This is a genomic window from Shewanella litorisediminis, from assembly GCF_016834455.1.
GTDB lineage: Bacteria > Pseudomonadota > Gammaproteobacteria > Enterobacterales > Shewanellaceae > Shewanella > Shewanella litorisediminis.
On record NZ_CP069213.1, the window covers coordinates 1,525,007 to 1,582,677 of the forward strand.

Genomic DNA, 57,671 nt, shown 5'->3' on the forward strand with positions numbered 1-57,671 from the left:
CCGTTCATCTCAATCATTCAATCTCATGACTTACCCGTGGCTCCCGCCGTGATGGCCGTGTTTTTCATGCTCACACGCAAACCCTCCTAGGCTTTTGTCTAATGGGGGGCAGGGCGACTCCGCGCAATAATGCCGAAGATAAGGAAGGGACCTTACCGGCGCAGATGTCGCCACTCCACCCCGGAGGACCATTACAATGACAACAATAAGCACAAGCACAAAGATGCCAGCGGATCCTGCTGAGGCGCTGCGCCAGGAAGCCAGGGACAACCCTGAGCAATACTGGCGAAAGGCCGCTGCATTGGTGGACTGGCACAAGGCGCCGGAGACCATTCTGGATTCGTCACAGGCACCCCTGTACCGCTGGTACACAGACGGTGAAATCAATACCTGCTATAACGCCCTCGACCGTCAGGTGGCCGCAGGGCGGGGCAGTCAGACGGCATTCCACTATGTCAGCCCGGTGACAGACACCGAATATTCCATCAGCTACGAAGAATGTTTGGCGCAGGTGAAGCGCTTGGCGGGTTTACTCAAGTCACAGGGCGTGAACAAGGGAGACCGGGTGGTGATTTACATGCCCATGGTGCCCGAAACGGCCTATGCCATGCTCGCCTGTGCCCGCATCGGCGCGATTCATTCGGTGGTGTTTGGTGGCTTTGCTGCCAATGAGCTTGCCAGTCGAATCAATGATGCCAAGCCGGTGATGGTGCTTTCAGCGTCCTGTGGGGTAGAGCCGTCGGGTGTGGTGGCCTATAAGCCGCTGCTGGATGCCGCCCTGGCTCAGGCGAGCCATAAAGTCAGCAAGTGTCTGATTTTACAGCGCCCTCAGTATGAAGCCGGGATGACACCAGGACGGGATCTTGACTGGCAGCAGTCTGTGGCCAGCGCGCCGGATGCCGACTGGGTACCGGTCAAGGCGACCGATCCGCTTTATGTACTCTATACCTCTGGCACAACCGGCCAACCCAAGGGTGTGGTGCGGGACAATGGCGGCCATGCGGTGGCGCTGGCCTGGTCGATGCGCTACCTCTACGACATAGAGCCCGGCGATACCTTCTGGGCCGCCTCAGACGTGGGTTGGGTTGTGGGTCACTCTTACATCGTGTACGGGCCGCTGATTGCCGGTGCAACCTCTGTGCTTTACGAAGGTAAACCCGTGGGAACCCCGGATGCCGGTGCGTTCTGGCGCACCATTAAAAAGTATGGTGTGAAGAGCTTTTTTACCGCGCCTACCGCCATTCGCGCCATCAAGCGGGAAGACCCCGAAGGCTTTTTCTGCCGCAACACCAACCTCGATTGCCTGAAACAGATGTTCCTGGCCGGGGAGCGCTGCGATCCCGATACCCTGCTGTGGGCCCAGGAGATGCTTGGAAAGCCTGTAATTGACCACTGGTGGCAAACCGAAACCGGTTGGCCGGTGGCGTCCAACTTAATGGGTATCGCGCAAATGCCCATCAAGCCAGGCTCTCCGGCACGCCCCGTGCCCGGTTATCAGGTGGATGTGGTGGATGAGGCCGGTAACAGCGTGGGCGCCGGTGAATACGGCAACGTGGTTATTCGCCTGCCATTGCCTCCGGGCACACTGCCGACCCTGTGGCAAAACGACAGGCGCTACATCGACAGTTACCTCTCCATGTATCCGGATTGTTATCTTACGGGTGATGCGGGGTACATGGATGAAGACGGCTACCTGTACATCATGAGCCGCATCGACGATGTGATTAATGTGGCCGGTCATCGCCTGTCCACCGGCCGGTTTGAAGAGGTGCTCTGTCAGCATCCGGCGGTTGCCGAAGCGGCTGTGATTGGCGTGGAGGATAAGCTAAAGGGGCAGGTGCCGCTGGGATTGGTGGTGCTCAAGAACGGCGTGGATATCACCGATGAGCAGCTCAATAAAGAGCTGATTGCCCTGGTGCGCAGCGAAATAGGCCCGGTGGCGGCCTTTAAGCTGGTGAGTGCCATTCCCAAATTGCCCAAGACCCGCTCAGGCAAAATCCTGCGTGCCACCATGCGCAAGATTGCCGACAATCAGGAATACAGTGTGCCTGCGACCATTGAGGATCCGGCGACACTGGAGCTGGTGCGCAACACCCTGACCCGAATGGGCTATGGTGACGCCAGGGTGTAATTCCCGATATTAAGCCCCCGCATTGCGGGGGCTTTTTTCTGGGCTAAGGCCGTCATTTTGCAACAGTTTTACATTGCAATCCTATGCATTTTCTTACCTTGCTGTAATTCAGTTACCAAAATCGCTATAATCCGCCGCGAAATTTGGCTCTTTCTGTACCCGTGGAATAAAACCATGCAAAACCACACCCAATTACACGACATCGGGGTTATCGGCCTGGGTGTCATGGGCAAAAACCTTGCCCTCAATATCGCAGACAACGGCTATCGGGTTGCCGCCTTTGACCTCGACGGTGGCAAGGTGCGTGCCGCCATCAGTCAATCGCAGGCTGAAGTTGCCGCCAAACCTGCCCACAGCAAGGCCACAGAGCTGACAGGTGTGGACAGCCTCAAGTCCATGCTCTGTGCACTGAGCTCTCCCAGACTTTTACTGCTGTCGGTACCGGCCGGCGCACCTGTAGACGGCGTTTGCTCGGCGCTTATCGATGCCGGCATCAAGCCGGACGACATTGTTATCGATACCGGTAACAGCCTGTGGACCGACACGGTCAAGCGTGAGCAGGAGTACGCCGGCAAGTTTGTGTTTTTCTCCTCTGCCGTATCCGGCGGCGAAGTGGGGGCTCGTTTCGGCCCTTCACTGATGCCGTCAGGCAAAAAAGAAGCCTGGGACAGTGTTGCCCCTATCTGGCGCGCCATTGCCGCCAAGGTGGACAACGCCACAGGTTTGCCCATTGAGCGTTTCGAGCCGGGTAATCCGGTGCTCGAAGGCGAACCCTGCACCGCTTATATCGGCCCTGCCGGCAGTGGCCACTATGTGAAGATGGTGCACAACGGCATCGAATACGCCGATATGCAGCTGATTTGCGAGGCGTATCAGTTACTTTCAGATGTGCTGGGGCTGTCTGCGGTGGACATAGCCACTATTTTTGAACGCTGGAACCGTGGCAAGCTCAATAGCTACCTGATGGGCATAAGCGCCGAAGTGCTGCGCCAGACAGATCCGCTTACCGGCAAGCCGCTGGTGGAAATGATTCTGGATAAGGCCGGTCAGAAGGGCACGGGTCTGTGGACTGCGGTCAGCAGCCTGCAAATAGGCACCCCGGCGCCGACCATTGCCGAGGCCGTATACGCCCGTGCGCTGTCGAACCAAAAGGCGCTTCGTATTGAGCTGGCTGGCCGTCTTGAAGGCGCTCTGCCACTGCAAGACATAGAGGCGACAAGCTTTATCGATGAGCTGGAGCAGGCGCTCTTTTGCGCCAAAATCTGCTGTTATGCCCAGGGCTTTCAGCTGATGGCCATGAATGCCGATGAGCAGGGATGGGAGCTGGACTTTGCCGCCATCGCCCGCATTTGGCGTGCTGGCTGTATTATCCGTGCCACCTTCCTGCAGTCCATCACAGATGCCTTTGAGGCCGAGCCCAAACTCGCCAATCTGCTGATGGCGAAAAGCTTTGCCGAGGCCCTGAGTGAGGCGCAGCAATCCTGGCGCCGTTTGGTGTCCAAAGCGGTTCTCGCCGGTGTGCCTGCTCCTTGCATCACCTCGGCGCTCGCGTACTACGATGGTTATCGCCGTGAAACCCTGCCGGCCAACTTGCTGCAGGGCCAGCGTGACTACTTTGGGGCCCACAGTTTTGAGCGTATCGATACGCCAGCGGGTGAAAAGTATCACCTCAACTGGAGCAGTCCGGCCCGTGAGTTACACAAGCTCTGAGCACAGAATCGATAAACAAAAAGGCTTCCCGAGGGAAGCCTTTTTTATGCCTTGGGGCTGATTTTTACGCCGGACACAATTGGGGCAATCAGGCCTGCACCGGAATGAGCAACCCCACAGAAAAGAGCACGCTGAATACCAGCGTCAGCCGGGCAGTGCGGCCAAGCAGCGGGTTCAAAGCGCCGCCGCTGATTTCGCTGAATTCCCGCGACAGGCGTCTGGCAATCACCAGTGACAAGCCAGAGAGCAATACCGGCCAGCCCGGCAAAATACCCATCAGAAAACTGCCGATAATCAGGCCAAAGGGCAGGTAAACCAGCGCCTGGTAGAGTACCCGTGACTGGGCTTCACCTATGCGTACTGCCAGGGTGCGTTTACCGGCCTTGGTGTCGGTACTGATATCCCGGGTGTTGTTCACCAACATGATGGCGGCGTTAAAAAGACCTATGGCTGCGCCCAAGATCCAGGCGTCCACCGAGGTGACGCCTGCCTGCAGATAAAAGCTGCCCACTACGGCCACCAGGCCGAAAAACACGAAGGCGGCTACTTCACCGAGGCCATGGGAAGCGAGGGGATAAGGACCCCCACTGTAACAGAGGGCACCCAAAATGGAGGCGGCCGCGAGTACGGCAATGGGCCAGCCGCCGTGCCAAATCAGCACAGAGCCAACGGTCAGCGCCGCGAGCAGCGAGGCTATCATGGCTGCTTTTACCCTGGCCGGAGCTATCAGGCCGCTTTGGGTTACCCGCACCGGTCCCAAACGTTCCTGGGTATCCACGCCGCTTTTGAAATCAAAATAGTCATTGGCCAGATTTACGGCAATCTGCAACAGCAAGGCACAGATCATCGAGGCGATGGCAATGGTAACGCTGAAGCTTTCAAGGCCAAGCGCGAGGGTATTTCCCACCAGGAGAGGGCCGATAGCCGCTGGCAGGGTGCGGGGTCTGATGGCAAGGATCCAGGGATTCATGGGGGCCTTTAAAAGATAAAAACGATTGCAGCCCATAGGATAACAAGAATTTCGTTGAAAGTTAGCACAATCGAAAACACGCATTTAGCAGACTGGGACAAGGCGCACACAGGCGCCGGGGCCATCGGGCAAATTTGCCGTCAAGGTCAAAGTTTTACCAAGAACGCTGTGCTTTATTTAATCGGCTGTTTGATTTTTTTGCGCCTAAGGAAAGCGAGATGCGATTCGATAACCAGTCTGCTCTGATATCCGGTGCCGCATCCGGGTTGGGCCGCGCCTATGCGCTGGCCCTGGCCGAACGTGGTGCCAAGGTCATGCTGATGGATTGCATGCCGCTGGAGGCCACCGAAGTACAAAGCCTGCTTCAAGCGCTGGAAACAACGGGGGCATCTTACCGCTACTGGTCGGTCGATGTGGGGAGTCCCGATGCCATTGAGGCCTGGGCGGCGGAGTTTGCGGCCGCCGGGTCTGGTGTGGATTTGCTTATCAATAACGCCGGGGTTCACACCCACAGCAGTTTTGAGCATCAGTCAATCACGGACATTCGCCGCCAGCTGCAGGTGGATTTACTGGGCAGCATAGCCCTGACACACGCGCTCTGGCCTGGGATGATGAACAGGGGCTATGGCCGTATCGTAATGTCTACCGGCGTCAGTGGGCTCTATGGCGACCTGCATCAAAGTGCCTTCGCCTGCGCTAAGATGGCTCTCATCGGCCTGGTGAATGGTTTGGCCGCCGAAGGGCTTGCCCGCAATGTGATGGTAAACAGCCTCTGCCCCCTTGCCCACACCGCCATGACAGATGCCCATTTGGCACCTCAGGTCAAGTCTCTGTTCTCAAAGGAAATAGTGACCGCTGCCATGTTGTTTTTACTGAGTGGACAGGCGCCGGGTGGGCGTCATCTGCTCGCCGGCGGCGGCAGTGTCAGCGAACTTTGCATTGCCGAGCACAGGTATTGTTATTTCGAATCTGAGCTGCGCACCCCCGAAGTGATTGCTGCCCATTGGGCAGATATCGACAACGCTTGGCCCATCCAAAAACACGCCAACGGTGAAGATCAGATCTTCGCCTTTGCCAAACGTGCCGCCCACGAGCAGGGCATACGACTCGACTGAGACTCGCCAGAGTATGGCGCTTTTTGTTACTCTCTTGGCAATTGACCTTAAATCAGAGAGATAACATGAGTCAGGTATTGAACGATCTATTGTCACTGCTGACACTCGAAACCCTGGAGATTGGACTTTATCGTGGTCAGAGCCAGGACCTGGGATTTGGTCATGTCTTTGGCGGCCAGGTGATGGGCCAGGCCCTGAGTGCCGCCCGTGAAACCGTAGAGCCAACACGCAAGGTCCATTCACTTCACAGTTACTTTTTGCGCGCAGGGGATGAATCCCTTCCCATAGTGTATGACGTGGAAATCATGCGCGACGGCGGCTCTTTCAGCGCCCGTCGGGTAAAGGCCGTGCAGAAAGGCCGGCCGATTTTCTACATGACCTGTTCCTTCCAGGGAGAGGAAGAGGGTTTTTCACATCAGATAAGCATGCCGGACGTGCCTGGCCCGGAGGGACTGCTCAACCAACAGGAGTTGGCGGTGACCTTAAGGGACAAGATCCCCGAAAAAATGCTGGAAAAGTTTATGGCCGATGCGCCCATCGAGATGCGCATTGTCGACCCTGTCAGCCCTGTGGCACCTCGCTCCCGGGAGCCGGTGCGTCATGTTTGGCTGCGTGCCAATGGCAAGGTGGAAGGCGACAGCCACGTGCACGATGCCTTGCTGGCCTATGCCTCTGATTTCAACTTTTTGGTGACGGCCGCCCAGCCACACGGGGTGTCGTTTTTAACACCGGGCATGCGGATGGCCACCATAGACCACGCCATGTGGTTCCATCGACCCTTGGATATGAATGATTGGCTGCTATACAGTATCGATAGCCCCAATGCTAGCGGTGGTCGTGGTTTTGTAAAAGGACATTTTTTCAATCGCCGGGGTGAGCTGGTGGCATCGGCGACCCAGGAAGGATTGATGCGCATGAAGAAGGACAGCAACTGATGTTGAGTAAATTTGCCAAAGCGGCCAGGGCCCTGGCCGCCCTGTGTGTGCTGGGAGCCCTGAGCGCCTGTGTCACGGTTGAGGAGCCTAAACCCATCATCATTAATGGCGCGGCGGGTTATCTGGAGTCTGTGGTGCTGCCGCCAAACAGCGCCATCACCATTGCGGTTATCGATTTGGACACCCCCGGCGTTATCATCGCCCAGAAAACCTTTAATGTGGTGCGTGCGCCAGTGCCCTTTAAGTTCATCTTGCCGTCGGAATCCATAGATCCCAGGGTTAACTACGGTGTGGTTGCGCTTATCAAGCACAACAATCAGGTGATTTTTCAGACCTACGACAGATTCCCTGTGATAAATAACAACAAGTTCACCACAGAAGTGGTGATGAAACCTGTTGGCAGATAGTTATCCATGTCATCACAGGCCAGGGCCGTGTCACTTAGTACACCAAGTGCGGATTTATCCGCGAGATTGGCGGCCCTGCTCAGAGACGATGCGGCAGCAATGGCCTGCATGGAAGCGGCGCGGGAAGTGATGACCAGGGCCGGTATTGACCAGTATCTGCTGGCCGCAGGTTTTGTGCGCCAGCGGGTGTGGGACTGCCTCCACGGTATTGAGACCTCTCAGCTTGCCGATGTGGACCTGATTTACTGGGGAACAGGGGAGCGCGCATTGGAGGCATTGCTTACCGAGGCGCTCGGCAAGAGACTCACAGGTATCCCCTGGGAAGTGAAAGATCAGCGCCGCATGCACCTGCGCCACGGCGATGCCCCGTACCAGGGCCTGGTGGATGCCATGGCCGCCTGGCCGGAGCAGGAAACCGCTGTTGGCGTCAGGTTGACCCATAACGACGAGTTGCATATTGAGTCAGCCTGGGGGCTGGACTCCCTTTTTGCCCTGAAACTCACGCCATCTCCGCGTCGGCCCCTTGATGTGTTTTTACAGCGCATCGGCTCAAAAGGCTGGCTTGAGCGTTACCCTAAACTGCAACTGGCTAAGGAAGGTGCGAACAAGTCGTCGCACAGCTCTGGCTTTGATAGCAGCGACAGTTCAAGGCATTCAACTGAGGGCATGGCTGGGCGCCCCCGCCGTTCTGCTGAAGTTGAATAACGCCGAAATGGTGTTGCTCCCGCAGGGCGTGGCTTACAGCGGCATCTGCTGCGTTACAGTTCTTGCGAAGGACTCGGGCCATTCGCCGCAAACTGTGCCTTGCATCTATCCACGTTAAGCTCACGCAGAGCAAGCACGGGACTTATTCGCACCTTCCCTAAGCCATAAACCGGCCCGGCATTCTCCTCTCAGGAAACATAGCGCCAGTGCCTGCTCCGTTGCAGGATTCTCTAGCTGGCCCTTAGTCAGGCTTTCTCACGCTTTTCTGCTCGTTAGCTTTTTCTCATTCTGGCGATTTGCCTCGCACACTCAGTTCAATCGATGAATTGTCCGCAAAAACGGATGGCAAACTCCTGGCTTGCTCCATCAGGCTTTCCCCCAACTCAACACCAGGCTTTGAGGCTTTTCATCATCGTCGAGTGGTTTTACCCAGTTGAATTCACCTTGGCTTGACCAGGCTTATTTCTCTGAAAGCCCTGTGACGATGGCAACACAATCTTGCTGAGCCACAAGACAAAATGCGCCAAAAGCGTGAGCTTGGTCTCGCTGCTGTTACCTCAAAGTGGGTATCGCGAGGCGGTGTTGATTTGGATCAAGAAAGTTAACGGATTGCTCTGGCAGGCTAGGCCTCAATTGTTACGGACGTAACAGAAAATAACAAAGCCCACGTGGTTAATGGAGTAAATGATGAAGAAATCCTATCTGTCCGGTCTGATTGCTGCCTCCCTTCTGTCTGTTGTTTCTGCCTCTGCTCTGGCTCACCAGGCAGGCGATATTATCGTACGTGCCGGCGCCGTGGTTGTTGCCCCCAATGAGTCCACTCAAGATGTTGTTACTCCGGACCTGGGAAATCTGGGCCAACTGCAGGTGAGCAGCAATACCCAATTGGGTCTGAACTTTGGCTATATGCTGACCGACAACTGGGCCATTGAACTCCTTGCAGCTACCCCATTCAGCCATGACGTTTCACTTGCAGGCGTGGGCAAGATTGCTGAAACAAAGCACCTGCCACCGACTCTGGTTGCCCAATACTACTTTGGCAATGCCAATTCTGCCTTCCGTCCTTATGTGGGTGTGGGTGTGAACTACACCAACTTCTTCGATAACGAATTCACCAATGATCTGGGCGGTAAGCTGACGGATCTGAGTCTGTCCACTTCAGTGGGTTGGGCCGCACAGGTAGGTTTTGACTACAGCTTCAACAAAAACTGGCTGCTTAACGCCTCTGTGTGGTACGCCGATATCAGCACCGATGTGAAGTTCAATTACCACTATGGAGTTGATAATAGTCAGACTGCAGCAGTTACCATTGAGTCAGATATCGACCCATGGGTATACATGGTGAGTGTGGGTTACAAGTTCTAAGGTTGTCCCTTCCCTGCCAAACCTTGGATGAAGAAAGGCGCCCACTGGGCGCCTTTTTTATACGTATTACTCATGTGGTAACAGTATTAATGTTTGCCTTTTTTCTTCCAGTGGCGGGTGTTGTAGATGTATTCCGGCAGTATGCGTATAAGCCAGGCCACCAACGCCCAGCGGCGGGTAATGTAAGCCCGGCGTTTACCTTTTTTCAGCGCCCGTAATATTTGGGCGGCCACTTTGGGCAGTGGCTGCAACCAAAAGCGGCTCTGCTGCATGGCTGCCTTGTCCAGCAGCCCCAGTTGCAGATCGGTAATGGTGATGGGCAACTTCAGCCGCTGGGCATGCATCGATAAGCCTTCGAGATAATTCTGCGCAAAGGCCTTGGAGGCATGGTACGCGACGGCTGGGCCGCCGCGCTGCCCGGCAATGGAGTTGATGGCTGCCAGTTGCCCATAGCCTTGCTGGCGCAGTAATCTGAACGCCGTATTGCAAATCAGTGCGAAGCCCTGCACGTTAACCTTGATGATGTCGGCTTCAATTTGCCAGGGCAGGTCGGGGTGATAGCTATTGAGGCCGGTATTCACTAACACCAGATGTGCCCCCCCCATGCGTTGCCACAGGCTTTCGAAGGCTGCCATGGCGCCGTCGGGGTCTGTGATGGGTAAGGCTTCAACCTGAATATCGCCGCCCAGAGACTGGATAAATTCAGTCATCAGTTCGGGCTCGGGCACCAGGAGCCCCACTCGGGTGCCTTCCTGTGTGAGCTGGGTCACCAATTCGCGGCCAAGGTGTGAGCTGGCGCCCACAATTATTGCAGTTGCTTGAGTCATAAGGATATTCAGCAAAAGTACAGGGCTACCATGATAGGGTGAAACCCCAAGCTGAACAAGATTCAAACTCGGATGTATAGACATCCAGAAGTCTTTATGTATGATTTAGGAGAATATCACCATGAAGAAATGGCTATTGAGTGTTGCCCTGCCGATGGCGGCATTGGTGGGGGCGGTTGGACTGGGTGGTTGTGCCAGCAGTGCCGACGATGTGGAGATAAGTGGCAGTGTCTGGTTCAGAGAGCGCATCGCACTGCCTGTTGATGCGGTGTTGACGGTTCAGGTGCGGGACGTTTCCCGTATGGATGTGGCGGCCGAGGTACTGGGGGAGTTCAAGGTGCCTGTCACCGCTGTGCCCAAGGACTTTGCGCTGCGCTTTAAGCCGGACACCTTTAAACAGGGCCACACCTATGCGGTGGGCGCACGTATCACCCAGGGCGATAAGCTGCTGTTTATCAATACCCAAAGTTACAGAGTGGATTTCACACAGCCTACCGGCATGTCGGTGAGGCTGGACAGTGTGGGGCGTTGAGCCGGGGTAAGCGTGATACTTACCGCCATCGCCCCGGAGTTAATCAAGGGAGAGGCGCAGTATGCCGGTAAAAATCCCCGACAATCTGCCAGCGGCAGAGATACTGTCGGCAGAAAATATCTTTGTGATGTCAGAAACCCGGGCGGCCCATCAGGACATACGTCCGATGAAGGTGCTTATCCTCAATCTGATGCCAAACAAGATAGAAACAGAGACCCAGCTGCTGAGGCTCCTTGGCAATACGCCCTTGCAGGTGGATGTGGACTTGCTGCGCATCCACGACAAGGAGTCGCGCCACACCTCGCTCGACCACATGAATACCTTTTACCGGGACTTTGAGGATGTGCGTCATAAAAATTATGACGGCCTCATTATCACGGGAGCGCCCCTGGGGCAGCTCGATTTTGAAGAGGTGACCTATTGGGATCACATCCGCGAGATCATCGACTGGTCTCAAAGCCATGTGACCTCGGTGCTGTTTTTGTGTTGGGCTGCCCACGCCGGGCTTTACCATCTTTACGGCCTCAAGCGCGAACTGCTCAAGACCAAACGCTCCGGGGTATTTGTGCACAGTCGCAGCTGCGATCACCATCCGCTGCTGCGGGGTTTCGATGAAGAGTTTTTTGCCCCTCACTCACGTTATGCCGAAATTCCCGTGGCGCACATCCATGCCCATCCGGCTTTGCAGGTGCTGGCGGAGTCTGACGAGGCCGGAGCCTATCTGGTGCTCAGTCGAAACAGCCGTAACCTGTTTGTTATTGGTCATCCCGAGTATCAAAAATCCACCCTGAGTGACGAATATCATCGGGATCTGGCCGCCGGTATTGACCCAGAAATCCCCAAAAATTACTTCAGAAACGATGACCCTGCCCAGGCACCGGTGGCGCGCTGGCACAGCCATGGGAGCCTGCTCGTCAGTAACTGGCTTAACTATTATGTGTACCAGTTGACCCCTTACGATCTGTCCGATATGAGTGCCATCACTCCCTGGGAAGGCAGCTCAACATCCTGAAAGTCAATATGAAATGGCCGCGACTCTGCGGCCTTTTTATTTTGTGCGCAGGCACTGGCAATCCGCCTTGGAGCCTGTGTCCATCCCGGTTCCCGCCACTGTAAATCCAGAGTGACAAGCCTTGGCCAGAAAATGCGGCTTGTTAGACCAATTTCTACTTGCTTTACGTTCGCGTAAACGTCACATTCAATGCATCGGGTCGCAAACTGCGACAGCAATCACATTTGCCCGTTGTTTTGGCATAGGGCACGACAAGCAATTGGAGTGAGAAATGAGCGTATCGGATATCGTCATTGTTGCGGCAAAACGCACTGCCATGGGTGGTTTTCAGGGTAGCCTGTCTGAGGTGCCATCACCCAAGTTGGCTGCGACCGCAGTCAAGGCTCTGCTGGATGACACAGGCCTGGATGGCGCCAGGGTTGACGAACTCCTGATGGGCTGCGTGCTGCCAGCAGGCCTTGGCCAGGCGCCTGCCCGTCAGGCCGCCCTGGGAGCCGGTCTGCCGCTGTCTGTGGGTGCGACCACCGTCAACAAGGTGTGCGGCTCAGGCATGAAAACCGTTATGCTGGCCCATGACCTCATTAAAGCAGGCAGCGCCAATGTGGTGATTGCCGGCGGCATGGAAAGCATGAGCCAGGCCCCATACCTGCTGGACAAAGCCCGTGGCGGCATGCGCATGGGCCACGGCAAGGTGCTTGACCATATGTTCCTCGACGGCCTTGAAGATGCCTACACCGGCGGCGCCATGGGCACCTTCGCCCAGAAAACCGCCAATGACTTCGGCCTGACCCGCGAGTCCATGGACGCCTTTGCCTTAAGCTCACTGGAAAAAGCCAACGCCGCCATCAACTCCGGCGCTTTCGAAGCGGAAATCGTGCCTGTGACCGTGTCCAGCCGCAAAGGCGATGTGGAAGTGAAAGTTGACGAGCAGCCGGGTAACGCCCGCCCCGAAAAAATTCCTGCGCTGCGTCCGGCCTTTGCCAAAGACGGCACCATCACTGCCGCCAATTCATCATCCATTTCCGACGGCGCGGCTGCGCTGATGCTGATGAGCCGGGAGCAGGCTGATGCTCTGGGCCTTAAGGTGCTCGCCACCATCAAGGGCCACACTACCCATGCTCAGGAACCTGCCATGTTTACCACAGCCCCTGTGGGTGCCATGCAGAAGCTGCTCTCCAACGTGGGCTGGAGCAAGGACGAGGTAGATCTCTTTGAAATCAATGAAGCCTTTGCCATGGTGACCATGCTGGCCATCAGCGAGCTTAAGCTGGATGCGGCCAGGGTTAACGTGAACGGCGGCGCCTGCGCCCTCGGTCACCCCATCGGCTGTTCAGGTGCCCGTGTGCTGGTGACCCTCATCCATGCGCTCAAGGCTCGCGGCCTCAAGCGCGGTGTTGCTTCACTGTGCATCGGCGGCGGTGAAGCCACTGCAATGGCCATCGAAGTTTAATTGCCAGGACACGGCAAGCTGCAATCAACAAGACACTCGACAGGAGACGCGGGCGCGGCCATACACAATACCTACAAGGCTGCGCCGCCACCTCTGACCCTCAAAAGGAAGCGATATGATCACACAAGTTAAGCACTACATCGACGGTGAGTTCACCACAGGACAGGGTGAGCGCATCATTACGGTGACCAACCCGGCCAACAACCAACCCATCGCCGAAGTGCGTTGTGCCAGTGACGAGGAAGTGCACGGCGCCATTGCCAGTGCCAAGGCCGCTTTCCAAAGCTGGAAAGAAGTGCCTGTATCCGAGCGCGCCCGGGTAATGCTGCGTTATCAGGCGCTGCTCAAAGAGCACCACGATGAGCTGGCGACCATTCTGGCCAAGGAAACCGGTAAAACCTTTGAAGACGCCAAGGGTGATGTGTGGCGCGGCATCGAAGTGGCCGAGCATGCTTGTAATATCGCTTCCCTGCTGATGGGCGAAACCGTTGAGAACGTGGCCCGCAAAATCGATACCTATTCTTACACCCAGCCCCTGGGCGTGTGCGCCGGTATTACCCCATTCAACTTCCCGGCGATGATCCCGCTGTGGATGTTCCCCCTGGCTGTGGCCTGTGGTAACACCTTTGTGCTCAAGCCCTCCGAGCAGGACCCCATGACGCCGCTGCGTCTGGCCGAGCTGTTTGAACAGGCCGGTGCCCCCAAGGGCGTGCTGCAGCTGGTGCACGGCGACAAGAGCGCCGTGGACATTCTGCTGACCCATCCGGACATCAAGGCCATTTCCTTTGTGGGCTCTGTGGGTGTGGGCCAGTACGTGTACAAGACTGGCACTGACAACCTAAAGCGGGTGCAGGCGTTTGCCGGCGCCAAAAACCACTGTGTGATCATGCCCGATGCCAACAAGCAGCAGGTAATCAACAACCTGGTGGGTGCCTCTGTTGGCGCTGCCGGTCAGCGTTGTATGGCGATTTCAGTGGCCGTGTTTGTGGGCGCCGCCAAAGAGTGGATCCCAGAGCTGAAAGAGGCGCTGGCCAAGGTGCGTCCGGGTCTGTGGGATGATAAAGACGCCGGTTACGGCCCGCTTATCAGCCCAGCTGCCAAGGCCCGTGTACTCAAGCTCATTGAGCAGGGCAGGGCCGAAGGCGCCGAGTGTCTGCTGGATGGCTCCGACTTTACTGTGCCCGGCTATGAGTCAGGCAACTGGGTTGGCCCGACCATGTTCGACAAGGTCACCACCGACATGAGCATCTACAAGGAAGAAATCTTTGGCCCAGTCCTCTGCTGTATGGAAGTGGATGAACTGGAAGACGCCATTGAGCTGGTGAACAAGTCGCCCTACGGCAACGGCACCTCCATCTTTACCGCCAGCGGCGCTGCCGCCCGTAAATATCAGCACGAAATTGAAGTGGGTCAGGTGGGTATTAACGTACCTATCCCGGTACCTCTGCCGTTCTTCTCCTTTACCGGTTGGAAGGGCAGTTTCTACGGCGACCAGCACGCCTACGGCAAGCAGGCTATCCGTTTCTTCACCGAAACCAAGACCATTACCTGTCGCTGGTTTGAAGACGATATCCCCCATGGTCCCAACATGACCATCGCCCTGCGTTAATCACTCTCGGGTGCTTAACCTGGCGAGGCCGTAAAACATACCACCTTCAAGGCCGGCGTTATGCCGGCCATCACATGAAGTGACCCCAGAGTCACGGGAGCAGTCAAGATGGATTTCAATTTCAACGAAGATCAACGTCAGTTCGCCGAACTTGCCCGCCAGTTTGCCGCCGATGAACTGGCCCCCTTTGCCGCCAAGTGGGACGAAGAGCATCACTTCCCCAAAGATGTCATTCAAAAGGCCGGTGAGCTGGGCTTTTGTTCACTCTATTCCCCTGAATTAGAAGGCGGCATGGGCCTGTCGCGCCTGGACAGCTCGATTATTTTTGAAGAGCTCTCCAAGGGCTGTACCGCCACCACCGCCATGCTGACCATTCACAACATGGCCACCTGGATGGTGACCACCTGGGGTACGGAGGCGCTGCGCGCCGAATGGTCCGAGGCCCTGACCACAGGTGCCAAGCTGGCCTCATACTGCCTGACCGAGCCAGGTGCCGGCAGTGATGCCGCATCCCTCACCAGCAAGGCTGTGCGTGAAGGCGACGAGTATGTCATTAACGGCAGTAAGATGTTTATTTCAGGCGCCGGCGCCACTGAACTTCTGGTGGTGATGTGCCGCACAGGCGAAGCCGGTCCCAAGGGCATTTCGGCCATTGCCATTCCCGCCGACGCCGAAGGCGTCATTTACGGCAAGGCAGAAGACAAGATGGGCTGGAACGCCCAGCCAACCCGCCTTATCACCTTTGAAAACGTGCGTGTGCCGGTGCAAAACCTGCTGGGTGAAGAAGGTCAGGGCTTTACCTTCGCCATGAAGGGCCTCGATGGCGGCCGTATCAATATCGCCACCTGCTCTGTGGGTACCGCACAGGCGGCCCTGGAGCGCTCAATCGCCTACATGAACGAGCGCAAGCAGTTTGGCAAGCCACTGGCGGCCTTCCAGGCGCTGCAGTTCAAGCTCGCCGACATGGCTACCGAGCTGGTGGCAGCGCGTCAGATGGTGCGCCTGGCCGCCTTTAAACTGGACAACCAGGACCCGGAAGCCACGGCGTACTGCGCCATGGCCAAACGCTTTGCCACCGACATCGGCTTTGCTGTGTGCGACGCCGCACTGCAAATCCACGGTGGCTATGGTTATATCCGCGAATACCCGCTGGAGCGTCATTTCCGCGACGTGCGGGTACACCAGATCCTGGAAGGCACCAACGAGATCATGCGTCTCATCATTTCCCGTCGTCTGCTGGACGAAAACGCCAACGACATCCTCTGATTTGGACGTCAGACTTCGACAGAAAAGGAATAACAGCCATGGCATTTTTGATTGAACGTATTGAAGGCAATACCGCCATCCTCACCATCAGCAATCCACCGGCCAATACCTGGACCCGTGAGAGCCTGAATGAGCTGAAGGAAAAGGTACTCGAGCTGAATGACAACAAAGAGATTTACGCGCTGGTACTGACCGGGGAAGGGGAGAAGTTCTTTTCCGCCGGCGCCGACCTGAAGCTCTTTGCCGACGGCGACAAGGGCAATGCTGCCACCATGGCCAAGGCCTTCGGTGAAGCCTTTGAAACCTTGAGCGCCTTCCGTGGCGTGTCCATCGCCGCCATCAATGGCTATGCCATGGGCGGAGGCCTTGAAGTGGCGCTGGCCTGCGATATCCGTATCGCCGAAATTCAGGCGGTGATGGCACTGCCGGAAGCCACCGTGGGTCTCTTGCCCTGCGCCGGTGGCACCCAAAACCTGACCGCCCTGGTGGGCGAGGGCTGGGCCAAGCGCATGATCCTCTGTGGTGAGCGTATCGATGCCACCAAGGCACTGAATCTTGGGCTGGTGGAAGAAGTGGTGGAGAAGGGCGAGTCCCTGAGTGCCGCCATTGCCCTTGCCGCCAAGGTTGCCAAACAGAGCCCGTCTGCCGTGGCCGTGTGCAAACAGCTTATCCAGAGTGGCCGCACCATGCCGCGCACTCAGGCACTGCCTTTGGAGCGTGAGCTTTTTGTCGGTCTTTTTGATACCGAAGATCAGGCAGAAGGCGTGAATTCCTTCCTCGAGAAGCGTGCCGCCCAGTGGAAAAACCGCTGAGGCCTTGCCTTGGATAAGACAGCAAGCAAGGAGTGAGCATGACACAGAAAGTTGTATTTCAAACCCTGGGCACCGCCTCGGGCAAACAGATAGGTGTGGCCACCCTCAATGTGGAGGCCGCGCTCAACGCCCTGGATTTGGACATGGTGCGGGCACTGACCGCCCAACTGAAAGCCTGGCAAGCCGATGACGACATTGCCATGGTGATGCTCGATGGCGCAGGTGATAAAGCCTTTTGTGCCGGTGGCGATGTGCGTGCCCTGTATCAGGCCAGTAAAGAGGCCCCCGGCAGCACAGAGACCCTGGCAAAAACCTTTTTCGAGGAAGAATATCGTCTCGATTACTTTATCCACGAATTCGGCAAGCCATTTATGGTGTGGGGCGATGGCATAGTGATGGGCGGCGGTTTGGGGCTGATGGCCGGTGCCAGCCACCGTATTGCCACCGAGCGCTCCCGCATTGCCATGCCGGAAATCACCATTGGTTTGTATCCCGATGTGGGTGGCACCTTCTTTTTGGCCCATATGCCGGAAAAGACAGGCGTGTTCCTGGGGTTAACCGCGTTTCAAATGAATGGTGCCGATGCTCTGTATGCGGGTACGGCCAACTTCTTACTGGAAAGTGATGATAAGGAGCCGCTGCTTGATGCCCTGGCCGAGGTGGCCTGGGATGACAACAGCGAAGCCAATCATCAGCGTCTGAGTGATGTGCTCGGCACCAGAACCATGCCTGAGCAGCCGAGCTTCCTTAAGGACAATGCTGAGCTTATCTGTGAGCTTTGCAGTGGCTCTCTGGAGACTGTGATTGAGCGTTTCAAAGCACTGCCGGACGACAGCCACAAATCCCTGCTCAGAGCCCGCGACACCCTGCTGGCCGGCAGCCCGCTCAGTGCCCATCTGGTATGGCATCAGGCCATCATAGGTGAAGAGCTGTCGCTGAACGATTGCTTCCGCTGGGAGCTTGGCGTCAGCGTCAATTGCTGCGCCCATGGCGATTTTGTCGAAGGGGTGCGGGCCCTGCTTATCGATAAAGACAGAAATCCAATATGGCAGTATGCCGATGTGGCCTCGGTACCCGCCGAGGTAATTGGCAGCCTTTTGAGTTCACCCTGGCAGGGCGAGCAGCATCCGCTGCAGGACCTCTGAGGAATACCCTATTCACAGCCCGGTAAATCCCGGGCTTATCCGATTTACGGCCCGGCCCACCGGGCTTGGCAAGGAGCGACATCATGGCGAAGATAGCGTTTATTGGCCTTGGCAACATGGGTGGCCCTATGGCGGCCAATCTGCTGAAGGCGGGACACAGTGTGTCCGTATTTGATCTTAACCCAACTGCGGTTGAGTCACTCAAGGCCCAGGGTGCAGGCAGTGGCGACACGGCGCAGGCCATTGCCGCCGATGCGGACTTTGTGGTGAGTATGCTACCCGCCGGTAAGCATGTGCGCGGTCTCTATTTAGGCACTGATACTGCCAAAGGCCTGATTGAGGTGGTGAAAGCAGGTTGTCTCTTGATAGACTGCTCCACCATTGATGCCCAGAGTGCGCGCGCCGTGGCCGAAGCCGCCGCGGCCAAGGGCCTGGAATTTATTGATGCACCTGTGTCCGGCGGTACTGCCGGCGCTGCTGCCGGTACCCTGACCTTTATCTGTGGCGGCACTGATGCGGCCTTTGAGAAGGCGCGTACCGTACTGGCCAATATGGGTGTGAACATTTTCCATGCCGGTGGCCCGGGAGCCGGTCAGGTTGCTAAAATTTGCAACAACATGCTCTTGTCTGTACTCATGGTGGGCACCAGCGAGGCGCTGTCACTGGGGATTGACCATGGGCTCGACCCCAAGGTGTTGTCAGACATTATGAAGGTATCCAGTGGCGGTAACTGGACCCTGGAAAAGTACAATCCCTGCCCGGGTGTGATGGATAATGTGCCCTCTTCCAAGGGTTATCAGGGCGGCTTTATGGTCGACCTGATGGTGAAGGATTTGGGATTGTCACAGGAAGCTGCCCTCGGCAGTCAGTCCAGCACCCCCATGGGCGCACTGGCTCGCAGTCTGTATGTGTCCCATGCCCGCGCCGGAAATGGCTCAAGGGACTTCTCCAGTATTTTTGAACATTTTGCCAAAGGCGATAAGGCCTAAGGAATCACAATGGAATTGAAGGATAAGGTAATAGTCATTACCGGCGGCGCCGGTGGTTTGGGTCTGGCCATGGCCAAGGATCTTGCCGCCCATGGCGCCAAACTGGCGCTGATTGACGTGGATCAGGAGCGTCTTGAGCGTGCCTGTGCCGATATCGGTGACGCCACCGAGGTGCAGGGCTACGCACTGGACATCACAGACGAAGAAGATGTGGTCGCCGGGTTTCGTTACATCCTCGAAGATTTCGGCGTTATCCATGGTCTGGTGAACAACGCCGGTATTCTGCGCGATGGTCTTCTGGTTAAGGCCAAGGACGGCGTGGTGAGCGATCGTATGTCGCTCGCGCAGTTCCAGTCGGTTATCAACGTGAACCTGACAGGCACCTTCCTGTGTGGCCGTGAAGCCGCTGCTGCCATGATTGAGTCGGGTGAGGGCGGGGTGATAGTCAATATCTCCAGTCTGGCCCGTGCCGGCAACATGGGCCAAACCAACTACGCGGCGTCCAAGGCTGGCGTGGCCACCATGGCGGTGGGTTGGGCTAAAGAGTTGGCCCGCTTTAACATCCGCGCCGCTGCAGTGGCGCCCGGGGTGATTGCCACCGAGATGACCGCAGCCATGAAGCCAGAGGCTCTGGAACGTCTGGAGAAAATGGTGCCTGTAGGGCGCCTGGGGCATGCCGAAGAGATTGCCTCGACCGTTCGCTTTATCATGGAAAATGATTATGTGAATGGCCGTGTGTTTGAAATCGACGGCGGTATCAGGCTCTAAGCTTTAATGCCCCGGCCATCGCTATTTGGTCGGGGCTGTTAATATTTGTCACCCTTTATTTTGTGTATCAAGTTGACAGAAGCTGACGCAGATTAAACAATGCGGCAGTAAAAATTGCCGTTAAATTCTCTTTAAAAGCAACACGAAAGCCGTCTCTTGGTCAGTCGTTTGCCCTAGCAGGACCCGGGATGTCGCGTTTGGAACTCGTTGTAAAAAAACTCATGCTCTGGACAGGCTACGCGGGTGTTGTGGTGATTTATGGTGGTTTTCTGTTTCTGCTGTTGAGTGGACAGGACACCCGGGCACTCCCTTGGTATATCCTGTTATCGCCCTGGGTTTGTGTGTTTTTTGGCTTGCCCTCAACGCAGCAGCATGCGGTAGTGGGCTGGTTTATTAATAAATTCAGACGTTAACCCGCCTTTTGTAAACAGGACTTCGCGCGCGAAGCGTTTTGGGGGATCAAAGACATGGGGCTTGGCATTGGGCACCGCGCTGGGGCGATTTGCTTAATGACACTGGCACTGCTGGGGTGTGAGCCCAGGCAGGAGTCTGTGCTGCCCCAAGAGAGCGACAGCGAACCCATGGCCGCCCGTTATGGCACCTGGATTTCTCCCCTCACCGCCGAAGATGTTTATGCCAGCTCCGATGAACTGATTGAGCTCAGGGCTGTGGGCGAGCTGATGTACTTCTCTGAGTTTGACGGCAAGAGTGGCAACACAGGGATTAAGCGCCTCGAAGCCGATGGCACTGTGACCCAGGTGGTGCCCACCGATTTCAACGTGGGCAGCCGGGTGCACGAATACGGCGGCGGCGACTTTCTTGGTATTGGTCAAAGCCTGTTTGCCACCGGGAAAAGCGATCAGCTGTTTTACCGTTTTGCTCCCAATCAAGCCCCGCTGGCTCTCACGCCCAATGGCACCCGCCATGGCGATTGCATTTCCTACCCCAAGGGCTCGCGCATCATCTGCGTGCGGGAAGATCACCGCCAGCAGGGCAGTCCTGCGGCAAGTTTGGTCACCATTAACCTGAATTTCGCCGGTGAAGGCGATACCTTCGTCGCCGGACATGATTTTATCAGCTCGCCCAGCATTAACGGGGACAATACGCAGCTTGCCTGGCTCACCTGGGAGCATCCGGCCATGCCCTGGGACAATACCCGCCTGTGGCTGGGAGAGCTTGACCGAAAGGGGCGGCTTCATTCGTCCCAGGTCGTTGCCGGTGAGGGGGGCGATGTTGCCATCACCCAGCCCAGCTTTGGCCCCGATGGCAGACTGTACTTTATCGCCGATTATGATGACTGGTGGAACTTGTATCGCCTCGGCGATGATGGCAAACCGAAACTGCTTTATCGCAAAAATGCCGATTTTGCCGGCCCCGCCTGGCGCCTTGGCGAGCGCACCTATGCCTTTGAAAGTGAGAACAGCCTCATCGCCAGCTACGTGCATAACGGTGAAGCCGGGCTTATTCGCCTCGATTTACACACCGGCCACGGTGAAGATATCGCCGTGGACTTTGGCGAAATCAAGCAGCTGACCGGTGGCAAGGATGGCGTCTATTTTATTGGCAGCAAGGTGACCACCGAAAAAGGCATATACCGGGTCAGCGGCCGGGGAGTGGAGCTGGTCTATGCCCCCAGACTTATGGCGCTGGACCCGCGCTTTATTTCCAGAGCCCAAAGCATCAGTTTTGCCACGGCCGACGGTATGCGGGCCTGGGGCTATTTTTACTGGCCACGCAATCCCGCATTTAAAGGGCTGTCAGACACCCGTCCACCGCTCTTGGTCAAGCTCCACGGTGGCCCCACTGCCAAGGCCAATCTGGCTTATCGCGGCGATATCCAATACTGGACCAGCCGCGGCTTTGCGGTGCTGGATCTGAATTTTCGTGGCAGCAGTGGCTTTGGCCGCGCCTACCGGCAATCTCTGTATGGTAACTGGGGCAAGGCCGACGTAGAGGATGCGGTAAATGCCGCCCGCTTTTTGGTGAAAAAAGGCTGGGTGAATGGCAGTGAAATGGCAATCAGTGGTGCCAGTGCCGGTGGTTTAACGGCGCTTTCAGCGCTGGCCTATGACGATACTTTTAAAGCCGCAGTCAGTCGCGCTGGGATAAGCGATATAGAGCAGCTGGCCGGCGAGACCCATAAGTTTGAAAAGACCTATCTTGATCAGTTGATTGGCCCTATTGCGACCCACAGGGCTGTGTATCGGGAACGTTCACCCATCCATCAGCTGGAGCGTCTTGAGGAGCCCTTGCTGTTGTTGCAGGGATTACAGGACACAGTGGTGTTACCCAATCAAACCCTGACCATTTACGAGGCATTGGCGAAAAGTCAGATTCCGGTGGCATTGCTTACCTTTGACGAGGAAAACCACAATCACTGGAAAGATGCCAACCTGGTCAAGGCGCTGGAGTATGAGCTTGGATTTTACGGCCAGGTATTTGGGTTTAGCGTCGCGGACAAGGTGCCCTCGTTGGACCTTAATCGGCAGGCACCGGTCGAAGTGTCGCAGCCAGCACAGCTTAAGCCCGACTGAGAAAATCGCCCCTCGCTGCATTGGTGTGCAAAACGCCGCTTCTCCAATGCGTTGTCGCCATATTCCCTATTGCCATTATCATAACTTTCCCCCGCTTCACTGCCGCCCGAAAGATCCCGTGGCAGTGGCGAATGCGCTGTATGTTGAGTGGCGTAATCCGGGTCCCGTCGTTAATGTCCCGCAGGCTTTCCCTCGTGTTCACATTGATAAACATGCCCTCTTTTAAGGGGGGCGCTCCAATGCCCCAAAACTCTGTGATGAGCTAAACTCAATAAAGAGTCAAGGAGCCAAAATGCATAGCATTCATCTCACCGTACCCACCATGAAGTGTGGGCGTTGCGGTAAAGAAATCACTTCACTGCTGGCTACCGAAGGCTGGCAAATACACACCGACCCTGCCAGTAAACACCTCGACATTAGCGCAAATTCGGACATTGATGTGGATGACGTACTGGCTCGGCTTGAGGCTGGTGGCTATCCGGCAACCTTGTTGGATGAACCCTTTCAGACAGCGGCAGGCTCGACAGGCACTGTGATTGGCGATGCGGCTGAAGAAGCAGGTACTGGTGCAAAGAGCACTGTGTCCAACCAGGTAAACGGTCCTCGTGAAGTCCAGCGTCAAGCAAGCCAACCGACACGGAGATTCAGTGTCCCTGCCATGAGCTGTGCAAGCTGTGTCACCAAGATAGAAGGAGCGCTGCGCTCGGCTGGCGGGCAAGGGCGGGTCGATTTGTCCCGTAAAGTGGTGCGGGTGAAGGGGTTATCCGCCGATAAAGCCCTGGCGGCGCTGAGTGGTGTGGGTTATCCCGGGGAGCTCTTGACCTCACAGCAAAAGTCCGCCGTGGATGATGGCCATCAATTCCGAACCCGCCTGTGGCAGGCTGCGGTGGGGTTGGGGCTTGGTATTCCCATGATGCTGTGGGGGCTGCTGGGTGGCGATATGATGGTAAACGAAGCCACCCGATTTGGTTGGGGGCTGATGGGCGCAGTCACCGGGCTGGCTATGTTCTTCACCGGTAGCCACTTCTATGTGGGGCTGTGGCGTTCGTTAAAGGCCAAAAGCGCCACCATGGACACACTGATTGCGCTCGGCACGGGTACAGCCTGGCTGTATTCCATGGCGCTGGTGCTGGTGCCTGAGGTCTTTCCCCCGGGCAGTCGTCATGTGTATTTTGAAGCGAGCGTAATGATCCTGGGGCTGATAAACCTTGGTCATGCGCTGGAGGCGCGTGCAAGAGGTAAAACCAGCGAAGCCCTGGATAAATTGCTCGGGCTTAAAATCGATGAGGCCTTGCGCCTTGAAGATGGTACTGAGCGCTGGGTCAGTGTGGCGGATATTGTGGTTGACGATCTTATTCGCGTGCGGCCGGGGGATCGCATTGCCCTTGACAGTAAGGTCATCGAAGGCGAGTCCCTGGTTGACGAGTCCATGCTCTCCGGTGAGCCATTGCCGGTGGCCAAAGCGCCGGGTGAGCAAGTCTACGCCGGCACGGTTAATGGCAACGGCAGCCTGGTCATTAAGGTCACCGCCGAGGCAGATGAGAGTCGCCTGTCACAAATCATCGCGCTGGTGGAAGAGGCGCAAACCTCAAAACTGCCAATAGGCCGCCTGACCGATGCCATTTCGGCGGTATTTGTCCCCGTGGTGGTGGCCATCGCCCTGCTCGCCGCCCTGATTTGGTATTGGATTGGGCCTGAGCCGGCACTGTCACACGCCATGGTGGTGCTCACCACTGTACTGATTATTGCCTGCCCCTGTGCCCTTGGGCTTGCCACCCCCATGTCCATTATGGTTGGGGTAGGGCGCGCGGCCGCCATGGGGATCCTGGTGAAAAACGGTGAGGCTCTGGAGCGTGCCAGCAAGGTCACCACTGTGGTGCTGGATAAAACCGGCACCCTGACCCTTGGCAAACCCGAAGTCAGGAAGACCTTGTGGCTCGCAGGAGACGAAGTCATCACCAGACAGGCCATTGCGAGCCTCGAGCGCCAAAGCAGTCACCCGCTCTCAGATGCGCTTGCGGCTTTGTCGGATGCACCATCCCTCGCTGTGTCTGAGTTTCAGAATCTGCCCGGCGAAGGCCTTATGGGGAAGGTAACAACACAGGACGGCACCCACGAATGGCATATAGGGAATCCAAGGTTAATCGCGCGTCTTGGTGAAGGCACTGCGGCTGAGCTGGATGTCGAATCTGAGCTGAGCGCCCTTGCCCGGGATGCGCTGACCCCGGTGCTGGTGGCCAAGAACGGCGAGCTGGTGGCCTTGCTTGGGGTTGGTGACCCTTTGCGAGCCGATGCCAAAGCCGCGATGGCGCGACTTAAAGCCCAGGGCAAACGACTGGTGCTGTTATCAGGGGATAACCAGCATACCGCTGAAGCCGTTTGCCGTGCGGTTGGCATTGAGGAGGTCATTGCCGGTGTGATGCCCGATGAAAAGCATCAGCACGTTGCCCACCTTAAAGCGTCCGGTGAGGTGGTCGCCATGGTGGGGGATGGCATTAATGATGCTCCGGCGCTGGCCGAGGCCGATGTGGGGATTGCCATGGGCACAGGCACGGACGTCGCCATTGAGAGCGCGTCCCTGACCTTGCTGTCACCCAGACTCGAGGCCCTTGCAGATGCTTTTGCCCTGTCGAAGGCCACCCTTGGCAATATCCGCCAAAACCTCTTTGGCGCCTTTATCTACAACGTGCTGGGTATTCCGGTGGCGGCGGGTGTGCTCTATCCGGCCTTTGGCATTTTGCTAAGCCCTGTGCTGGCCGGAGCGGCGATGGCAGCTTCGTCGCTCACTGTGGTGACCAACGCCAACCGGCTTAAAAGCAAGACACTGAAAGATGAATGAAAAAGCCGCCCACGGGCGGCTTTTTCATTCATCGCTGATCCTATTGCCCGTCGGCCTGCTTCAGGTTATCTGGCGCTTCAGGGCTCCAAGGTTACCGCTTTTGATATCCGGCAGATGGGCGGTGATTTTCTCCACCGGCCAGTCCCACCAGGCGATGGCTTCGAGCAGCGCGATATCTTTGTCATCAAAGCGCATTTTCACTACGGTGGCCGGGTTGCCGCCCACAATGGCATAGGCGGGTACGTCTCGGGTAACCACGGAGCGGCTGGCGATAATGGCGCCGTTGCCCACTTTTACCCCGGGCATGATGAGGGCGTCATAACCTATCCACACATCGTTGCCGATTTCGGTATCGCCTTTAAAGGGTAAGTCGCCAGGCTCCGGCGCCGCCTTCTCCCAGCCGTTACCAAAGATAAAAAACGGATAGGTACTTACACCGGCCATGGGATGGTTGGCGCCGTTCATAATGAATTTCACCCCGCGGGCGATGGCGCAAAACTTTCCGATAATGAGTTTGTCGCCAATAAAGGGGAAGTGATACAGCACATTGCGCTCGAAGTTGGCGCTGTCCTCGGGGTCGTCGTAATAGCTGTAGTCACCCACCAAAATATTGGGGTTGCTGATGGTGTTTTTGATAAAGCACACCTGTGGAAAGCCTTCCATGGGGTACGGGTTACCGGGGCTGGGGCCGTGACCGGGTTTTGAGTCTGTGTTGGGGGGAGTATCGGAAGGTGTCGTCATAAACAGTCCTTGTGATGAACGGGGATGCTGGCGCGATTGCTGATACTTTCAGCGCGCTTACCTATGCGGCCTGCCTCAGCCTAGCGGTAAGTACAGGATATGCTGGGGGCCGGCGCTGCCACCCAAATACTGGTTTTCGGTGTCGATAAAGCCGTTTTTAAGATAAAGAACCCGCGCCGGTGTGTTCTTCAGATTGACCGTCAGCACCAGACGTTCAAACTGCGGATAGCGTGCTTTCACAAACTGCGGCAGGGCCTGCATCACTGCCTTGCCAAGGCCTTTGCCCTGATGATGTACATCAATCAGAAAGGCCCTGAAACCGAGGTCCGTGGTTTTGGCAAAATCATGTTCGCGGTCATATTCTTTATCCAGCAGAAAAAAGCCGACCAGTTTTTCGCCGTTATTGGCTTCTGCTTTAGCAATATTGGCCCTGTCAGCTTGATGCCACACCAGCACAGGCACTATGGGGCCGCCGGTAATGGCGAGGATTTCGTCCATGGTGCCCACAAAGCGCAATTGCGCAGGGTCCACTTCCAGCGCTTCGGCGAGGGGGCGAGTTGATGCTGTCATCTTTTCCAGCCGGATCATTCGCTTCTCCTTTGTTACCCGCCTATATTGGCGGTTTTTGGCGCTATTGGGCAAGTCGGTTGATAATTCACGCAGGGGTGTTATAGTACCGCGCTTTATCAGAGGGTAGCCTTAAGCTCTGCCCTTGGGATTTTCGCCGCAGGCGTCTGCCTCGGCCTACAGACAAACGGAAACCAGCCCGTGATCACAACCGCCAATATCACCATGCAGTTCGGCGCCAAGCCACTGTTTGAAAACATCTCCGTCAAGTTCGGTGACGGCAACCGCTACGGCCTTATCGGTGCCAATGGTTGCGGTAAATCCACCTTTATGAAGATCCTCGCAGGTGAACTTGAGCCGTCCGGCGGTAACGTTCATCTGGATCCCAACGAGCGTCTGGGTAAGCTGAATCAGGATCAATTCGCCTACGAACAGTTCAGCGTAATCGATACCGTTATTATGGGTCACAAAGAACTGTGGGCCGTGAAACAGGAACGTGACCGCATCTATTCATTGCCCGAAATGAGCGAAGAAGACGGCATCAAGGTGGCCGAGCTTGAAATGGAGTTCGCCGAGATGGATGGTTACACCGCTGAAAGCCGCGCCGGTGAACTGCTGCTGGGTGTAGGTATTCCGGTTGAGCAACACTTTGGCCCCATGAGCGAAGTGGCTCCCGGCTGGAAACTGCGTGTGCTGCTGGCCCAGGCCCTGTTTTCCGATCCGGACGTACTCTTGCTCGACGAACCGACCAACAACCTGGATATCGACACCATCCGTTGGTTGCAGGACATGCTGAATCAGCGCAACAGCACCATGATCATCATCTCCCACGACCGTTACTTCCTCAACTCCGTGTGTACCCACATGGCGGATTTGGACTACGGTGAGCTGCGCGTATATCCGGGCAACTACGATGAATACATGATGGCCGCAAGCCAGGCCCGTGAGCGCCTCCTGGCCGACAACGCCAAGAAGAAGGCTCAGATTGCCGAGCTGCAAACCTTCGTGGCGCGCTTCTCTGCCAACGCGTCCAAGGCCAAGCAGGCCACCTCACGTGCCCGCCAGATTGACAAGATCAAGCTGGACGAAGTGAAGGCCTCCAGCCGTGTGAACCCCTACATACGTTTCGAGCAGGAAAAGAAACTGTTCCGTAACGCGCTGGTGGTAGAGAACCTGAGCAAGGGCTTCGATGGCAAGCCGCTGTTCCAAAACTTCAATATGATTGCCGAAGTGGGTGAGCGTATCGCCATCCTCGGTGAGAACGGTGCCGGTAAAACCACTCTGGTGCGTACCCTCATCCATGAATTGCCACAGGATGAAGGCACCATCCACTGGTCTGAAAATGCCTCTATCGGTTACTACGCTCAGGATCACGCCAGTGATTTTGAGAACGATCTGACCGTATTCGACTGGATGAGCCAGTGGAAGAAAGAAGGGGACGATGAGCAGGCCGTACGCGGTATTCTGGGCCGTATGCTGTTTGGCGCCGACGATATCAGAAAGTCGGTCAAGGTACTGTCGGGTGGTGAGCAGGGTCGCATGCTGTTTGGCAAGATGATCATGCAAAAGCCCAATATCCTGGTGATGGACGAACCTACCAACCACCTGGACATGGAATCCATCGAGTCGCTTAACAACGCGCTGGAAAAATACGAAGGCACCCTGTTCTTCGTCTCCCACGACCGTGCGTTTGTAAGCTCGCTGGCCAACCGCATTATCGAAATCACCCCGAATGGCGTGACCGATTTCAAGGGGACTTACGACGAGTTCCTGCGCAGCAAAGGCATTGAAGACTAATCTGCGCATCCGCGTTAAAAGCCGGCAAATTGCCGGCTTTTTTGTGCCTGCAGTAAAGTCGCCAGCGCAAAAGTGGCTTGTTTCTTTAGCATTTTTGGCCTTAACTGGAACCTTATGTCCAAACGCTGTTGGGCAACTGAATCGATGAGTCATACCCATCCACAAGGAGAAAGCTGATGGCCAAAAACCCCATTGCCTGGTTTGAGATTTACGTAAACAACATGGACAGGGCCAAGGCCTTTTACGAGGCTGTGCTGGATATCAAGCTCGAGCCGTTGCAGGTGCCGGAAGAACCGGGGTTCTCCATGTGGTCTTTCCCGGCCGACATGGAAAACTACGGCGCCAGTGGCGCCCTGGTGCACATGCCGGGATTCGAAGCGGGCGGCAACAGCACCCTGGTGTACTTTGCCTGTGACGACTGCGCGCTGGAAGAGTCTCGCGTTGCTGCCGCCGGTGGCACAGTGCAGCGGGAAAAGATGTCCATAGGTCAGTATGGCTATATCTCGCTGGCTATAGACACCGAAGGCAATATGCTTGGCCTGCACTCCATGAAATAAGACGCGCGCGCCACAGCAGTAACAGGTCTGGTTCACTTCACTGAGACTGCCTACGGCGCCAGCCATGTGTATTTGAGGCAGATGGAGGGCTTATATGCCCCAATCGGCCTTGCGTAAATGTTCCACAAACCAGGCTAACGCCTTGCCCTGATGCTCCTTATGCCACGCCAGAAACACCGGCTGGCTGGGCCGCGGCAGGGCGCAGGCTTTTTCCACCAGCGCGCCGCTGGCAATGAGCGGCGCCGCCAGATGACGGGGAATAAAACCGGTGCCCAATCCGCGGCATTGCAACTCAATTTTTGCATCCATTGACGCGACTCTCAGGGTCTGGCGGCTGCTGAAAAGGCCACTGCTTCGGGCGGGTAACAGCTGCGAGCTGTCAGACACCACCACCGACGGGAATGGCATAAGCTGTTCGAGCTGCAATACGCCCTCAGCCGCTGCCAGCGGATGAAAGGGGGCCAGGGCAAACACAAACTCAAGCTGACCTATACAATGGGTTTCAAAGAGTCCCCGTGGCAGGTCGCCGTTGGCGCCAATGACCAAATCGGCGCGGCGGCTGTGCAGTGCATCCCAGCCGCCACCCAGCGACTCTTCCGCGAGGCTGATGTCCACTGGCACAGATAACGCCAGAAAAGCGGTTAGTGCATCCAGAAGCGGCCCCGGCGGCATGGCCGTGTCCCTTGCGATGCGCAGCTCTCGCTCCCAGCCGGACTCCAGTGCGGCCACCGCATCGGCAAGGCGCTGGGTCGACTGCAGGATTTCCCGCCCTTGCTCCAGCACCAGTCTGCCGGCGGCCGTTAATTTGGCCCTTTGTTTTGACCTGTCGAACAAAGGCGTGCCAAATTCCTGCTCCAGCTTTTGAATTATATAGGTGAGGGCGGATGGCACCTTATGAAGCGATTCGGCGGCTGCTGCAAAACTTCCTTTTTTATCAATTGCATCCAGTGCTCTCAGCCCGTCCAGATCCAGTGAGTTTGCCACAAGTTCTCAATGTTCAATAATTTTGAATAATTATATCGAAACATTCCGATTTTTTCTGTGCCTTTATCGCCATAAACTAAAATTCAATCAAGGCTGAGTGAAAGCTTGAGACCAATAACAGCGATTTGAAACATGAGGCACAGACTATGAACAGCACAATCAAAAATATTGTACAAACCCAAGACAGCATTGCCCCTCTGGCGCTGCGTGTACCCGCCGGCATTATCTTTATGGCCCACGGTGCCCAGAAGCTCTTTGGCTGGTTTGGCGGTTACGGTATCGAAGGCACCGGACAGTGGATGGCATCCATTGGGCTGGAGCCAGGCTGGCTGATGGCGGCCATGGCGGGCGGCGCCGAATTCTTCGGTGGTCTGGCAATTCTGCTTGGTCTGCTGACACGTCCCGCGGCGCTGGTGCTGGCCGTGACCATGGTGGTGGCTATCGTCACAGTGCACCTGGGGAACGGTCTCTTTATGGCCAACAATGGTTACGAATTTGGTTTGGCGCTGCTGGCCATGAGCGTCTCCCTGGTGTTGTCCGGTTCGGGCCGCTTTGGCATCGACAGACTGCTGCAACAAAAAGGGTGAGGAATGGGCATGATAACGCTTCGTCCGGCCAATGAACGGGGTCATGCCAGCCACGGCTGGCTCGACAGCTTTCACAGTTTCTCGTTCGCCGAATACTACGATCCCCTCCACATGGGTTTCTCGGCGCTGAGGGTTATCAACGACGATACAGTGGCTCCGGGCGCCGGATTTGCGCCCCACGGCCACCGGGACATGGAGATTTTAAGCTACGTGCTGGCCGGGAGCATCCGTCATCAGGACAGTGAGGGCAACATTGCCACCCTGCCGGCGGGCGAGTTTCAGCTGATGTCGGCAGGTCAGGGCATACGTCACAGCGAGTACAACGGCTCCCGGACAGAGGCGTTGAGGTTTTTACAGATTTGGATAATGCCATCGACCCTCGGCGGCGAACCGGGGTATCAACAAAAGCACTTTGGCAGTCGTGAGGGCTTCACCCTGATTGCCAGCCCCGACGGGCGCGACGAGAGTTTCACTGTGCGCCAGGATGCCCGGGTCTATCAGCTGCTGCTGGCACCGGGGCTATCCATCGCTCTGCCTCTGAGTGCTGCCCGCAAAGGGTATCTGCATCTGGTGGAGGGTGCGCTATCAATTCAGGCTGAACACTTGGGCCCCGGCGATGGCGCTAAACTGGAAGGTCTTGATAGCCCGCAAGTCACTAACCTTGGCACCAGCGTGGTAAGAGCCCTGATGTTTGACTTGCCCTGATATGCCTAAGCTTACCCTCTGAATCTGGCCGGAGCAGGGTTTATGTTCTCTTGGGCATAGTCACTTTGCCAATAGTGCCCTGTGTTCGGTTTGGAACCATGACTGACTGGGCTTTATGCTTTCCATAGCGCCGTCGTGGCAGGCACCCTTATGAAACTGGGTTTCAACTGAAATCCGGACTCGCCCACAACAGAAAAGCCGGACTCAGTCCGGCTTTTTGCACTCTTGCAAGAGGCGCACAAAAAACTCGCTGCCCTTGCGGCGGGCAAAGGCGATATTGCGCTCGGGGATGCTTTCGGGCTCGTTGTAACTTGCCAACGCCGCCGCCATGCCCTCTTCGCGGATGATGTGCAGCGTGGGATAGGGGGCGCGGTTGGTAAAATTGGCCGGGTCGTCCTGTGGCTCACCGTGGAAGCAGTAGTCAGGATGAAAGCTTGCCAGCTGATAGGTGCCCTCAAAGCCTTCTTCAACGAGCAAGTCTTCGGCGATACCGAGGAGGTCCAGATAGAGGTAAAAGCCCTCAAAGCCCCTTGGCAGGATAAAGAGACTGGTTTCAACTTCGGGGTGTGCATCGAGAAACTGGCACTCATCCAGCAGCGCTTGCAGCACCAGCTCCATGCGGGTTTCCTGGCACACTGTATAGCGGATGCTGTTTCGCTCCACTTCGCGGCGGGTAAAAGGGCAGATGTTGTACTTCATGATCACCTTGTTAACCCAGGCGCGGGTCTCATCGGCGATAGCCTGAATTTCCTGCTGTTCGGACATCTCGGGTGGCCTCTTGGTGGCACGGTTTTACACTTAGGGCGCACATGGTAGAAACCCTGTTGCCAACACGCAATAAAAAAGCAGCCCGAAGGCTGCTTTTTTCATTCTGGCTCTGTCTGTGACTCAGGCTCAGAAAGACCACTTAAGACCCAGATTCACCGTGGTGCCCAGGCCTTTGGTGTTGTAACCGGGGAAGGTAAAGGCCTGAGAGCGCGCCGAGTAATAGTCTTCGTTCAACAGGTTCTCGACCCCGAGGGTAAAGAGCAGCTGATCCATGCGGTAGCTGCCGGCCAGATTCAGCAGCGAGTAGCTGTCCACCGGGCCCTGGCTGCCGGTATATTGGCCGTTGACCGGCTCGAAGCGTTTGCGATCGCCCACATGCAGCCAGGTGAGCGACACACTGCTGTTGTCTGTGGCGGCCCAATCCAGATAGGCGGCAAACTTGGGCGGGGTGATGGCCTGGCCATCCAGATAAATATCCTGGTCCGTATCCTTGCCTTCCATCCAGCTGTAGTTGGCGCCAAGGGTCAGCTCATCATTGACCTCATAGCTGGCCGCAAGCTCAATGCCTTTTATTTCCTGAGGCGCTCGCACAGGTTCATAGATGCCACTGGCGGGGTTAAGCACGGTACGGGTGCCAAGCTCTGACTTGTTTAAGAAAACCGCCGCAGAGTAGCTAAACGCCTCCCAATGGCCGTCGAAACCGGCTTCGTAGTTATCAATCAGCGCCGCCTGTGATTGAATTTTTGCCAGGTCGTCCACGGTGGCAGTACGCAACAACAAACCGAGATCCGACACGTCCGCACCCTGTGAAAAACTGATAAAGGGGCTGAAGGCGGATGAGCCCTTATACCTCAGCCCGATATTGTATGTGTTGGCATCAAACTTAATCTCGCCGCCTGTTACGGCGACGGGGGTGGAGCACTGGGTTGCTGTGCGACACAGGCGCAGGGTTTGGTAGTCGTCAACTTCAATGGCCATCTGATCCCGGCGCACACCGGCCTTGAGTACCCAGTCTTCGGCGAACAGCCATTTGGCCTGCAGATAGAATGCGAGATTCTGCATGTCCATCTCCGGCACCCAGATGCGCCCATCCACCAAAGGCTGGCTTGATACATCCTGCAGGTAATCAACGCCATAGATTAAATCCAGCTCGGTATCCCCCAGGGTGAAATCCGAGTTGAAATTGGCGCGAAGACCGCGTTTTTCTGAGCGAATGATAGACTGGCCGCCATTGAGCCCCTGCTCCGGGTTGGCCAGGGTCAGGCTATAGAAAAAGACGTTTTCTATTTTCTGACCATAGGCATCAATAGCCAGGCGGGTGTTATCAAACAGGGCTAAATCTTCGTACTTCACCATCAGATTGTGGTTGCCATCAACACCCTGGGGCTCCCCCGGGATAAGGGTGTCCGGACCGGCCTCAATGGCATAGGTTTTCTCACCGCTGTTGACGCTGCCGGTGACGTCCACCATGTGTGCATCCTGGGCGGAGCTGAAGTAGTTGTAGGTCAGTTGCAGCGATTTTTCATCGTCAAAATCGAAATGGAATTTGGTAAAGAGGTTGTCCGTTGTGGTTTCTGACAGGCCGTACACCAGTCCTGGCACGTCGCCTTCGGCATCCCGCTGCAAACCATAGTCATCACGGCTGGCGCTGATGAGATAACCCAGGTCCCCCACGCTGCCATTCAGGGCACCTTCGAACCGGCTGCCAACACTGTCTTCGAACTTCACCGCACTGAAGCGACTGGATACACCCAGGGTGCCGCTCAGCGCGCCATCGGCGCCAGGTTTTTTGGTGATGTAGTTGATAATGCCGCCGGCCGCGCCATTCCCATAAATGGAGGTTGCGCCCTTGATAACTTCCACGCGCTCGATGGCATTCATGTCGATGGACCGAATATCCAGCGAACCGTTTCGCAGCGGCGTTGACTGAGGTACGCCATCTATCAAAATCAATGCCTTGCGGCCACGCAGGGTTTGACCGGCGTTACTGGAGGTACCGGTGGCGGGAGACATGCCGGGAACGCGGGTTGCCAGCAGATTCTGCAGCTCAGAGCTGATACTCATCTCTGTGGCGAGGGTCTTGTTGTCTATCAGGGTTACAGAGGAGGGGACCTCATCGAGGCGCTCGGGCACCCGACTGCCGGTGACTATCATGCGCTCTATTGCGACATCTTGATGAGCGGTTGTGTCGGTCACGTTGGCAAAGCCCGGTGCAGCCGTGAGGGCCATTAAAGGAGACAGCGCGATGGCAACAGGGGATAACTTCATTTTCATTCCTTGGTTATGCTTAATTGTCGGGAATGATAATCAATATCAATAATGCGTTCAGATTATTTACATATGTTTTAATTTTGTTAATTGGTGGCGGTGGCGCTGTCGCCAGGAAAGTAAACTTTTGCAGACTGGTAATCCTCCGTGAGCGGTATAAGCTTTTGAAGGCGACCTTTGGGGCACCAGCGCTCAGGCTGATGTCATCGCCAGGCTGTCTTGATTGGTTATTTCAGGAGGAAATATGTCATGAACATCAGAGTTTCATCGTTACTGGCTGGTGCTCTGGCGCTGCTTGGTGCTCTGCTGGCCAATTCTGCGCTGGCCGATGACTGGTTTAAAATCGCCGACAAGGTGGTGGACTATAAATCGGAAACCGACGAGGTTACCCCCAAGTTTGACGAGAAAAACGTTACCCATATCAGACTGGTTTGCACCCAGGGTACGGTCAATCTGCATAAAATTGTGCTGCACATGAGTGATGGTTCTGACAAAGAGGTGGATAACCTCGGAGTGCTGACCGATGGCATGTCAAGCCGGGTGATAAGTGTTCCCAAGGGCGACGCCAAGCTGAAAAAAATCTCCCTCAAATATGACTCAATGGGCAGCAAGGAAATGGCACTGCTTGGGCTGTCGAAAAAAGCCCATGTGGATATCATGGGCAAGGATGACGACAAAGATAAATCTGAGTAAGCCAACCCCTGACATTGTCAGGTATGCTTAAGTTCGTAATCAGGATTTTCCCCGAAGCCCACCATTTGGTGGGCTGCGGCTTTTATGTGCGGTTACCCAAGGCTTTTTGGGGCTCAGGCTGGGCGTACCGCCGACAGTGCCCCTGATTTCGTCAGCCTCCACCGATTGAGAACTGGGCAGTTCAATCACGCTTTTTCACCTAATGCTTTCCCACGTATCCGCTTTTACCTGTCAGCGTTTCCATAGTCATCGGCTGTTTCATGTTCGTGCCCCGAACAGGTGCTGTGGGAGTACAGTGGCTCTGTTAGTTTGCCGCTGGATTTACCCCCGTGTGGCTTGTGATCCTGGTTGTCTTTTCCCTTTGGTAACGCGTCCTGGCGATTTTCTTGCGCAGCTAAATAAAAAATCTGGTTGATCTTTACATTACCTTTACTTATTTTATACAAATGTAAGCGCTTACATTTGGTTTTAAAAGGAAACATCGGCAGTAGTTGGCGCTGACAAGGCTAAGTTTATCCATACAAAACAGTGGGTTGGGCTGCAATAATGATGAAGAATTCTGGAACGAGCAAGTACCTTTCCCTTGGACTGCTTGCGGCGGCGCTGCAGGGGTGCGGAGGGGATACCAATACCAGCACCGATTTGGGTTCGGTCAACCTTGATGGTCCGGCAACCGGCTGGGAGCTGGTTTGGAGCGACGAGTTTGATGGCAGCAGCATAGATGCGGCCAAATGGGCACATGAGGTGAATTGCGCCGGAGGCGGCAATCAGGAGTCTCAGTGCTATACCGCCGATGCGGCAAACTCCTTCGTGGCCGATGGCATGTTGAACATAGTGGCACTGAAGGCGCCCGAGGGGGCTGAAAAGCCCTACACGTCGGCCAGACTGACAACCAAAGGCAAAGCGGATTTCACCTATGGCCGCTTTGAAATGCGTGCCAAATTACCATCCGGGCAGGGCAGCTGGCCCGCCTTCTGGATGCTGCCCACTGACAATGTTTACGGCATCTGGCCCAGAAGCGGTGAAATCGATATTGTCGAGGCGGTGAATCTAAAAGCCGCCACCGCGGATGGCAACCCCGAAGCCTATGTCCACGGCACGCTCCACTACGGCCGTGAATGGCCCAAGAATGAGCAATCCGGCAAGGCTTATCTGCTGCCCAATGGCGCCAATCCGGCCGATGACTTTCACACCTATGCCATTGAGTGGCAGCAGGGTGAAATCCGCTGGTATGTGGACGACTACCTCTATGCCACCCAGCGACGTTCTGAACTGAGATACAACTCCAAGGGCGAGGCCGTTGGTCTGGCCCACAAAGGCTGGTTTACCGAATACTACGATCAGTCCAGCGGTGATTTGCAGCTCAGCTGGACTGATGCGCCATTTGATGAAAAATTCCATCTCATCGTCAACTTCGCCGTGGGCGGCAACTGGCCTGCCTCGGTGAATGAAACCGGTATCGACGACGCAGCCTTTAACGAAACCAATAAGTATCAAATTGATTTTGTAAGGGTCTATCAGTGCGCAACCAACCCTGATACGGGCAAGGGTTGTGAAACGGTACGTCCGGGTTACGACAAGCCAGAGGACGCGCTGGTGGAAGGCAAGGCGCCAGTACCTGTACCCCCTTCTGATGGCACGCCAAAAGATCTGCTGATTTTCGACAGTACCCCCAACCCTAACTGGGCTGCCTGGGATTGCTGCGGTGGATCTACCCCTGGTCTGGTGGACGACGCCGACAAGGGTGCGGTGTATCGCTTTGTGGTAGGCGACAGCCCCACAGTCAACGGCTTTATCAGCCGCGCAGCCTTTATCACCGATCCTGCCGGTGTCCCCAGTCCCTTTGATGCAGCGCCCATTGAAGCCACTGGCGTATTGAGCTTTGCCATGAAAGTGGTGAGTGCGCCGGCAAATCCCGGCTCAACCTGGATGATGAAGGTTGAGAGCAACGAAGGCGCGACTGCCGTTGAACTGCCGCTGACAGCAAGCAGTGAAGGCGTGGCACCTGCCGTTGGTCAGTGGCAAACCTTCAGCTTCCCGCTGTCTGAGCTGGCGGCCAAAGGCCTGGATCTGTCTGCTATCGATGTGGTGATGGTGTTCCCCGCCTGGGGCACTGGCAGCGGCGCTGAGTATCTGCTGGATGAAGTGAAGATTGCCCGCCCCAATGCGAGCCTGCCGTCACTGACCATCTTTACCGATAACGAGAACCCCGATTGGCCGATGTGGGACTGCTGCGGTGGCTCGACTCCGCAAGTGGTCTCTGATGATGCAGAGCACGGCATAGTGTCTGAGTTCAGCATTGGTGCCAGCCCCACTGTGATGGGCTACATCAACCGCACTGCACTCGGTGGTGGTGGTAATCCCTTCGATGCCTCAACCCTGTACGAAAGCGGAGTGGTGCAATTTGACTTGAAAGTGGTCAACGCGCCGTCCACCGCAGATGCGCCCTGGCTCTTTAAAGTGGAGTCTGACAATGCGGCGACCGCCGTGGAGTTGCCAATGACAGCCAGCGTCGAAGGTGTTGCGCCAAGTGCTGAGTGGCAGACGTTTACCTTCCGTCTTAAAGATTTGGCCGATGGTGGTTTGGACTTGAGCGCCATCGACGTGTTGATGATGTTCCCAGCCTGGGGGCAGGGTGAAGGTGCGGTTTACCGAGTTGATAATGTTAAAATTTATCAGCCCGGCAGCGGCGCGCCATCCGCCTTCAGTCTGTTTGCTGATGCCGTGGCAGACGCCTGGTCAATTTGGGATTGCTGCGCCGGTTCAACCCCCACGGTTGAGGCCGATGATGCTGCCCATGGCGCAGTGGCGGAGTACGTGATTGGCGCCCAGCCAACTGTAGTGGGCTTTTTCGCCGAGGACGGTGTCTATCACGATGCATCCGCTGCTGTGGATTCCGGCGTGGTGCGTTTTGAGATGAAGCTGGTTTCTGCACCAAACGATTCAAGCTCGGTCTGGAAATTCAAGATTGAATCCGGTGATGCCAGTACCGCCGTTGAGCTTAATCTGACCGACAGTACCGAAGGTGCCGCACCTGTTGTCGGCCAGTGGCAGACTTACACTTTCCCGCTCAAGACCCTGGCCGATATGGGGCTCGATGCCAGTGCCATCGATGTGGTGATGGTGTTCCCCGCGTGGGGAACCGGTGAGGGAGCGGTGTTCCGTTTGGATAACGCACTGATAGGCACGCCCTGATCCACCTAACCTTTGGCATGAATGGGAATGGCCCACCGGACCTTGGGATTTGTCCGGTGTGGCCGCAGCGAAAGAATAAGAGGCAATTATGTTAGATAAGGCATTTAAGCGTAACCGGTTGTCTGCCGCGCTGGCAGCTATCCTCGGCGTTGGCGCCATTCCACTGGCATTGGCGGCTGATGAGGCGGCAACCGCGGCCGATGGCGTTGTGGCGGCCCAGAGCAGCGCAGAAGAAGAGACCATAGAAGTCATTGAAGTCCGTGGGATTAGGGGCAGCTTGTACCGTTCCATGGACTTAAAGCGGGGCGCCAACGGCGTGGTCGATGCGATTTCGGCCGAGGAGCTCGGTAAGTTCCCCGACACCAACCTGGCCGAATCACTGCAAAGAATAACCGGGGTCACGGTCAGCCGTGCCAACGGTGAAGGCAGCCAGATCACCGTCCGTGGCTTCGGACCTGAATACAACCTCATTACCCTCAATGGCCGCCAGATGCCGGGTACGGGCTATACCCGCTCTTACAATCTGGAGAACCTGTCATCAGAGGGGGTGAAAACCCTGGAAGTGGTGAAAACCGCCCGTGCCGATACCCCAACCGGCGGCCTTGGCGCCACGGTCAATATCATCACCCACAAGCCGCTGGATAACCCCGGACAGTCTTTCAGTTTTTCGGGCAAAGGCATTTATGATGAGTCAAATGAGGAAGGTGATGATGTAACGCCCGAACTCGCCGGTATTTACAGTAACACCTTCATGGATGACCGCTTCGGCTTCCTGGCGTCTGTGTCTCATCAGGAACGGGATTTTCGCCAGCAAACCGCCAACAGTCAGGGTTGGATTGCCCAAACCGATAATAGCCGTTTACCGGTGCTCGCCGGAGGCAAAGCTATCGATGGGCGTGAGACCGATGCAGAGGGTAATCCTGTTGCCCGCTTCCGCGATGCAGAAGGGAACGCGGTGGCGCCTTTCTTCTTCCCGCGGGACATGAACTTCAGTATTAACGATGTGGAGCGTGAGCGCACCAACGGCATGGTGACACTGCAGTTTGCGGCAACGGATAATCTGATACTGACAGCCGACTACGTGGCAACCCGGGCAATTACTGCCTCCGACGGTTTTGGTTGGGGGATTTGGAACTCGTCAACAGAGGGCGCACCAGTGATTGGCTATGAGCTCGATGCCAATGGTACTGCGCTCTATTCCGATATCCGCGGTGGTGACGGTTCCTTTACCGCCAATCGCAGCACCACAGAAGTGAACGCCGAGTCTGTTGGCCTGAACATCGATTGGAGCCCCAACGAAGCCTGGCGCTTTACCCTGGACTATCACAACTCTTCCAACGAAATCGACAATGGTGCTGATAAGGGCCTTGGCAGTGCCGGCCAGGTGATTCTGGGCTCTGATAAGCTGGTTTCCAAGGTCTATGACTATCGCAGCGGCGAGGTGCCCCATTTCCTGATTAACTGGAACAATGGTACCCATGTACTGGATGCCGGTGACATAGACTCCAACTTCAGCCAGTTTATCCATTCACCCGGAAAGAGTGAGATTGATCAGGTTCAGCTGAACAGTAACTGGTATCCCGAGTTTAATGAGTATTTGGTCAAGGTGGACTTTGGCGCGGCTTACACCAAGCAGACCATGTCAGGCACTACCGCCTGGAGTGGATTGCGTGGTGGCCCTGGCTTTAACCCGTCGTACACCGAAATCTTCCCAGATGCCATGTTTGAGCTGCGGGATGCCTCTGACTTGCTCGATGAGCTTGGTGGGGGTGGCAGTGCACTGATGCCCGATTACTACTACACCTTCAGCTTTGATGAGGCCGTGGCCCGTCAGCTGGCCTTTATCACCCCCGAGATAGCGGGTGACAACTATTACTCAATCGATCCTTACTTTGATGGCATTGATAGTTCCAGTCTGGTGGAAGAAAAGACCCTGGCGCTGTATCTGACAACCCAATGGGGCTTTGACATCGGTAATGTACCTGTGAATGTGAATCTCGGTCTCAGATACGAGAAAACTGATACCTCAAGTACCGTGAAGCAACGGGTTGAGAGTCAGGTGGTATGGGCCAGCCCCACTGAATGGATCATGCAATATGTTCCCGGTGGTGATGATAACTACTTTACTCAGGATGGCGATTATGATGTCTGGTTGCCAATGCTGGATATCAGTGCTGAGCCGTTAGAGGATGTTGTAGTGCGCTTCTCAGCGGGTAAAACCATTGCGCGGCCTTTGCTTGGCGATATGGTTGCTGGCAGAACCCTCAGTGGCAGCCCCAAAATTGGTGCCCGCCGTGGTGGCCTTGGTAATCCGGGGCTGTTGCCGCTGGAGTCGATAAACCTCGACCTGTCATTGGAGTACTACTACAACGATGCCAGCTATGCAGCCATTGGTCTATTTTACAAAGACGTAGATAACTTCGTCTCCCGTTCAACCGCGCAAGTCACCATCGACGGATTGCACGATGTGTATAACAGCCCTCGTTACTTAGAGGCGATTAGCCAGCTTGAGGCCGCAGGTACGCCTGTGAGTGAAAACAGCATCTTCGAACAGATGATTGCCAATGGCTATGGTAATGCTGATGGGCAGATAGAACCGCTCGCCAGCGACCCGCTGATTGTGTGGGATGTGACCAGCCCTGTTAACAGCGACAGCAAATCAGTTCATGGGGTCGAGCTTGCCTTGCAGCATGTATTTGGTGAGTCGGGCTTTGGTTTTGGTGTGAACGGTACCTTTGTTGATGGGGATGTGGAGTTCGACCCATACAGCCTGGCACAGCAGCAACCTTTGGAAGGCCTGGGTAACTCAGCTAACTTCCAGGCCTTTTATGAGAAAGACGGCCTGACGGTGAAACTGACCTACGCCTGGCGCGACAGCTACCTGATAGGGGTAGGGCAGTCTCAGGGCTCAGCTGACGCCCCGCCGCAGTATGCCAAGGACTTTGGTCAGCTTGATGCCAGCATCAACTATGATGTGAATGACTATCTGACTGTGTTCTTTGAAGGGATCAACCTGAACAATGAAACTGAGCAGGGTTATGGTCGCTTTGAAGAGCAGTTCTTGTTTGCCCGTCAGTATGGCAGCCGCTACGCCCTTGGTGCGCGGGTACGCTTCTAAAAAGCGCCTTTAAGGCATCAATCAAAAACGCCGGGCAGAGCCCGGCGTTTTTATGTGGCTGCTGGAATGTGAGCAAGCCTTAGCCTCAGCATTCAACTCAGCACTCAGCACTCAGCACTCAGCCTCAGCACCCAGCACTCAGCACTCAGCACCCAGCACCCAGCACCCAGCACCCAGCACTCAGCACCCAGCACCCAGCACTCAGCACTCAGCACTCAGCATTCAGCATTCAGCATTCAAAACTGATTTCGTAACCGGTGTATTTACGGATGTTGATAACGCCGGTATCAAAAATTAAGTATTGCCCCTTGATACCTGTCAGCACGGCATCTATCAAAGGCTCTTTATCCAGATTGAAGGATTTCACCTTGGCAGGAAACTCTGATACCGGGAAGCTAATGGGCTGAGGTTGAGTGACAATTTCCTGCACGGCATCCGCGCCATATTGACGGCGAACCTCGGCAATCACAGGTGCCACTTCATCGAGTAAACGCGCGGCCTCAGCGGTTAAATCCATGTCGGCATTATTGCCTTTCAGCATTGCTTGCCAATGGGTTTTATCGGCCACGAGCCTGGCTATTCCCACTTCAATCAGCCCCGATATTTTACGGGATGCCACTTTCAGAATGGGTAGCCCCTGAGTGGCACCCTGATCTATCCAGCGAGTTGGAATTTGGGTATGGCGGGTAATGCCTACCTTCAGGCCGGATGTATTGGACAGATACACAAAGTGGGGCACAAAGCAGTGGCTGTCGCCCCATTCAGGCTCGCGGCAGGTGCCCTGATCGTAGTGGCAGGTCTCGGGCTTTAAGATGCACATGTCGCAGCTGGCGAGCTTTTGCATACAAACATAGCAATGGCCCTCGGAGTAGCTTTTTTTGGTCTTTTTACCGCAGTTGCAGCAATAGATATTACCGGAATAGATGAGTTTTACAGGCTTACCTATTAAGGGATTCAGCGGGATTTCTGTGTCACCTATGGGCAGGCGATAGTTGGCTTGCCCCAGCTCATCGAGCCCGGTGCGCATTTTTCGTAAGGTTCCTTGCATGACACTCTCAATTGCGTTGACGCCGTCCGCCGCAGCGTTGGCTCTTATTGATGTAGCCTGAGTGTACCAGCCTTGGCGTTGAAGATAAAAAAAGCCGCGGCAGATGCCGCGGCAAAGACCTCACCCGTGGGCCGCTACCTTGCGGTGTTGGCCCTGGGTTTTCCCACTTAAATCCACAAACTCAGGCGTTAGAAGCTGTAACGTGCGCCGATGGCGTAGCGGGCACCGTTTTCTTGGGCCAGCAGCATCTGCTCTTTGTAACGGCCATAGACGCGCTTCTTCTCTTCCAGAATGTTGATGCCTTCAGCGAAGATAGACAGGTTGTCGGTAAGCTGATAGCTCACGCTGACATCCACCTGACCATAAGCCTCGGTAAACTGAGGCGCAGGGCCGCCAGCTTCAGCCTGACCCATGCCAGAGAGGAAGGTGTCACGCCAGTTGTAGGCAACACGTGCCTGCAGACCTTCTTTCTCATAGAACACAGACAGGTTGGCAGTGTCTGACAGGCCGGGCAGGGCGAACTGCTCGTCTACACGCTCTACGTCATACTCGGTATCGCCATCCACCCAGGTATAGTTGGCGGCAAAACCAAAGCCGGTGTCCCAGAACCAATGTTGCCAGGCAAACTCAAGACCGTTGATGCTCAAATCTTCAACGTTATTTGGCTTGCTGATGTTCCAGTCGGCTACAGGGTCGGCACCTGACTGAGGCACACGGCCGTCAGCATTGCCATAACCATTGTCGATCAGCCATTGGAACACGGCTTCATCACTTGGGGTTTCGCCGTTGGCAACCAATTCGGCACGGGCCTGTTCGGCAGCTGGGCCAGCGTAAGGATCGCGCAGGTGATCGTACTGAACGGTCTCGATAGTGTTCGCGAGGAAGTTTTCCACTTCCTTGTTGAAGTAACCCGCTGACACGTAGCTGGCGTCATCGTAATAGTATTCAACCGACACATCGATGTTATCTGAGCTGAATGGCTTCAGCGCAGGGTTGCCGGCAAAACCGGTACGCGAACCAACCTTAGGAATAGGTGTCAGCGCGGTAGTGGCACGCATTGAGCCCAATGTTGGGCGGGTAATGGTGCGGCTGTAGCTGAAGCGTGCAATGACGTTTTCAACAACTTCGAGGTTGATATCCAGATTAGGCAAAAACTCTTTGTAGTCATGGGTTTCATGGCTGTAAGAGAAATCCTCTTCATAGATAGTCTGCCATTCAGTTGGATTCAGCCATACCAGCTGCTGAGCTTCCTGCTGCATAGAACTGGCAGTCACATCGGTTTGCTCATAACGCAGACCGGCAACGATATTCAACGGCATGTTGTTGAACTCGCTGTCAATGTTTACCTGAACATAGGCGGCAGTGGTGTCTTCTTTGATTCTGTGGTCGTCCTGCCATGGGGCAGCTACGTATTCCACATCATACAAAGCCTCAGCCTTGTCCATCGCGGCTTGCTGATCGTAGGTGTAGTAGTACGGGATCAGCATGTCGCTGCCGCCACCACTGAAGTCAGACAGGAAGCCTGAACCCAGACCCACGTAGCTTACGTCATCCTGCCACAGGCCCATGTTGCCATACCAGCCGGCACTGATAGGACCGGTATAAGAGCCCTGAGCATGGGTTTCCATAGAAGTGAAGGACACACCGAAATCGATGGATGACAGGGCGTCGTTATTTTCGTTTACCCAGCTGCCATCAAACTGATACTGGTCCACATCGGTTTTATTGCGGCCTGCGCGTACACCGGCAAACAAAGAGGCGTAGTGCTCTGGCAGCAGGTGTGGCTCACCATTGGGGTTCAGCGTGCCGTAGTTGGCACCCAGCAGCGGGATTTCGGTACCTGTAGCATCGTAGGTTTTATCTGCAATGTTCAGAGCACCCAGAATGAAGAAGACGTTGTCGGCACCGTTGCCCAGGCTTCCACCAGCTTTGGCGGTTGAGCTGTGTGCATCAAAGTTCAGCTGCAGATTGTCTGTGGCTTGCCATTCGATGTTGAAACCGAGTGACTTGTTGGTGTTCTCAGACGCATTCTGATGCATGGTGCTTGAATAGTCGCCGCCCACTTCGGTCACATAGTCAAAGGTGCCGTTTTCATTGATGTGGGCGTAAGTAGCGTTGCCTGGACCCGAGAACCACAGGCCCCAGGTGTCCATGTTGGCATCATCGGACAGCTTGGAGTAGGTGTAATCCAGGGTCATTTCTATCGCATCGTTTGGTGCGTACTGGAATACGGCCTGGGCATTGGTGCGCTCACGCTCAACATCCTGGCTGGCAAAACCAATATTACGGGCGTAGAAAGTGTTGCCATAGGGGTTTTTGTTCTCGTTAACCACTACAGCATTGGGGTTCAGTTCACCATCGATATTCTGGCGCCAGCCATCAATGGTGGCTTTTTTGTTGTTACTGTCGCGCTTCTGGTAAGAGGCTGAAACACCAAGGCCCAGAGTGTCATCCATAAAGGTGTTACTGAAAATACCAGACACTTCTGGTGTCACATCGTCGCCTTCTTCCACACTGGCATCGTGGTGTGCTTTCACACCGATGGTGGCTACCAGATCGCGGGTGTCAAATGGACGCGCGGTGCGGATGTTGATGGTTGAACCTATGCCACCGGAGCTGATATCAGCCTTGCCGGTTTTGTAGATTTCAACACCGCTGATGGCATCTGAGGCCAGATTGGCAAATTCGAAAGAACGGGTTGACTCACCGGCAACCTGGGCGGTGGGCATGGTACGGTTGTTCAGCAGCACGAGGTTAAAATCCGGGCCAAAACCACGCACGGTCACCTTACTGCCTTCGCCGTTAACACGGTCGATGGACACGCCGGAAATCCGCTGCAAAGACTCAGCTAGGTTAGTGTCGGGGAATTTACCGATGTCTTCGGCGGAGATGGCGTCAACCACACCGGCTGATTGGCGTTTGAGCTCCATGGCTTTTGCCTGTGAGCCACGCACACCAGTCACCTGGATAACTTCGATATCGCCTTCGGCCACTGGGGTTTCTTCGGCCATGGCAGGCAGGGCAGACAGTAAGCCCATCACCAGGGATACCTGGGTAGCCAACATGGTTTTTTTGAATTGTATAGGTCGCATCAAGTTCCTCTCCCTTATACCCGGAGCCAGTTCAGTGGCTCGGGACATTATTGTTGTAAAGCTTACTTGCTGGCATACAACTCTCCCTTGTCAGCATAAATGTAAGCGCTTACATAAATTAGGTCGAACAGGTTTTTATGTCAACCACTCTGAGAATAAATGTTGATAAAATGTTTAGTATGAGCTTGAGGTTTTAACTTTTGCTTTTGTTTTATATAGAAAATCTTTTGATAACAAAAAAGGGTGGCCCAGCGGCTCACCCTTTTCATTGATATAAATGCTTAACGTGTAATAACAGAATCCCGAACAACCAACTCAGGCTCAAAACGGTGACAAAAAGTCACTTCGGTTTGGTCATATACCTCGCGCAGTACCCAATGGGCCGCCATGCGTCCCATATCCTGAATGGGGTTACACACAGTGGTTAATTTGGGCGAAATATAGCGGGGGAAGGGGATATTATCGAATCCCACAAAGGAGATATCTTCCGGCACCCGCAGCCCCTGCTCCAAACACTGGGCAATGGCACCGGATGCCATCTGATCGTTTGCACACACCACGGCAGTAAAGTTCCGTCCCCGTGAGAGCAACACAGCCATGGCCTCATAGCCACCTTCTTCACGAAAGTCCCCTTCAAAAAAGAGGTCTTCATCAAAGGCAAGACCTTGCTCGGCCAATGCCTGGCGATGGCCTTCGAGACGTTCTCTGGCATCGAGTTTAAACAGTGGCCCCGAGATATAGGCTATCTGTTTGTGGCCCTTTTCCAGCACATGCCTGCTGGCAAGCAGACCACCCTGAAGGTTATTGAGGTGCACGCAGCGCTCGTCGATGCCATCCACATGCCGGTTTATCAGCACCACCGGGGTTTTTCCCTGACAAAGCTCGACCAAATAGGCATTGGAGAGGATTTCGGCATCCACAATCAGCGCATCGCAGCCCCGGGACAGCAGAAACTCCACACCGTCTTTTTCCTGCGCGGCGTCGCTGTGACCGGCTGCGATGATCACGTGCTTGTTGGCAGCGCGCAGTGCCGATTCCACTTCCCGCATCATGGGGCCGTAGAAGGGACCATCCAGCTGCGATACCAGCACCCCAACACTGTTTGAGCGATTGGAGGCCAGCGATTGGGCTATGGTATTGGGGCGATAGTCCAGCTTTGCCATGGCATCGTGGACCTTTTGACGGGTCTTGTCACTGACCTTGCCGGTGTTGTTCACCACCCTGGAGACGGTCGCAAGAGACACGCCTGCCAGAAAGGAAACATCATAAATTGTGGCCATACGCGCGGGCTTTCCTTGTACTACATCTATGTGCCTGAATGCTTTTGTTGCAAAGATACACTGATCTCGGCAACGCGTTGGCTGTTCAGTGTATAGTGTCGCATCACAAAGGCAACAGCGATTGATGCCAGGGCAGGGTAGAGGGTAAAGCAAAGCAAAATGCCTGCCCGGGTTTCTTCCGTTTGTTCGACATCGGGACGATAGCCATAGGCGGCCAGCAGCCAGCCGCCCAGAGCCCCACCGATGGCAAGCCCCAGCTTGATAAAGAAAATCACCGAGGAGTAGACCAAGCCCGTGGTGCGAACGCCGGTTTTAAACTGGCCGTAGTCCACGGTATCGGCCATTTTCGCCCACAAGAGTGGTGTGCCCATGTTGATGGTAAAGTTCCAGGCTACGTAAAACACCAGGGCCAGCATGTATTGGTCAGCCGGTATAAACCAGGCAGACATACAAAGTGCGGCGGCGATAAGCTGGAGCCGGATATAGGCTTTGACCTTGCACATTTTATCGGCGAGTTTTTTGGCAAGTGCTACCCCAAAAATATTGCCAACCACACCGCTGGTGACAAACACGCTTATCATGTCTTCACGACCGAGGAAGTATTTGACGTAGTAAATGGCAAGGGTGGATTTAAGCACCAATCCCGTCAGCAAAAAGATGGCTGCCGCTGACAATACACGCCACTGGTCATTGGCCCACAGGGCTGCAGCGGCCGCCTTGAAGTTGCCGCTGCTGTCATCCGTGCTGAAGTCGCGCTCTTTGGTGCCAATAAAGCACAGTAAAAACATCACAGCGCCGACGATGCTCATCGCCAGTATGGTCAGCTGATATCCCTTGGCTTTATCGCCCTGACCGAAAAAATCCACCAGTGGCAGGGTGAGGGCACTGACCATCACGCCGCCGAGCATGGCAAACACAAAGCGATAAGACTGAACCGACACCCTCTCGGCAGGGTTGGTGGTTAAGGCTGCGCCAAGGGCACAGTAAGGGATATTAATGGCTGTGTAGGCCAGCATCAGGAGTGCATAGGTTGCAAAGGCATACCATTCCTTGCCGCTCTCACTCAAATCCGGGGTGGTAAAGGCGAGCACGCTGATGGCGGCAAAGGGAAAAGCAAACCACAACAAATAAGGCCGGTAGCGCCCCCAGCGGGTGTTGGTGCGGTCTGCCAGATAGCCCATCAGGGGATCTGTGACCGCATCCATAATACGTACCGCCAAAAACATAGTGCCCACATAGGCCGCCGATATGCCGAAGATATCGGTATAGAAGAACGTCAGAAACAACATGACGGTTTGAAAAACGATGTTGCTGGCGGTATCCCCCAGCCCATAGGCAATTTTTTCTCTGACGCTCAACATGGCGACCTCCGTTATTATTATTTTTGGCTGGCCTCTCGGCGCATGGCAAGCATTCCCTGATACGCTTTGGCGCTGGATTTAAGTATGCGCTGCTGGGTGACATAGTCTACATAGACCAGACCAAAGCGCTTGCGGTAGCCTTCGGCCCACTCAAAGTTGTCCATCAGGCTCCAGGCAAAATAACCCTTGATATCCACCCCCTGTTCGATAGCCCGATGCACGGCGAGCAGGTGAGACTGCAAATAGTCCAGTCGCATGGGGTCATGCACAGTGCCGTTAAGGGGCGCATCGTCTTCGGCGGCGCCGTTTTCTGTGATGTAAATGGGTGGCAACTCAAATTCCTGCGCCAGACTTGTCAGCAAGTCGGTGAAGGCCCCCGGACAAATTTCCCAATCCATGGCGGTACGCGGCACATTATCGAGGCGCACTTCTTCAAAGCCGAGCGGGCCGCCTGCGCGGTAAACGTTACGGGTATAGTAGTTGATACCCAGATAATCCATTGGCGCACTGATGATAGCCATATCCCCGGGCTCCACGACCGGGCGTTCATGGGGCTCCAGCTGGTCGATGATATCCGGATAGCGGCCCTGCATCAGTGGCATCAAATACCAGGTGTTGTGATATTCGTGTGCCAGCCTGGCGGCGTTGGCATCTTCGGCACTGGAGGTATATGGGTAGGCCGGGCTGAAATTGAGCACAATGCCTGCTTTGGCCTGTGGCGCTTCACGACGAATTTCGGTCATCGCCAAACCATGGGCCAGCAGCAGATTGTGGGCGGCGGTGCGGCCTTGCTGACGGCTCTTGTGGCCGGGGGCGTGAATACCCGCCTCATAGCCGAGAAAAGCGCTGCAAAATGGCTCATTCAGGGTCGAATAAGCATAAACCCGATTACCCAGGGCTTTGGCCACAATGGCGGCGTAGTTGGCAAAGGCTACCGCGGTATCCCGGTTGAGCCAACCGCCTTTATCCTCAAGATGCTGAGGCAAATCCCAGTGGTACAGGGTGACAAATACCTTAACGCCCCGTCGGCCAAGCTCATCGAGGAGATTGATGTAAAAGTCCATACCGCTCTGGTTCACAGTGCCATCGGCATGAAGTACACGCCCCCAACTGATGGACAGCCGGTAAGCATCTACCCCAAGGGAGGCAATCAGGTTCACATCGTCGCGCCAGAGTTTGACATGATCGCACGCAACCTGACCATTTGAGCCATCGGCAATTTTACCCGGTGTGTCGCAAAAGGTATCCCAAATACAGCGCTGACGATGTTCAGCGTCGCCTTCAATTTGAAAGGCTGCTGTGGCGACACCAAATAAAAAGTCTTTTTGCATCATTGCTGAATCACCCGGCAGGGTGAAATGCGTGAGTGTTGTCATCGTTATCCTTTTTCCAGATCTCAGCCTTGCAGCCCTTTACCTTGGCTCCCTCTGACAGCGTTTCAGAGCAGGGTTTTACAGGTAAAACAAGTTGACAAGGGTTACCGCAATGTTAAAAATGAAAGCGCTTACATTAATCTAGTGGCAGAACAGTCAAAGGTCAATCATCAAAGCGGTCGACACTGTAAACCCGAAGGAAGTAAACCCGAAAATACAAGGGGAGAACTCATGGCAACTGTACCTATTGCCAACGCCAATCAGGCAAGCGCTGCCGGCGCAGAAAACTATCGTTTTGCACTCGGCTCACTCACCACATTGTTTTTTATGTGGGGTTTTATCACCTGTCTTAACGACATCCTTATTCCGCATTTGAAAGCGGTATTCAGCCTGAATTATGCCCAGGCGATGTTGATCCAGTTTTGCTTCTTCGGCGCCTATTTCCTGGTGTCGGTACCGGCCGGGGTGCTGGTCAAGCGGCTCGGTTATCAAAAGGGCATAGTGGTGGGGCTGTTAACTGCGGCGCTGGGCTGCGCCCTGTTTTATCCTGCAGCCGCTTACGCCACCTACGGACTCTTTCTTGGCGCCTTGTTTGTGCTTGCCAGCGGCATTACTGTGCTGCAAGTGGCGGCCAACCCCTATGTTACTGCGTTGGGGCCGGTGGATACCGCCTCGAGCCGCTTAACCCTGACCCAGGCCTTTAACTCCCTTGGCACCACCATAGCCCCGGCCTTTGGCTCGGTGCTGATTTTGTCGGTTGCCGTCGGCGCCTCTGCCGAGGCGGAAGCCGATGCGGTCAAGCTGCCCTATCTGCTGCTGTGCGGCATGCTGATTGTGCTGGCGGTGGTGTTTGCACTGCTGAAGCTGCCCCACATCCATGACCAGGAAGACGAGGTCGCCGCAACAGGGCAGAGTGCCCTGAGCCATCGCCATCTGGTGCTGGGCGCCATCGGGATATTCGTCTACGTGGGCGGTGAAGTGGCCATTGGCAGCTTTCTGGTGAACTTTTTGGGTGAATCCCATGTGGCGGGCATGGCCGAGGCCGATGCGGCCCATTACATCGCCTTTTACTGGGGTGGTGCCATGGTGGGCCGCTTTATCGGGGCGGCCGTGATGCAAAAAGTGGATGCCGGCAAGGTGCTGGGCTTCAATGCCACCATGGCCGCGCTCTTGGTACTGGTTGCCATGAACAGCAGTGGCGCCCTGGCTATGTGGGCGATTCTGGCGGTGGGGCTGTTTAACTCCATCATGTTCCCGACCATTTTCAGTCTGGCGCTGAAAAATCTGGGCCCTGCGACGGCCCAGGGCTCAGGTATCCTGTGTCTGGCGATTGTGGGTGGTGCTTTGGTGCCGCTGCTGCAGGGGCTTCTGGCCGATTCTGTTGGCCTGTCTGCTTCCTTCATCCTGCCGGTGCTGTGCTACGGCTATATCCTTTTCTATGGCCTGAAAGGCTCTAAACCTCAGGAGGCTGGTAAATGAAATTCGCTTTATCCAAAACTTCAGTAGCGCTTGCCTGCGTCCTCGGCGGCGCCGTGTCTGGCAAGGTGATGGCTGCCGACTCGGCGTCAGTGGCTGAGCGGGATGTGAGTCGCTGGCCAGCCACTGTCTACCAGACCCCACAGCAGGCGGATGTGGAGACACAGGTTAACAAACTCTTGTCGGGAATGACGCTTGAGCAAAAAGTGGCGCAAATTATCCAGCCGGAAATTCGCGACTTCAGCGTCGAGGACATGCGCCGTTATGGCTTTGGCTCCTTCCTCAATGGTGGCGGCTCTTTCCCGGGCAATAACAATAAGGCCAAGGCCGCCGATTGGGTGGCGCTGGCTGATCAGATGTACCATGCCGCCATGGATGACAGTGTTGACGGTATCGCCATCCCTCCCATGTGGGGCACGGATGCTGTTCACGGCCATGGCAACGTGTTTGGTGCGACCTTATTCCCCCACAACATTGGTCTGGGGGCAACGCAAAACCCAGACCTGATTAAAGCGATAGCCGCAGCCACGGCCAAAGAAGTGCGCGCAACCGGTATCGACTGGGTGTTTGCGCCTACCGTTGCGCTGGTGGATAACCTGCGCTGGGGCCGCACTTACGAGGGTTACGCCCGGGATCCCGGGCTGATTGAACGCTATGCTGAAGCCTTTGTTGATGGCATGCAGGGTGAGGGTAAAAGCTGGCTTGGCGAAGATTACACCCTGGCCACCGCCAAACACTTTATCGGTGATGGCGGAACCGAGAATGGCGACGACCGCGGCGACACCAGAGTGGATGAAAATACCCTGATTGACCGCCACGGCCAGGGCTATGTGGGGGCTCTGGGTCATGGCGTGCAAACCGTGATGGCCTCCTTTAACAGCTGGAACGGCGAAAAGCTCCACGGCAGCAAATACCTGCTTACCGATGTGCTTAAAGAGCGCATGGGATTTGATGGGGTGGTGGTTGGCGATTGGCTGGGCCATGGCTTTGTGCCGGGCTGCAGTTACGAGCGCTGCGCCGAAGCGGTGAATGCCGGGGTGGACATTCTCATGGCGCCGGGAGACAGCTGGAAAGCCCTCTATGCCAATACCATCGAGGATGTGAAATCCGGCGCCCTGCCGATTGCGCGTCTTGATGATGCGGTCAAGCGCATTTTGCGGGTAAAGCTGCGCGGTGGTCTGTTTGACAACAAGGCACCATCGGCCAACCCCTATGCCGGTAAACAGGAATGGATTGGCCACCCAGAGCATCGCGCCATCGCCCGTCAGGCCGTTGCCGAGTCTTTGGTGCTGCTTAAAAACAATCGCCCTGCGAATGGGGAACGTCCGGTGCTGCCCATCGCCGCCAACGCCAGGGTATTGGTGGTGGGAGAGGGCGCCGACAGTATTCCTCAGCAGTCCGGCGGCTGGAGCATGACCTGGCAGGGCACTGAAGTAACCAACGCCGATTTCCCCGGCGCCACCAGTATTTTTGCCGGTATCAAGGCGACGCTGAATGCCGCTGGCGGCGATGCGCTTTTAAGCTCCGATGGCAGTATCCCAGTGGGGTTCAAACCCGATGTGGTCATTGCCGTCTATGGTGAGCAACCCTATGCCGAAGGCAACGGTGATTTGGATAACCTGGAGTATCAGCGCGGTGACAAGCGTTCGCTGGCGATGCTTAACACTTTGAAGGCAACGGGGTTGCCGCTGGTGTCCGTGGTGTTGTCCGGCAGACCTCTGTGGATGAACCCTGAAATCAACGCATCGGATGCCTTTGTGGCCGCCTGGCTGCCCGGCACCGAAGGCGCGGGTGTCGCAGACGTGCTGATAGGCGATAAAAACGGTAAGCCTCGTGCCGACTTTAAGGGCCGCTTGCCATTTCCCTGGCCTGCCACACCGGCAGCCGATGGCTTTGTCTCTGGTGCCGACAGTGCAGGACAAACCCAGTCCAAGCCCCTGTTCAGCCTCTGGCAGGGCTTTGATTATCAGAGTGATGGGACACTTGCCAAACTCAGTGAGGACAATGGCAGCTCTGAGGCTGATAACCGACTGGCGATTTTTGATAAAGCCATCAAGGCGCCATGGCATTTGGCCGTAGGGGACGACAAGGGGCTGCATCGCGTTGGTCCCGGCATATGGCAGCAAGGACCGTGGGCTGTTCGCAGTGTGAATCGCATTGTGCAGGAAGATGCCCGTCGTTTTGACTTCGGCGCCTCGGGTATCCTCAGTTTCCGTGATGACTTTACCCTGGATTTGCGACGCTTTACGCCGGACTCATCGATGCTGTCGTTCGATATTGCCTTGGCTGCCTTGCCCGGCAAATTGCAGCTGTCGATGGTCTGTGAAGGTGGCTGTCGTCAGGCGGTTGATTTGTCAGGGCAGTTAAAAGCCGATGGCCAGTGGCAGCGTATGGAAGTGCCCTTGTCTTGTTTCGGGGTCACGGCTGACGAACTGGCACGCACTTTCAGCCCAATGACCCTGTCTCTGCCCCAGGGCGGTACCCTGATGCTGGCGAATGTGAGCCTCGAAGGGGTTGTCAAAACGGATGAGACGGCCAAGGCTCTGGAGTGCACACTGCCGCTGGTCAGCGACAAATGACAACACGGAATATGGGCATAAAAAGCCGCGTTGAGATGAAAAACACCATCAACATGGAGAACGAGATGTATCGCTCTGGGATTGATTTGGGCGGCACCAAGATTGAATTGGTGACCTTGAACGAAAAGGGGGAGGAGGTATTTCGCAAGCGTGTACCTACGCCCAAGGACTACCGTGCGACCCTTGAAGCGGTTGCCACCCTGGTGCATGACTCTGAAGCGGAAACCGGACGGGTTTCCAGTGTCGGCATTGGCATTCCCGGTGTGGTGTCTGCGGTCACCGGCAGGGTAAAGAACTCCAACGCGGTTTGGCTTAATGGTCAGCCGATGGACAAGGATCTGGGTGCCATGCTGGGCCGGGAAGTACGCATTGCCAACGATGCCAATTGCTTTGCGGTATCCGAGTCAGTGGATGGCGGCGGCGCAGGTAAAACCCTGGTATTCGGTGCCATCCTTGGCACCGGCTGCGGCGCAGGTATTTCGATTAATCACAAGGTGCATGGCGGCGGCAATGGTATCGGCGGTGAATGGGGTCATAATCCGCTGCCGTGGATGACAGCGGATGAGTTCAACTCAACCCGTTGTTTCTGCGGCAACGCCGATTGCATCGAAACCTTTGTTTCCGGCACAGGCTTTGTGCGCGACTTTCGTGCCCACGGTGGCGAGGCATCCAGCGGCATTGAAATCGTGGCGCTGATGGGCAAGGGCGATCCCCTTGCCGAAGCGGCATTTGGCCGTTTTATCGACCGTCTTGCGCGGGCGCTGGCGCACGTTATCAACCTGCTCGACCCGGACGTGATTGTCCTTGGCGGCGGGGTGTCCAATATCGATGAGATTTACGAGTACCTGCCAGCCTTGCTGCCCAAATACGTATTGGGCGGCGAGTGTGCCACCAGGGTGGTGAAAAACCATCATGGCGCGTCCTCCGGGGTGCGCGGTGCAGCCTGGTTGTGGGCGCCGGGTGAGCAGGCGGCATTGCCTGGCTTGCTGGCACGCAAATAAGGGGGCTGGTCACTCCGAACAAGTGGGCAGTATTGGTGCTGCCCAATGAAAGAGGTTTCTTGCTTATCCCTCATGGATGAGGGCTTTTATGTGCTTATGCTGTTGGGCGCCCCGGTCGAGATGACCGATTAGGGCGCCGTTTTTTATTTTCTACAGGGTGTTTTGAAAATGCTCTGTTGGCGTTGTAAAACGGCCGGCATGCGGTCAGAATAGCGCGCCTGTTGCCAAGTAGGTTTGGCCGTAAGTGACGATTGTATGTTACTGAGTCTGTTCGTTGGTTTTTGATATTGAGTGCCTTGGGGGAAAAATTGGCCAATCTGATGTTATTGTTGGCGGCGGCCATTTGGGGCTTTGGCTTTGTGGCGCAGCGACTGGGGATGGAAAGCCTTGAACCTTTTGCATTCAACGGATTGCGTTTTGTTATTGGTGCCTTGAGCCTGCTGCCGCTGATTTGGTTTTTAAAGGCGCGAGGCCGGATAAAAGGTACGGGTGAGACTGGATTTTGGCGCCGGGCGCTGGTGGGGTCGCTCGGCTGCGGTGGCATATTGTTTATCGCGGCGTCATTTCAGCAGGTGGGACTGCTGCACACCACGGCGGCCAACGCCGGCTTTATCACAGGGCTTTACATAGTACTTGTGCCGGTGCTGGGGATCATGCTTAAGCACAGTACGGGTCTCAATACCTGGCTTGGCTGCGCCATCGCTGTGGTGGGACTGTATTTTTTAAGTGTGGGCGATGACTTTACCATCTCCTTCGGTGATGCCCTGCAGCTCGCCGGCGCACTCTTTTGGGCCATGCACATACTGGCGGTGGATCACTACGCCACCCGCATCGCGCCTGTGGTGCTGGCCTGTGGCCAATTTTTGGTGTGTGCGCTGGCAAGCTTTGTGGTCTCATTGACCATGGAAACCACCACGCTGGAAGGTGTGAAGGCGGCCTGGGGGGCGCTGGCCTACGCGGGCCTTATCTCGGTGGGCGTAGCTTACACCCTGCAGGTGCTGGCGCAAAAACACGCCCACCCAGCCCATGCGGCGATTATTTTGAGCCTTGAAACCGTGTTTGCCGCCATCGGCGGCATGATGTTTCTGGATGAAACCCTGGGAGCGCGGGCCCTGTTTGGCTGCGGTTTGATGCTCTTTGGTATGCTGGTCAGCCAGGTACCCTTGAGGTACCTGGTGAAATCCAGGCACCAAAAGGTGCCCTAGGCCAGTTCAGCTGCTGACATGATCAAGCACCACATCATCGCCGATGCGGTAGAGGGATTCGGTCAGCAGCTCCTGTTTGCCAATGTCGTCCATTCCGAGCACAAAGCTTGCGCGAAACAGGGCAACGCCTGTGTGGCTGGCACTTTCGAACTGGCTGGAAAACTGCTCGATATTAATGCCAAGCGCGTTGATTTTATTTGAAATATCCAATACCAACCCAGGCCTGTCATAGGCCACAAGGCTGTAGCTTCGTTTAAAGGCCGGCGGCTTACCCGCGCGGGTACTGGCGTGGGTCAGGGTCAGGCCATCGATACATTCGAGGGTTTCTATCAACAGATCCCAATTATCCGACGGGATCTCCAGCACTATGATGGCGGCAAAAATTCCGTCGATATGGCGCAGCTCAGAATCCAGCCAGTTGCCACCATGGCGACTCACGGCATGGGCAATCTGCTCAACCAATCCGGTTCTGTCCGGGGCCTGCAGTGTGATGAGGTATCTCAGCATTGCGCGCTTACTCCTTGTGTTTGCTACAAAATAAAGACAGAGTGGCGGATGATCTTTTGGCGGCTTGTGTCTATGGTCGTAACACAACTGTCATATTGACGTCATATAATGGCCGCCATCCAAGGTTGGGTCGCTCCGATGATTAATTGTTAGCACAGCAAATCGGCGCTGCCCAGCGAAAAGAGCTCAGGCCAATCAATCAGAGGTTATGAATGGAAATTCAGGTCACTAAGCCTGAAATGGCTGCCAGCAGTATTCTGGCAGGCAGGGGCACGGGGCGACGCGCCCTCAAGGACAAGGCGACAGCCATTGGCGTCAGCGTTGGCGGCGTGATGGTGTTTGTCGCCCTTTTGCTGATCTTCTTTTATCTGCTTTATGTGGTGAAGCCCATTTTCGACAGCGCCGAGGTCACCGAGCGTGTGTCTGTTGCCTACGATGTGCAAAGTGCCCCCGCTCTGATGGTGGGCAGTGATGAGCAAAATGAAATTCTGTATCGCGTGGCCACCGATGGCAGTGTCGCCTTTTATCGCGTCAGTGGTGAGCTGGCCGATTCCTTTACGCCATCGCTCCCCGAGGGTGTCAACGTCAGTGGCGCTTATGCCGGTATGCCCTATGAGCAAAGCTATGGCCTCGGTCTTTCCAACGGTGAGCTGCGCCTTTATCGGGTGGAGTTTGGCGTAACCTATCCAGACAACCGTCGCCTTATCACCCCTAAACTGCGTCAACTCAGTCAGGACGGTGAAATTCTGGTGAGCGAGTCTGGCGATGCCATTTCGCAGTTTGCCTATGCGCGCAGCAGCGAGCAGGTGAGTGTGGCTTATAAAGATGCCCAGGGCCGCTGGCAGCTGACCCGCCTCGAAGGCGAAGTGAACATGATGACCGAAGAGGTGGAGTGGAGCCGTGTGAGTGCCCCGCTCGTGGATGCCCCTTCCAAGGTTGACCAACAGTTGATGACCCCGGACCAGCGCCAGCTGATGCTGCGCGGTGGCAACAAAATTTTCGTGTACGACATCCGTGATGCAGAGTCTCCGTCACTGCTGCAGGTGATAGACGCGGGGCGTGCCAAACAGCAGCTCACCAGCGTGTCTTTGCTTGCCGGTGCCAGCTCGCTGCTGCTGTCTTACGACAGTGGCGATGTGGTGCAGTATTTTCAGGTCAGCAGCGACAAGGGTCGCCTGTACCGTGAAATCCGTGACTTCAAGGGCCTTGGTAATATTCAGGCGATTGGCAGCGAGTTTTATCGCAAAAGCTTTGCCACCATCACAGCCGAAGGCCGTTTGTCGCTGCTTTATACCACCAGTGAGCGTGAGCTCTTGAGCGAAACTTTTGATATCGCCAAGCCACAGGCGCTGGGATTCAGCCCCCGCTCCAATGGTTTGGTGGTGGATGCAGGCAATAAGCTGCATCTGTTTGATGTGAGCAATTCGCATCCTGAGGTGAGCTGGAGTGCCCTGTGGAACAAGGTGTGGTACGAAGGCTACCCGGAGCCCAAGTTTGTGTGGCAGTCCACCTCGGGTTCCGATGATTTTGAGGCCAAGCTGAGCCTGATGCCATTGGCGTTCGGCACCATGAAGGCCGCGCTCTATGCCATGTTGTTTGCCGTGCCCATTGCCATTGCCGGTGCCATCTATACCGCCTATTTCATGTC

General features: G+C 55.6%; 44 protein-coding genes (1 of these 44 cut by a window edge). 31 read left to right on the forward strand and 13 right to left on the reverse strand.

From position 1 onward, the window contains the following. Positions 1–223 precede the first annotated feature (223 nt). Positions 224–2,131: a propionyl-CoA synthetase gene (locus tag JQC75_RS06695; RefSeq protein ID WP_239002098.1), complete on the forward strand. Its 1,908-nt coding sequence runs from the start codon at positions 224–226 to the stop codon at positions 2,129–2,131. 174 nt (positions 2,132–2,305) lie between these two features. Next, the gene (gndA, locus tag JQC75_RS06700; protein ID WP_203326655.1) at positions 2,306–3,841 is read left to right on the forward strand and encodes an NADP-dependent phosphogluconate dehydrogenase; all 1,536 of its coding nucleotides are present in this window, start codon (positions 2,306–2,308) and stop codon (positions 3,839–3,841) included. Positions 3,842–3,929: 88 nt separating this feature from the next. Here gndA and JQC75_RS06705 read toward each other — a convergent pair whose 3' ends face one another. After that, positions 3,930–4,811 (reverse strand): 1,4-dihydroxy-2-naphthoate polyprenyltransferase, encoded by an 882-nt coding sequence (locus JQC75_RS06705; protein ID WP_203326656.1) that lies wholly within the window; start codon positions 4,809–4,811, stop codon positions 3,930–3,932. Positions 4,812–5,029: 218 nt separating this feature from the next. Here JQC75_RS06705 and JQC75_RS06710 point away from each other — a divergent pair, with 218 nt between their 5' ends. The 5 genes from JQC75_RS06710 (at position 5,030) to ompW (ending at position 9,338) form a co-directional block, all read left to right on the forward strand. Continuing rightward, a complete protein-coding gene (locus JQC75_RS06710) occupies positions 5,030–5,926 on the forward strand; it encodes an SDR family NAD(P)-dependent oxidoreductase (protein ID WP_203326657.1) in 897 nt (298 codons plus the stop codon). Positions 5,927–5,991: 65 nt separating this feature from the next. Further along, the gene (tesB, locus tag JQC75_RS06715) at positions 5,992–6,861 is read left to right on the forward strand and encodes an acyl-CoA thioesterase II (RefSeq protein ID WP_011759483.1); all 870 of its coding nucleotides are present in this window, start codon (positions 5,992–5,994) and stop codon (positions 6,859–6,861) included. Further along, entirely contained in the window at positions 6,861–7,268 is a 408-nt protein-coding gene (locus JQC75_RS06720; protein ID WP_203326658.1) for a YbaY family lipoprotein, read from the forward strand. Before tesB ends, JQC75_RS06720 begins: the two co-directional genes overlap by 1 nt. Before the next feature lie 27 nt (positions 7,269–7,295). Next, positions 7,296–7,973: a nucleotidyltransferase family protein gene (locus JQC75_RS06725; protein WP_203326659.1), complete on the forward strand. Its 678-nt coding sequence runs from the start codon at positions 7,296–7,298 to the stop codon at positions 7,971–7,973. Positions 7,974–8,657: 684 nt separating this feature from the next. Next, positions 8,658–9,338, forward strand: coding sequence for an outer membrane protein OmpW (ompW, locus tag JQC75_RS06730; RefSeq protein WP_203326660.1), 681 nt, complete (start codon positions 8,658–8,660; stop codon positions 9,336–9,338). A gap of 86 nt (positions 9,339–9,424) precedes the next feature. Here ompW and JQC75_RS06735 read toward each other — a convergent pair whose 3' ends face one another. Further along, on the reverse strand, positions 9,425–10,165 hold the full coding sequence (locus tag JQC75_RS06735; RefSeq protein WP_203326661.1) for an SDR family NAD(P)-dependent oxidoreductase: 741 nt from the start codon (positions 10,163–10,165) through the stop codon (positions 9,425–9,427). Positions 10,166–10,286: 121 nt separating this feature from the next. Between JQC75_RS06735 and JQC75_RS06740 the strand changes: the two genes are divergently transcribed. The 12 genes from JQC75_RS06740 (at position 10,287) to JQC75_RS06795 (ending at position 25,121) form a co-directional block, all read left to right on the forward strand. Continuing rightward, positions 10,287–10,697, forward strand: a complete 411-nt coding sequence (locus JQC75_RS06740) for a YbaY family lipoprotein (RefSeq protein ID WP_203326662.1) — start codon at positions 10,287–10,289, stop codon at positions 10,695–10,697. A 61-nt stretch (positions 10,698–10,758) separates the two neighbouring features. Further along, a complete protein-coding gene (metA, locus tag JQC75_RS06745; RefSeq protein WP_203326663.1) occupies positions 10,759–11,709 on the forward strand; it encodes a homoserine O-acetyltransferase MetA in 951 nt (316 codons plus the stop codon). Between the two features lie 271 nt (positions 11,710–11,980). Beyond that, a complete protein-coding gene (locus JQC75_RS06750; RefSeq protein WP_203326664.1) occupies positions 11,981–13,159 on the forward strand; it encodes a thiolase family protein in 1,179 nt (392 codons plus the stop codon). A gap of 115 nt (positions 13,160–13,274) precedes the next feature. Beyond that, positions 13,275–14,768, forward strand: coding sequence for a CoA-acylating methylmalonate-semialdehyde dehydrogenase (locus JQC75_RS06755; protein WP_203326665.1), 1,494 nt, complete (start codon positions 13,275–13,277; stop codon positions 14,766–14,768). A 108-nt stretch (positions 14,769–14,876) separates the two neighbouring features. Next, the gene (locus JQC75_RS06760; RefSeq protein WP_203326666.1) at positions 14,877–16,034 is read left to right on the forward strand and encodes an acyl-CoA dehydrogenase family protein; all 1,158 of its coding nucleotides are present in this window, start codon (positions 14,877–14,879) and stop codon (positions 16,032–16,034) included. 38 nt (positions 16,035–16,072) lie between these two features. Further along, positions 16,073–16,846, forward strand: coding sequence for an enoyl-CoA hydratase (locus JQC75_RS06765; protein WP_203326667.1), 774 nt, complete (start codon positions 16,073–16,075; stop codon positions 16,844–16,846). 38 nt (positions 16,847–16,884) lie between these two features. Continuing rightward, positions 16,885–17,991, forward strand: a complete 1,107-nt coding sequence (locus JQC75_RS06770; protein ID WP_203326668.1) for an enoyl-CoA hydratase/isomerase family protein — start codon at positions 16,885–16,887, stop codon at positions 17,989–17,991. A gap of 83 nt (positions 17,992–18,074) precedes the next feature. After that, on the forward strand, positions 18,075–18,980 hold the full coding sequence (gene mmsB / locus JQC75_RS06775; protein ID WP_203326669.1) for a 3-hydroxyisobutyrate dehydrogenase: 906 nt from the start codon (positions 18,075–18,077) through the stop codon (positions 18,978–18,980). Positions 18,981–18,989: 9 nt separating this feature from the next. Continuing rightward, complete coding sequence (locus JQC75_RS06780) at positions 18,990–19,748, forward strand: SDR family oxidoreductase (RefSeq protein WP_203326670.1); 759 nt, start codon at positions 18,990–18,992, stop codon at positions 19,746–19,748. A gap of 188 nt (positions 19,749–19,936) precedes the next feature. Further along, the gene (locus JQC75_RS06785) at positions 19,937–20,161 is read left to right on the forward strand and encodes a hypothetical protein (protein WP_203326671.1); all 225 of its coding nucleotides are present in this window, start codon (positions 19,937–19,939) and stop codon (positions 20,159–20,161) included. A 54-nt stretch (positions 20,162–20,215) separates the two neighbouring features. Beyond that, on the forward strand, positions 20,216–22,282 hold the full coding sequence (locus JQC75_RS06790; RefSeq protein ID WP_203326672.1) for a S9 family peptidase: 2,067 nt from the start codon (positions 20,216–20,218) through the stop codon (positions 22,280–22,282). A 658-nt stretch (positions 22,283–22,940) separates the two neighbouring features. Beyond that, positions 22,941–25,121 (forward strand): heavy metal translocating P-type ATPase, encoded by a 2,181-nt coding sequence (locus JQC75_RS06795; RefSeq protein ID WP_203327143.1) that lies wholly within the window; start codon positions 22,941–22,943, stop codon positions 25,119–25,121. 60 nt (positions 25,122–25,181) lie between these two features. Here the strand turns inward: JQC75_RS06795 and JQC75_RS06800 are convergent, their stop codons facing one another. Together JQC75_RS06800 and JQC75_RS06805 are read right to left on the reverse strand one after the other, a co-directional pair. Further along, complete coding sequence (locus JQC75_RS06800) at positions 25,182–25,862, reverse strand: Vat family streptogramin A O-acetyltransferase (RefSeq protein WP_203326673.1); 681 nt, start codon at positions 25,860–25,862, stop codon at positions 25,182–25,184. A 75-nt stretch (positions 25,863–25,937) separates the two neighbouring features. After that, entirely contained in the window at positions 25,938–26,450 is a 513-nt protein-coding gene (locus JQC75_RS06805; RefSeq protein ID WP_203326674.1) for a GNAT family N-acetyltransferase, read from the reverse strand. A gap of 180 nt (positions 26,451–26,630) precedes the next feature. Between JQC75_RS06805 and JQC75_RS06810 the strand changes: the two genes are divergently transcribed. Both JQC75_RS06810 and JQC75_RS06815 read left to right on the forward strand, forming a co-directional pair. Further along, positions 26,631–28,226, forward strand: coding sequence for an ABC-F family ATPase (locus JQC75_RS06810; protein WP_203326675.1), 1,596 nt, complete (start codon positions 26,631–26,633; stop codon positions 28,224–28,226). A gap of 176 nt (positions 28,227–28,402) precedes the next feature. Beyond that, positions 28,403–28,783, forward strand: coding sequence for a VOC family protein (locus tag JQC75_RS06815; RefSeq protein WP_011759502.1), 381 nt, complete (start codon positions 28,403–28,405; stop codon positions 28,781–28,783). A 90-nt stretch (positions 28,784–28,873) separates the two neighbouring features. On the opposite strand, the gene JQC75_RS06820 is transcribed toward JQC75_RS06815, so the two are convergent. Further along, entirely contained in the window at positions 28,874–29,767 is an 894-nt protein-coding gene (locus JQC75_RS06820) for a LysR family transcriptional regulator (protein ID WP_203326676.1), read from the reverse strand. Positions 29,768–29,913: 146 nt separating this feature from the next. On the opposite strand from JQC75_RS06820, the gene JQC75_RS06825 reads away from it, so the two are divergent. Together JQC75_RS06825 and JQC75_RS06830 are read left to right on the forward strand one after the other, a co-directional pair. After that, entirely contained in the window at positions 29,914–30,354 is a 441-nt protein-coding gene (locus tag JQC75_RS06825) for a DoxX family protein (protein ID WP_203326677.1), read from the forward strand. A gap of 9 nt (positions 30,355–30,363) precedes the next feature. Then, complete coding sequence (locus JQC75_RS06830) at positions 30,364–31,059, forward strand: pirin family protein (protein ID WP_203326678.1); 696 nt, start codon at positions 30,364–30,366, stop codon at positions 31,057–31,059. Positions 31,060–31,263: 204 nt separating this feature from the next. On the opposite strand, the gene JQC75_RS06835 is transcribed toward JQC75_RS06830, so the two are convergent. Further along, positions 31,264–31,824 carry a DUF1415 domain-containing protein gene (locus tag JQC75_RS06835; protein ID WP_203326679.1) on the reverse strand — a complete coding sequence of 187 codons (561 nt, stop codon included), beginning with the start codon at positions 31,822–31,824 and terminating at the stop codon, positions 31,264–31,266. 129 nt (positions 31,825–31,953) lie between these two features. Continuing rightward, the gene (locus tag JQC75_RS06840) at positions 31,954–34,095 is read right to left on the reverse strand and encodes a TonB-dependent receptor (protein ID WP_203326680.1); all 2,142 of its coding nucleotides are present in this window, start codon (positions 34,093–34,095) and stop codon (positions 31,954–31,956) included. A 249-nt stretch (positions 34,096–34,344) separates the two neighbouring features. Between JQC75_RS06840 and JQC75_RS06845 the strand changes: the two genes are divergently transcribed. The 3 genes from JQC75_RS06845 (at position 34,345) to JQC75_RS06855 (ending at position 41,101) form a co-directional block, all read left to right on the forward strand. Then, a complete protein-coding gene (locus JQC75_RS06845) occupies positions 34,345–34,788 on the forward strand; it encodes a hypothetical protein (protein ID WP_203326681.1) in 444 nt (147 codons plus the stop codon). Between the two features lie 546 nt (positions 34,789–35,334). Beyond that, complete coding sequence (locus tag JQC75_RS06850; protein ID WP_203326682.1) at positions 35,335–37,983, forward strand: glycoside hydrolase family 16 protein; 2,649 nt, start codon at positions 35,335–35,337, stop codon at positions 37,981–37,983. A gap of 88 nt (positions 37,984–38,071) precedes the next feature. Then, positions 38,072–41,101, forward strand: a complete 3,030-nt coding sequence (locus JQC75_RS06855; protein ID WP_203326683.1) for a TonB-dependent receptor — start codon at positions 38,072–38,074, stop codon at positions 41,099–41,101. 229 nt (positions 41,102–41,330) lie between these two features. Here the strand turns inward: JQC75_RS06855 and JQC75_RS06860 are convergent, their stop codons facing one another. The 5 genes from JQC75_RS06860 to JQC75_RS06880 form a co-directional block, all read right to left on the reverse strand. Then, positions 41,331–42,149 (reverse strand): DUF2797 domain-containing protein, encoded by an 819-nt coding sequence (locus tag JQC75_RS06860; protein ID WP_203326684.1) that lies wholly within the window; start codon positions 42,147–42,149, stop codon positions 41,331–41,333. A gap of 188 nt (positions 42,150–42,337) precedes the next feature. Continuing rightward, on the reverse strand, positions 42,338–45,241 hold the full coding sequence (locus JQC75_RS06865; protein WP_239002100.1) for a TonB-dependent receptor: 2,904 nt from the start codon (positions 45,239–45,241) through the stop codon (positions 42,338–42,340). A 281-nt stretch (positions 45,242–45,522) separates the two neighbouring features. Next, entirely contained in the window at positions 45,523–46,521 is a 999-nt protein-coding gene (locus JQC75_RS06870; protein WP_203326685.1) for a LacI family DNA-binding transcriptional regulator, read from the reverse strand. A gap of 26 nt (positions 46,522–46,547) precedes the next feature. Continuing rightward, complete coding sequence (locus JQC75_RS06875) at positions 46,548–47,882, reverse strand: glycoside-pentoside-hexuronide (GPH):cation symporter (RefSeq protein WP_203326686.1); 1,335 nt, start codon at positions 47,880–47,882, stop codon at positions 46,548–46,550. Positions 47,883–47,899: 17 nt separating this feature from the next. Next, entirely contained in the window at positions 47,900–49,258 is a 1,359-nt protein-coding gene (locus JQC75_RS06880) for a GH1 family beta-glucosidase (RefSeq protein WP_203326687.1), read from the reverse strand. 228 nt (positions 49,259–49,486) lie between these two features. Between JQC75_RS06880 and JQC75_RS06885 the strand changes: the two genes are divergently transcribed. From JQC75_RS06885 to JQC75_RS06900, 4 genes are all read left to right on the forward strand, one after another. Beyond that, positions 49,487–50,734, forward strand: coding sequence for a sugar MFS transporter (locus JQC75_RS06885; RefSeq protein WP_203326688.1), 1,248 nt, complete (start codon positions 49,487–49,489; stop codon positions 50,732–50,734). After that, positions 50,731–53,310 carry a glycoside hydrolase family 3 protein gene (locus JQC75_RS06890; protein WP_203326689.1) on the forward strand — a complete coding sequence of 860 codons (2,580 nt, stop codon included), beginning with the start codon at positions 50,731–50,733 and terminating at the stop codon, positions 53,308–53,310. Before JQC75_RS06885 ends, JQC75_RS06890 begins: the two co-directional genes overlap by 4 nt. Before the next feature lie 65 nt (positions 53,311–53,375). After that, positions 53,376–54,311 (forward strand): fructokinase, encoded by a 936-nt coding sequence (mak, locus tag JQC75_RS06895; RefSeq protein ID WP_203327145.1) that lies wholly within the window; start codon positions 53,376–53,378, stop codon positions 54,309–54,311. Between the two features lie 320 nt (positions 54,312–54,631). Then, on the forward strand, positions 54,632–55,516 hold the full coding sequence (locus JQC75_RS06900; protein WP_203327146.1) for a DMT family transporter: 885 nt from the start codon (positions 54,632–54,634) through the stop codon (positions 55,514–55,516). Positions 55,517–55,522: 6 nt separating this feature from the next. Here JQC75_RS06900 and JQC75_RS06905 read toward each other — a convergent pair whose 3' ends face one another. Beyond that, entirely contained in the window at positions 55,523–56,023 is a 501-nt protein-coding gene (locus tag JQC75_RS06905; protein WP_203326690.1) for a glycine cleavage system transcriptional repressor, read from the reverse strand. A gap of 212 nt (positions 56,024–56,235) precedes the next feature. On the opposite strand from JQC75_RS06905, the gene JQC75_RS06910 reads away from it, so the two are divergent. Further along, positions 56,236–57,671, forward strand: the 5' portion of a protein-coding gene (locus JQC75_RS06910) for an ABC transporter permease subunit (RefSeq protein WP_203326691.1). The gene runs 820 nt beyond the window's last position; 1,436 of the gene's 2,256 nt are visible here — the first part of the coding sequence; its start codon is at positions 56,236–56,238; its stop codon lies beyond the right edge, outside the window.

What these genes read in the sequence shown, in the direction of transcription:
- JQC75_RS06695 (WP_239002098.1), top strand. Translation starts at nt 224, where the DNA reads ATGCCAGCGGATCCTGCTGAGGCGCTGCGCCAGGAAGCCAGGGACAAC.
- gndA (WP_203326655.1), top strand. Translation starts at nt 2,306, where the DNA reads ATGCAAAACCACACCCAATTACACGACATCGGGGTTATCGGCCTGGGT.
- JQC75_RS06705 (WP_203326656.1), bottom strand. Translation starts at nt 4,811, where the DNA reads ATGAATCCCTGGATCCTTGCCATCAGACCCCGCACCCTGCCAGCGGCT.
- JQC75_RS06710 (WP_203326657.1), top strand. Translation starts at nt 5,030, where the DNA reads ATGCGATTCGATAACCAGTCTGCTCTGATATCCGGTGCCGCATCCGGG.
- tesB (WP_011759483.1), top strand. Translation starts at nt 5,992, where the DNA reads ATGAGTCAGGTATTGAACGATCTATTGTCACTGCTGACACTCGAAACC.
- JQC75_RS06720 (WP_203326658.1), top strand. Translation starts at nt 6,861, where the DNA reads ATGTTGAGTAAATTTGCCAAAGCGGCCAGGGCCCTGGCCGCCCTGTGT.
- ompW (WP_203326660.1), top strand. Translation starts at nt 8,658, where the DNA reads ATGATGAAGAAATCCTATCTGTCCGGTCTGATTGCTGCCTCCCTTCTG.
- JQC75_RS06735 (WP_203326661.1), bottom strand. Translation starts at nt 10,165, where the DNA reads ATGACTCAAGCAACTGCAATAATTGTGGGCGCCAGCTCACACCTTGGC.
- JQC75_RS06740 (WP_203326662.1), top strand. Translation starts at nt 10,287, where the DNA reads ATGAAGAAATGGCTATTGAGTGTTGCCCTGCCGATGGCGGCATTGGTG.
- metA (WP_203326663.1), top strand. Translation starts at nt 10,759, where the DNA reads ATGCCGGTAAAAATCCCCGACAATCTGCCAGCGGCAGAGATACTGTCG.
- JQC75_RS06750 (WP_203326664.1), top strand. Translation starts at nt 11,981, where the DNA reads ATGAGCGTATCGGATATCGTCATTGTTGCGGCAAAACGCACTGCCATG.
- JQC75_RS06755 (WP_203326665.1), top strand. Translation starts at nt 13,275, where the DNA reads ATGATCACACAAGTTAAGCACTACATCGACGGTGAGTTCACCACAGGA.
- JQC75_RS06760 (WP_203326666.1), top strand. Translation starts at nt 14,877, where the DNA reads ATGGATTTCAATTTCAACGAAGATCAACGTCAGTTCGCCGAACTTGCC.
- JQC75_RS06765 (WP_203326667.1), top strand. Translation starts at nt 16,073, where the DNA reads ATGGCATTTTTGATTGAACGTATTGAAGGCAATACCGCCATCCTCACC.
- JQC75_RS06770 (WP_203326668.1), top strand. Translation starts at nt 16,885, where the DNA reads ATGACACAGAAAGTTGTATTTCAAACCCTGGGCACCGCCTCGGGCAAA.
- mmsB (WP_203326669.1), top strand. Translation starts at nt 18,075, where the DNA reads ATGGCGAAGATAGCGTTTATTGGCCTTGGCAACATGGGTGGCCCTATG.
- JQC75_RS06780 (WP_203326670.1), top strand. Translation starts at nt 18,990, where the DNA reads ATGGAATTGAAGGATAAGGTAATAGTCATTACCGGCGGCGCCGGTGGT.
- JQC75_RS06785 (WP_203326671.1), top strand. Translation starts at nt 19,937, where the DNA reads ATGTCGCGTTTGGAACTCGTTGTAAAAAAACTCATGCTCTGGACAGGC.
- JQC75_RS06790 (WP_203326672.1), top strand. Translation starts at nt 20,216, where the DNA reads ATGGGGCTTGGCATTGGGCACCGCGCTGGGGCGATTTGCTTAATGACA.
- JQC75_RS06795 (WP_203327143.1), top strand. Translation starts at nt 22,941, where the DNA reads ATGAGCTGTGCAAGCTGTGTCACCAAGATAGAAGGAGCGCTGCGCTCG.
- JQC75_RS06800 (WP_203326673.1), bottom strand. Translation starts at nt 25,862, where the DNA reads ATGACGACACCTTCCGATACTCCCCCCAACACAGACTCAAAACCCGGT.
- JQC75_RS06805 (WP_203326674.1), bottom strand. Translation starts at nt 26,450, where the DNA reads ATGATCCGGCTGGAAAAGATGACAGCATCAACTCGCCCCCTCGCCGAA.
- JQC75_RS06815 (WP_011759502.1), top strand. Translation starts at nt 28,403, where the DNA reads ATGGCCAAAAACCCCATTGCCTGGTTTGAGATTTACGTAAACAACATG.
- JQC75_RS06825 (WP_203326677.1), top strand. Translation starts at nt 29,914, where the DNA reads ATGAACAGCACAATCAAAAATATTGTACAAACCCAAGACAGCATTGCC.
- JQC75_RS06830 (WP_203326678.1), top strand. Translation starts at nt 30,364, where the DNA reads ATGATAACGCTTCGTCCGGCCAATGAACGGGGTCATGCCAGCCACGGC.
- JQC75_RS06835 (WP_203326679.1), bottom strand. Translation starts at nt 31,824, where the DNA reads ATGTCCGAACAGCAGGAAATTCAGGCTATCGCCGATGAGACCCGCGCC.
- JQC75_RS06840 (WP_203326680.1), bottom strand. Translation starts at nt 34,095, where the DNA reads ATGAAGTTATCCCCTGTTGCCATCGCGCTGTCTCCTTTAATGGCCCTC.
- JQC75_RS06845 (WP_203326681.1), top strand. Translation starts at nt 34,345, where the DNA reads ATGAACATCAGAGTTTCATCGTTACTGGCTGGTGCTCTGGCGCTGCTT.
- JQC75_RS06850 (WP_203326682.1), top strand. Translation starts at nt 35,335, where the DNA reads ATGATGAAGAATTCTGGAACGAGCAAGTACCTTTCCCTTGGACTGCTT.
- JQC75_RS06855 (WP_203326683.1), top strand. Translation starts at nt 38,072, where the DNA reads ATGTTAGATAAGGCATTTAAGCGTAACCGGTTGTCTGCCGCGCTGGCA.
- JQC75_RS06860 (WP_203326684.1), bottom strand. Translation starts at nt 42,149, where the DNA reads ATGCAAGGAACCTTACGAAAAATGCGCACCGGGCTCGATGAGCTGGGG.
- JQC75_RS06865 (WP_239002100.1), bottom strand. Translation starts at nt 45,241, where the DNA reads ATGCGACCTATACAATTCAAAAAAACCATGTTGGCTACCCAGGTATCC.
- JQC75_RS06870 (WP_203326685.1), bottom strand. Translation starts at nt 46,521, where the DNA reads ATGGCCACAATTTATGATGTTTCCTTTCTGGCAGGCGTGTCTCTTGCG.
- JQC75_RS06875 (WP_203326686.1), bottom strand. Translation starts at nt 47,882, where the DNA reads ATGTTGAGCGTCAGAGAAAAAATTGCCTATGGGCTGGGGGATACCGCC.
- JQC75_RS06880 (WP_203326687.1), bottom strand. Translation starts at nt 49,258, where the DNA reads ATGACAACACTCACGCATTTCACCCTGCCGGGTGATTCAGCAATGATG.
- JQC75_RS06885 (WP_203326688.1), top strand. Translation starts at nt 49,487, where the DNA reads ATGGCAACTGTACCTATTGCCAACGCCAATCAGGCAAGCGCTGCCGGC.
- JQC75_RS06890 (WP_203326689.1), top strand. Translation starts at nt 50,731, where the DNA reads ATGAAATTCGCTTTATCCAAAACTTCAGTAGCGCTTGCCTGCGTCCTC.
- mak (WP_203327145.1), top strand. Translation starts at nt 53,376, where the DNA reads ATGTATCGCTCTGGGATTGATTTGGGCGGCACCAAGATTGAATTGGTG.
- JQC75_RS06900 (WP_203327146.1), top strand. Translation starts at nt 54,632, where the DNA reads ATGTTATTGTTGGCGGCGGCCATTTGGGGCTTTGGCTTTGTGGCGCAG.
- JQC75_RS06905 (WP_203326690.1), bottom strand. Translation starts at nt 56,023, where the DNA reads ATGCTGAGATACCTCATCACACTGCAGGCCCCGGACAGAACCGGATTG.